This window comes from Mycobacterium sp. NGS22 (assembly GCF_059813095.1).
Genome location: NZ_JCALDY010000017.1, coordinates 57672 through 114128 on the forward strand (window position 1 = coordinate 57672; position 56457 = coordinate 114128).

The following is a 56457-nucleotide window of genomic DNA, read 5'->3' on the forward strand; positions in this document are numbered from 1 at the left end:
CGGGCAGTTTGAGGACCCGATCGTTCCCGGTGTCGTTGACGTACACCGCGCCGTCGCTGTCCAACGTGACACCGCCGGGTTTCTTCAGACCCTGGAACTTCAGCTCCTGTTGATCTTTCGAGCCCGCGGGCAACATCAGCACTCGATTGTTGCCTCCGTCGCCCACATAAACCGTTCCGCCGCTGTTCACCACCAGACCGGTCGGACTGCTGAGGCCGGTGAACGGCACCTCCTCCTGCTGGTTCGAACCGTTGCGCAGCATCACGACCCGGTTCGTTGCGGTGTCGGCGACATAGACGGTCCCGCTGCCATCCACCGAGAGGCCGGTCGGATTCTCCAGGTCCTTGAACGGCAGCACTTCTTGCTTCTGTGAGCTCGCGTGAAGCACCAGCACCCGCCTGTTGCCGGAGTCGTTGACGTAAACCGAGCCGCCGTGGTCGGCTGTCACCCCGGTCGGGTAGTTCAGCCCGTCGAACGGCAGCACGTGCGGGGTATCCGAGCCCACGTACAGCGCCAGGATCCGGTTGTGTGGGCTGTCGGCGACATAGACCGTACCGGCGTAGTCCACCGACAGGCCTTGCGGTTCGGTCAAGCCGGTGAACGGCAGTGTCACCTGTTCGAACTCTTCGGTAGCGGGTCCGGAGTTGCCGCCGAAGGCGACCAGTCCCGCCACGACAGCGACCACGGCGACCAGAGCGCCCGAGACCGCGACGGCCTTGCGGCGCCACCACGGCTGCGACGGTGGACGCTGTACCTCCGGCGGCCGCCCCGCGGTCGGGGTTCGCACCGGGGACGGGGGCGGAGACGTCACCGGACGCGCCATGGTGGGTGGGCCCGGGTTCTGCTGTGGTGGTGGCGTCCGCGGGGCCGGTGCCCGCGGGGGCGGCGGCTGCGGCGGGGGAGTCTGAACCGGCGCGAATGCCGGTGAACGGGCGTCGGAACGGGCTCCGTAGTGCGCGTGGTCGACCACAACCGGCCGCATCTGGGTGGGCGACTCGTGCGGCGACGTGAGGGCCTGGCTGGCGGCGCGGGCCAACTCCACGGCGGTGTCGTAGCGATCGTCGGGGTGCTTGGCCATCCCTTTCGCGACGACGACGTCCAGCCCGCCCGGCAGGCCAGGATTCGTGCTCGACGGTCGCGGGGGAGGTGCGGTGAGGTGACTGGTGACTTGTTGCTGCAGGGTGGTGCCGGGAAAGGGGTGCTGCGCGGTCAGGCACTCGTAAAGCACACAAGACAGGGAATAGACGTCCGAGCGCGCGTCGACGGTGGCGGTACTGAACCGCTCAGGGGCCATGTAGTGCCACGTCCCGACGAAGTCCCCGGCTTTGGTCAAGGCCAAATCGCCTGCCGCGCGAGCGATTCCGAAGTCGATGAGGTAGGCGAAATCGTCGTGGTCGAGCAAGATGTTGGACGGTTTGACGTCCCGGTGCAGCAACCCGTCGCGGTGCGCGGCGGTGAGCGCCTTGGCAACCTGATCGATGATGCCCACCGCCCGAACCGGAGCCAGCGGGCCGGTGTTGAGCTCGGCCTGGAGGTCGCGGCCCTCGATCAGCCGCATGTCGACGAACAAGCGTCCGTTGATTTCGCCGTAGGTGTGGATGGGAATCAGGTGTGGATTGTTCAGCCGTGCGGTCGAGTGCGCTTCGCGTCGGAACCGTTGCTGGAAGACCGGATCGTTGGAGATTTCGGAGGGCAGGATCTTGAGCGCGACGACCCGCTCGGTGCCGGTGTCATAGGCCCGCCACACCTCGCCCATGCCGCCACGCCCCAGCAACTCGATCAACTGGTACTTACCGAACGGAGTTCCCTCCAACGAACCCCTCCATCCATTTCCGCCAGCATCCGGCCAAACCATAATGCTCCCACTTTGGGGTGGATCGCTAGGCTGGCCCTGCCTAGCAGCGTCTTCGACATAGCTTGTCTGCATTGCTCTACCTCCTGAACTCACTGCACTCGCGAGACGAAATGCGCTGTGGCGTACCCATGCGACTGCATGATCCGTGGCGAGACGGCTGACCACTCGCCAATATCTTTGTTGCCCATACTTTCCGAAGCCGCCCGTCCGATGCGCAGCGCCGAAGATCCGGCCCGGGACGGGCCAATCCTGTTCTCGCGCAGCACTTCCCGTTGGCCGCGATCACGGACACACGGGCCGTCAGCGCGCCGGTTCTACCGGTTCGGCGCACCCGAACGTCCGGTTGGTTGCTCATGACAGCCAGCATCGCCGCAGCCGCAGCGCAGAACATCGGCGCAACCGCGCAGATCTTCGCATCTGGAGCGCGTAGTTGGGACTGGTAGCGGCGCGAGCAGCATTAACTGGCGCGCAAGCCCAGGAGAGGGGACGTCAGTGCGAGCGAGACTCACGACCGGGCTCGGCGTCGTTGCCGTCGCGGTGTCTGCGGGGTGTTCGCCGGCCCATCGTGAAGCGCGGCCGTCGCCGACCATCACCGCGAGCCCCGGGCCGACGACGGTGCAACAGCTGTGCGACTCCCAATCGTGGCCACGGCCGCTGCCGGACGTCGTCGGCGGGCTGCTCTACCAGGCCAAAAACGGAGCACTGGGGTGCTGGGACAACCTTCGTGCGGTCGCTTCCAACGGGCACGACCCGCTGCACAACCCGGCCCGCGCCGGGGAGAAGACGTATCGGATCGTCGCCGTGTCGCCGGCGGTCGGCGCCCCGACCGGTCGCCATGGCCCCGTGACGCTCGAACTCGCCGAGGTCGACCCCGCATCGCCGCCCGCGTTTCGGCCGTGCGATTGGGTTACGACCGTCGAGGCTGCCGGCATCATGGGCGGTCCGGTCCGCGCGGAGCCGCTGGGCACCGACACCGGGTCGGTCGACATCGCCTGCCTCTATGACAAACCGGGCGACGAGGTAGCCGATGTGGAGATCGACCTGCAGCTGCCCGGCGCTTTCCCGGTCGACGCCGCCGCGCAGTTCGCACTGACGACTGCGACGGGCCCCGGGACCGTTGTCGACGGGATCGGGATCAGGGCGGACTGCCTGGAAGAACTCACGACCACTCCGCCGGCCACCACGCTGCTCGTCCTGCTGGACGGCGGCCGCCTGCTGCGAGTGACCCAGGGCTACGGGTCCTGCGACAGGCTACGGCTATTGGCACAATTGGCGATCGGCCGCATTGGCGCGTAAGGCCACGCATTTCGGCCTGTGCCGTTCAGGCATCAGCAGCATCGATCCCGCCGGGGGGTCTGGTGCACCCATACGAACTGCCGAATACCGGCTGCGCGCAACATTATTCGAGACCCGGCCGGCCACGCCCGCAACGGCTCGGCGCCGCACACGATCTCGGGCCGTTCCACCTGATACGTGCGAGCTCTCCAGGTGAGTGTGCCGCGTTGAGCGGTACGCAGATTCCGGTACCAGTCCGCCGTCGTGCGAACGCGCTTGGGCGGCAACGAAATCGACTAACCCAGCTCGAAAGAGTCTCGCGAGACCCGGAAGAAATGCTTGCTGTTGGTGTCGGTGCATTGCACGCCGGACTGCTCGCTGACACAGGTGAACGTGCCGGCGGTGATGCTCTGGCCATAGTTCAGCGTCGGCTCACCGGGCAATTTCGTTGTGTCACCGTGGCATTCGATAGCCCCCCGCCGGCCCGGGGTCAACGTGAATCTGTCCCCCCAGCTGATGTGTTTGGCGCATTCGGGAGGCGGCGGCGGTGTGTAGGTGTAGTCGCTGATGTCGCATTGGACGAGCTGGGCGTCCAGCGCGCAGGTGATGTTCCCCGACGGCGACTGGAAGTACTTCGACTCCGCGTGTGCGGCGGCCGGCAAGGCCAGTGCAGTCCCTGCCGACACCGCAGCCATCGACGTTATCCACCAGATCCGCATCGCCGAAGCCTAGCCGCCCGGGGATGTCGGTGGGTGCCGTTACCCTGCGAACCATGCAGAGATCAGGCGGCCGGTTTGGTGCGTTGTTCTAAGCCGGCGCCGAAGTGATACGCAGGTTGCGGCGTCTCGGGTGAAGGGCGCATCACCGGTAGCGGTTGTTACCATCGCGCGGTGAGCCGAGTATCCAGGCGTGACGTGCTGAAATACGCGGCCGGGGCACCACTGGTCCTGGCTGGTCTGGTCACCGGGCCGCCCGCCGCGGCGGCCGGTATCGCCGGAATGACCGTCTTCCTCGACCCGGGCCACAATGCTGTCGCCGACGCGTCGATCAACCGGCAAGTCCCCAACGGTCGAAATGGCACCAAGCCGTGCAACACCTCGGGCACCGCCGCCGGCGACGGTTATCCCGAACACGCCTTCACCTGGGACGTCACCACCATGGTCGCGGCCAACCTGAACGGGATGGGCGTCAATACCCCGCTCTCCCGCGGTGACGACGCCTCCGCCGGTCCCTGCATCGACGACCGCGCCGCCCGCGCCAACGCCGCGCACCCCGACGCGATCGTCAGCATCCACGCCGACGGCGGCCCCGCGTCCGGGCACGGCTTTCACGTCAACTACTCGGCACCCCCGCTGCAGCCGTCCCAGGAAGGCCCGTCGATTCAGCTCGCCAACGCGATGCGCAGCGCCCTGCTCGCCGCCGGCTTCTCCCCGTCCAACTACATCGGCTCCGACGGCTTGTACGGGCGGGCCGACCTCGCCGGCCTGAACTTCGCCGAATACCCGGCCGTGCTGGTCGAACTCGGCAACATGAAGAACGCCGACGACGTCGCCACCATGGAAAGCGCCGACGGGCGCGCCAGGTACGCCGCCGCGGTCACCCAAGGGATAGTCGCTTATCTCCAAGCCAAAGCGCGGTAGCCGTCGTGCGATCGTGGTGGTCGCCGCGCTGGTCGCGGCCGCCGCGGTCGTGACCGTCACCGCCGTCTACACCTACCGGACCGCGCCGTCTCCGACTCCGACTCCCGCTCCGGCTCCGGCGACGGCGACGATGCCGCCCGGCTCGTCGGCACCACCAAGGCCGTCGCCCCCGCAAGCGGTCGATCTGGCCGCGGAATTCGTCGAGATGGCCCGCACGCTGAACGCCACCATGGGCCTGGCGGTCACCCCGGTCGGCGCCGCGCAGCCGGTGACCACATTCGGCGACTGGCACTCGGGCCCGGCCTGGTCGACCATCAAGGTGCCGCTGGTGATCGCCGCCTACCGGCAACAGGGCAGAGTCACCGAGCAGATGAGAGCCGCCATCGTCGCATCCGACAACGCCGCCGCCGAAGCGCTCTGGGAGCACCTGGGCGATCCGGGCGCCGCGGCGCTGAAAGTCGAGCAGGTCCTGCGGGAGACCGGCGATCCGACGACCGTTGAATCCCGAAGGCTGCGAAAGGAATTCACGGCGTTCGGGCAGACGATCTGGTCGCTGTCCGATCAGGTGCGATTCACCGCCAACGCCTTCTGCAACCGGGCCAACGCACCCGTATTCGCGTTGATGGGCGAAATCGAGCCGCAGCAGAGCTGGGGAATCGGCACCATGCCCGGGGCGCAGTTCAAGGGTGGCTGGGGTCCGTCGCCGGCCGGCAAATACCTGGTGCGCCAGCTCGGAATCGTCGGCAACTCCACCGGCAAGGTCGCGGTCGCAATCGCCGCAGAGCCGGCGTCGGGAACGTTCGAGGACGGCAGGCATGCCCTCGACGCCGCCGCCACGTGGCTGACCAGCCACCTCGACCAGCTGCCCGCCGGCCAATGCCAGGAGAGCGGTTAAGAAATCCGGGGCGCCGTGCCGCATAATCCCTACGGGAGGCGATAACGGTGTCAGCGGCAGATCAGCGTGTAGGCACGACCTTCGGCAAATACACGATCACCGGCGTGCTCGGCAAGGGCGGCATGGGGGAGGTCTACGAGGCGTACGACAACCAGATCGGCAGGACCGTCGCCCTGAAGATCATCAAGAGTCAGTACGCCAACGACCGCAAATACCGCACCCGCTTCGAGCGGGAGTCGCACTCCGCGGCGACATTGCAGGAACCGCACGTCATCCCCATCCACGGCTTCGGTGAGATCGACGGCTCGCTCTTCATCGACATGCGCCTGGTTCGCGGCAAAGATCTGGAGAGCCTGTTGGCGAAGGGTCCGCTCGAACCGGCGCGGGCCGTGATGATCGTCAACCAGATCGCCGCCGCCCTCGACGCCGCGCACGCCGACGGCCTCGTTCACCGCGACGTCAAACCGCAGAACATCCTCGTCACCCCGGCCGATTTCGCCTACCTGGTCGACTTCGGGATTGCCGAGTCGGTAGGTGAGAACACCCGACTGACCGCTACCGATATGCGTATCGGTTCGTGGGCGTACATGGCGCCCGAACGCTTCGCCAGCTCCGACATCACACCCGCGGCCGACGTCTACTCGCTGGCTTGCGTCTTGTACGAAGCACTGACCGGCCAGTTGCCATTTCCGGGTTTGACGCAGGGCGGTCTGGTCGCGGCCCATCTGTCGTCGCCGCCGCCGCGGCCGAGCCTGACGAATCCGAGGGTGCCGCCGGCACTCGACGACGTGATCGCCCGCGGCATGGCCAAGGAACCCGACGACCGTTACGGGAGCGCCGGGGCACTGGGCCGCGGCGCCGAGCGGGCGCTGCACGCGGGCGCGCGCACCGCTACCGGCCCGATCGAACAACCGACGACACAGGCCGCGACCCGGCCGCCCGCGCCGCCGCCACAGCAGTTGCCGTACCAACCACAACCGCAGTATCAGCAGGTCCACCCGCAAGCGTTTCGGTCGTCGGAGCCGCAACCGATGGTTGCGAGCCGAACGCCGGAGCGCGACGCGCGGGGCTGGGTGGTTCCCGCCGTCATCGGGGGCTGCGTGGTGTTGGTTCTCGGCGCGCTCGGCATGATCATCGGACTGCTGGCCCAACGGGATTCGCCGCGGGCCCCGGCCGCGTCGTCGGCGGCGACGGTTCCGCCGACGATTCCGCCGTACACGGGGGACCCAACATCGTCGAGTCCGCCGCAGCCCAGCCCGTCACGCCCCGCCAATGTCGCGCCGCCGCTGGTGACCGGCCCGGACCAGAGTGCCAATCGACAGACCTGCGACCAGGGTGTGCAGCTGAACGGGTCCCGCGGCGGGCGGGGTTCGCCGCAGACGTCGTGCTATTTCGCCGAGTCAGTGCTGCAGGCGTATTTGTCCGCCTACGGCAATCTCACCAACGCGCCGCGAACGGTTTCGGCGCGCGGAGCCGTTTCCTGCTCGACGGTCCCGGGCGCGGAATGCGATGGGGGGAACTTCGTGATGCACTGCGTCGGTGACGGTCCGAACCCCTGGATCAGGTGCGCCGGCGGCAAGGAGGCGGTGGTCTACCTCTGGTAGCTCCTGCGATGTTGCGGGGGTATAGGGGCGCGTCGCCTTAAAACCGCCGCGAGTGCAAACCTGCACGACACCGACCTGCGGGGTATCGCTAGGTGAACCATCCCGGAGGGAGTACGGAATGAATGCACCCGTGACATCCACGATCGATGCGCTGGAACTGGACGAACAACTCAATTCGGCACACCCGCCGCGCGTGGTCGACGTGCGGACCCCGGCGGAGTTCGAGACCGCCCACATCGCCGGGTCTTACAACGTGCCGCTCGACATATTGCGTCAACACCACGGCGAGATCATCCGACACCTCCCCGAAGATGTTGTGCTGGTCTGCAAGTCGGGTCAACGCGCATCCCAGGCCAATGACCTGCTGAGCAAGGCAGGGGTGAGTTCCGGCCGGGTCCTCGACAAGGGTTTCACCGGTTGGGAAAACCGGGATCTCGACGTCGAGCGCGGCACCGAACGGTGGGACCTCGAGCGCCAGGTGCGGCTCGTGGCGGGATCCGTCGTGCTGTCCTCGGTGGTCGGCAGTGTGGTCGTGCCGCAACTCAAGTGGTTGGCCGCCGCGATCGGAGGCGGACTGACCTACGCCGCCCTCTCCAACACCTGCGGGATGGCCGCTGCGCTGTCCAAATTGCCGTACAACCGAGGCGCGAACTCCGACGTCGACACGATCGTGGCTCAGCTCAGGGACAACGGCTGATCGCGATCCGGCACCGCGGTCAATGAGCGACCTTTCGTCTCCGGCAGCAGGTAGGTGCAGACCAGGCTGATGACGACCAGGGCCGCCAGCATCAGCCCGATCGCCCAGACTCCGTAGCCGCTCAGCAGTGGTCCGGCGATCAGCGGTGGCACCGCGCCACCCAGAATGCCGGCGATGTTCAGCGCCAGTCCGGCACCGGTGTAGCGGTACTCGGTGGCGAACAGCTCTGGCACGAAAGAGGTCATCGGCGCGTAGGCCGAACCGGCAATCGCGTACGTCCCTACGATCGCCGCCGCGAACAGCACGGGATTCCGGCTGTCCACCAACGGAATCAACGCGAAAGTCCACGGCAACCCCACCGCCCACCCGCACAGGACGACCGGCCGCCGTCCCACCCGGTCACTCATGGCGGCCGACAACGGCACAACCGCGATCCAGGCCAGGCCGCCCAGCACCCCGGCGAACAGGATCACACTGCGGGACAAGCCGATATTGCTGTGCGCGTAGGTCATCAGGTAGCTGCCGGCCATGAAGACGAACGCGAAGACGGCCACGAAACTGCCCGACGAGAGCGCGACGACCCCGGACTGCCTGCCCAGCACCTCGCGCAACGGAGCCCGATTGACCGCTCGCGCTTGCTGTTCGGTGAACACCGGGGTCTCGGCGACGTTGATCCGGACGTACAGCGCCACCGCGATCAGCAGCCCGCTGAGCAGGAACGGCACCCGCCAGCCCCAACTCGTGAACGCCGAACTCGTCTCTCCGATAGTGAGATTCACCGCCAGGAACGTCAGGCTGGTCAACAACATGGCGACCCCGGCGCCCAGCGCGGTGAACATGCCGTAGCGGCCGCGCAGGTCAGCCGGCGCGTACTCGGCGGCCAACAATGCCGAACCCGCCCATTCGCCGCCGGCGGCGAACCCTTGCAACAGTCGCAACGTCAACACGATCACTGGTGCGGCGAGACCGATCGACGCGGCGCTCGGCGTCAGCCCCACCGCGACGGTGGCCACGCCCATGATCAGCATCGTGGCGACCAGCGTGGCTTTGCGGCCGAGCCGGTCCCCGAAGTGCCCGAACACCGCACCACCCAACGGCCTGGACACGAACGCGGCCGCGAACGCGCTCATCGAGGCAACGGTTGCCATCGCGGGGCTCAGCTCCGGAAAGAACACCGTCGGGAACGTCAATGCCGCCGCGGCGCCGTAGATGTAGAAGTCGTAGAACTCGACCGTCGTGCCCACCATGCACGCCAGCGCAATGCGTTTGGGGTAGCGGGCCACGGAGGGTCAGCGTATTCGGCCAGGGGGTGCCGTGTCCTCTGCTACGTTCGGCTCAGATGTTTCGCCGCAAACTGTCCGAAGCGCAGCACGTCATGCAACCTGCCGTGCGGCTGCGCGACCAGGCAGAGGCGCTGGCCGGGCTGGTGAGCCGGGGCGAGAGCGTTCTCGACGTCGGCTGCGGTACCGGCCACCTCTCGGCGTATCTGCGCGACATGTACGGGGCGGTGCCCACCGGCATCGACGTCAAGGATTCCCGGGTGGCCGACGTCGCGTTCGTCGAATTCGACGGGACCTCGATTCCGTTCGGCGACAACTCATTTGACATCGTCGTCCTCAGCGAGGTACTGCACCACAGCCACGACCCCGTCGGCTTGGCCGCCGAATGCCGACGGGTCGCGCGCCGCCGCATCATCGTGTTCGAGGACATGCCCGACGGTCCGCTCGGCAAGATCGCCCTGTACGCCCACGTGCACGCGTTTGCGCGATTTCACCGCTACCCGTTCGCCCCGGCCGGGTTCGACGAATACCGTAAGGCGCTGGCCTGGCTTCGGACGACCGCGATCAGCGTCGCCCGCATCCCGCAGCCGCCCGAATGGTTGACCGTGTACCCGCGGGTCTTGTTCGTCTACGAACTGACGCCCTGATCGCCGCGGATCGTTTCGACGGCGCAGGCCGGCATCACCGGCGGTCGGGTCAGGACCACGCGACCGGCAAGCTCTTGATGCCGTGAATGAACTGCGACAGCAGCCGCGCCGGTTCCTCGATGGCGACGATGTCGGGTATCTCGCGTCGCAGTTCGTCGAATACCACCCGGATCTCGCGGCGCGCCAGGTTCGCGCCCAGGCAGAAGTGCGCGCCGCCGCCGCCGAAGCCGACGTGCGGATTGGGGTGGCGAGCCACATCGAACGTCCACGGGTCGGCGAACTTGGACTCGTCCCGGTTGGCCGAGCAGTACCACAGCGAAACCTTGTCGCCCGCAGCCATTTTGGTGCCGCTGAGCTCGAAGTCGCGGGTCAGCGTGCGGCGCATGTAGATCACCGGCGAGGCCCAGCGCACGATCTCCTCTACCGCGGTATGTTCCAGTCCCTCGTAGTCCGCCCACCACTTCTCCCGCTGCTCGGGGTAGCGGGACAGCGCCAGCACGCCGTGACTGATCGCGTTGCGGGTCGTCTCGTTGCCGGCCACCACCAACAGGATGAAGAACATCGCGATCTCCGACGACGACAGCCGCTCGCCGCTCACCTCGGCTTCGACCAGCGCGGTGGTCAGGTCGTCGTGGTGGTTGACCCGGCGATCTTCAGCCAGAGCGGCGGCGTAGGCGCCGATGTCCATCGACACCTGGATGAACTCTTCGTAGTCGGTGGTCAGGTCGGGGTCGCCGAAGCCGAGAATCACGTTGGTCCAATGGAATATCCGTTGGTGGTCTGCCTCGGGGATGCCCATCATGTCGCAGATGATCTGCAACGGCAGCGGCCCGGCGAGTTCGCTGACCAGGTCGGCTTGCCCGTCGGGATGGTCGGCGATCATCGAGGTCACCAACTGGTGCGCGCGGTCGCGGACGGAGGCCTCGATGCGGGCAACGACCTTCGGGGTGAACGCCCGGCTGACGATCGAACGCAACCGTTGATGACGCGGGTCGTCCATCACGATCATCGATCCGAAATACTCGGCCAACTCCGGTGTCTGATCGTTGATGGTGATGCTGGGACTCGAGCTGAACACCTCCGGGTGTCGACTGGCGAAGAAGATATCGTCCAGCCTGGTCAACGCCCAGTGCCCGTTGCCGGCATCGAAACCGTCCATTTCGACCGCGGGCCAGAACGAGATCGGCGCCTCGCGTCGCAGCGTGGCGAAGGCGCCGTCGCGGTAGTCGTCGTCGCGGGCCCAGAAATCCAGTGAACCCAGCGCGATCTCGGAAATCGGAATCTCGGGCGGTCGCGTCCCGTTCACCCGCGGAACCAGGTTGCCGTGCGACGCCGAGCCCGGCCTGACTTTGAGGTCCATGCGATCCTCCTTGGCCCCCTTCGCCGTTGAAGGGGTCACACTCGCGAGCCTAGACCTCCGGGCCGATCCGGTGCGCCCGCTTTCCTCAGCCCGTCAGTGCGAACAGATCGCCCGCCCGGGCGTCCCGGTGGAATGCGCATCGTTGACCACATTGCCGTCGACCATGATCTTGCAGGCGATCGTGCCCTGACCCTGGGCGCTGAGCACGAAGACCTGCCCACCGAAAGCCTGGAATTCTGTCGACCACGGCAGCGCGACGTTCACCGCGCGCTGCTGACCGCTTCGGGACTGCCAGGAAATGTATTCGGCGACGCCCGGTCCGCTGACCTCGTAGCGAATCTGCGGAAATTCGCCCGGCTTGGGGGTGGCGTTGGCGACTCCACAGGTGGCCGCGAATGCGGTACCGACGGCGAACACGATCGAAGCTGCACGACGACTGGTCATGGTTGTCCATGTTGTCATCACCGAGGGGTGAATACGAGACCCTTTGGACGCAGAACTTAGGGTGAATCCCGAGACGGGGTGACGTGGAGGTGCTGATGTCGAAGCAGAGCGCGAAACGGGTCGTCGTGTGGGGCACCGGTTTCGTGGGCCGGATGGTGATCCCGGAAATCGTCAAGCATCCGCTGTTCGAGTTGGTCGGCGTCGGGGTCAGCAACCCGGACAAGGTCGGTCGCGACGTCGGCGACATCTGCGGGTTGCCCGAATCGATCGGCGTCACCGCCACCGATGACGTCGACGCACTGATCGCGCTCGAGCCCGACGCGCTGGTGCACTACGGACCCACCGCGATGCACGCCAAGGACAACATCTCGTTGATCAGCCGATTCCTGCGGGCCGGCATCGACGTGTCCTCCACGGCGATGACGCCGTGGATCTGGCCGACCATGCCGCAGAACCCGCCGAACTGGATCGAACCGATCACGCATTCCTGTGAACTCGGAGAGTCGTCCTGCTTCACCACCGGCATCGATCCGGGATTCGCCAACGATCTGTTCCCGATGACCCTAATGGGGTTGTGTTCGGAGGTGCGCAAGGTGCGGGCCTCGGAGTTGCTGGACTACACCAACTACGAGGGTGACTACGAGCGGGAGATGGGCATCGGACGCGAACCCGAGTACAGCCCGATGCTGGAAAACAGCGACGTGCTGATCTTCGCGTGGGGTGCCACCGTGCCGATGATCGCCCACGCCGCCGGCATCATGCTCGACGAGATGACCACCACCTGGGACAAGTGGGTGACCCCCAACGACCGTGAATCCGCCAAGGGGGTGATCAAGGCCGGTCACGTCGCCGCCGTCCGGTTCACCATCAACGGGATCTACCAGGGGGAGACGCGCATCCAACTCGAGCACGTCAATCGCATCGGGTTGGACGCGGCGCCGGACTGGCCGACGGGCAACGACAACGACGTCTACCGCGTCGAGATCGAAGGCACCCCGAGCATCGTTCAGGAGACCGCGTTTCGGTTCACCGACGGCTCGGGCCGGGACGCGGCCGCGGCCGGCTGCCTGGCCACCGGATTGCGGGCCCTGAACGCCGTGCCCGCACTCAACGAACTCTCCCCGGGCTGGGTCACCGCCCTCGACCTGCCGCTGATACCGGGCGCGGGCACCATCCGCTAGCCGGCCCGGCCGCCGTACAGCTTGCGCATAGCCGACACAAAGATTGGCTATAGGCCTTACCGCAAAAGTTGAGGTTAGGTGAGAATGCAGAGCGTTCCACCGCACACGGGGATTGGACCAGATGGCAGACGGAATTAGGCTCGCGCTGGGTCTGTCGATCGGCGCCACCAACCTGGCCGCCGTGACGCCGGACCACGCCATCACCCGCAAACCCGTGCTCACCCTGTTCCGGCAGCGGGCACCCGAAGTCGGGGTGCCGTCGGAGAATCCGAGGCTGGATCAGCCCGGCCTGGTGATCAGCGACTTCGTGGATCGGGTCGGCGACCGGGTGGGGATCGTAGCTGCCGACGGATCGACGCACCGCAGCGAAGCCCTGGTGGCCGACGGGTTGCGCGCGCTGGCCTATGCCGCCACCGGTGGGCGCGCGTTGCCCGAGAACGTTGCGGTGACCTACCCGGCCCACTGGAGCGCCTCGGCGATCGACGCCTTGGGCGCCGCGTTGAGCAGGGTGTCGGAGTGGTCGCAGTCCGGCAAGCCGTTGACGTTGATTCCCGATGCCGCGGCGGCACTGTTCGCGGTCCGCGCCAATCCCGGTATACCGGCCCGCGGGATCGTCGCGGTGTGCGATCTCGGCGGCAGCGGCACCAGCATCACGCTGGTCGACGCCGGTGGCGACTATCAGCCGGTGGCCCCGACCTTGCGGCACCACGACCTGTCCGGGGACCTGATCGACCAGTCGCTGTTGACGTACGTGATGTCGGAGTTGCCCGCGACCGGTTCGTTCGATCCGGCCGCCACCTCGGCGATCGGTTCGCTGAGCCAGTTGCGGACCGAATGCCGCAACGCCAAGGAACGGCTCTCGTCCACCACGGTGACCACCCTCGCCCACAATGTTCCCGGGATGCGCGGCGAGGTCCGGTTGACCCGCAACGAACTCGAGGAAACCATTCGGGGCGCCCTCGATGGATTCGTCGATGCTGTCGGACAAACGTTGAGCCGCAACGGGATTCACATATCCAACTTGGTCGCGATCGCGACGGTCGGGGGCGGTGCCGCCATCCCGGCGGTGACCACGTCATTGTCCGGGCGGTTCGGGGTGCCGGTGATCACCACACCTCGCCCACACCTGACCGCCGCCATCGGCGGCGCGTTGCGGGCAGCGCGCGGTCCCGCAGACACCAGCGCGACGGTGTTGACCCCAGCCGCGTCCGCCGCCGCCGCCGCGCTGGCGGCCCGATCTCAGGACAGCCCCGTCGACGGCGGATCAGAACTGAACTCCGACGCGCCGGTCTCGTTGATGCAGCCGGCGCTGGCGTGGTCGGAAGCCGCCGACGACGAATCGCGGGTGATGCCGGTGGCCTCAGACGAGGCACGCGGTTCCAGGCTGACTTCCGCGCGACCGCAGATGGCGTTCGAGCAGGAAAGCAAGCCGCAGCCGGAAGCCAAGAAGTCGCCGATTCCCTGGTATCGGTTGCCTGCTGTGCTGATCGTCGGCGCAATCGTGGCGGTGCTGATCGTGGGGGCGGCGGTGACGATCGCGCTGAACTCTCATGACCAGCGCACCACCCCGCCGGCGAGCACAACGTCGGTCGCTCCGAGTTCGTCGGCGCCGCCGCCGTCTTCGCCGTCGCCTTCGCCGACGCCGTCTCCGTCGTCGGAGACCCCGACCCCGGAACCGGCACCGCAGACGGAGACACCGCAACCCCAACCGACGCGGCAACCGACTCGACAGGCTCCGCCACCGACTACCCAGGCGCCTCCCCAGACGACACAGCCGCCGGCTCCAACTCAGCCGCCGGCCACCACTCAGCCGCCGGCGCCGCCGACGCCGCCGACCACCCCTCCGGCGGCGCCGCAACTGCCGCAGTTACCGCAGATTCCCGGGTTACCGCAGATTCCCGGGCTGCCAGGAGCGCCGCAGGGCCCGGGCTAGTTGCTCCCCGGCGTTCCGTCGGGTTTCCAGTGTGGGTCCCTGGTTTCCAGGGTGAAATGTTGGCTTTGCGGGTGCAGCCTGGGCGGGTTTTTCGGCCGATTTTCCCACCGTGGGCGCACACCGAACGCCGCCTCTTCACAATGAAAGCCAAGGATTCACACCGAAGTGTGGAATGGAAAGTCCGCTAATGTGCGGTTGACCGACCAGCCCAAGTCAGGTGTTCGCGGCTTCTTTCTCTTCCTTGTCTTGCTTGTCTTTGGACTCTTCTGACTTGTCTTTGGACTCTTCTGACTTGTCCTTGGACTCATCGGACTCGTCTTTCGCCTCGTCTGACTTGTCTTTCGCCTCGTCCGAGTCGCCTTCGTCCTCATCGTCCTCGTCGAACTTGCCGTCTTCCTTCGCGACCTTGATGATCTCTTCGTTGAACTCTTTGTCGCGATCGATGTTTTCTTCGGCGGTTTTCTTGGCGTCCTCTAGCAACTCCTCGTCGGACTTGTCCGCGAGCTCCGCGGTCTGGTCGGCCTCGGCGCCCCGCTCGCTGGTGTCGTTCAGGTCCTTTTCCTTGCCGCCGTCGTCACCCTTCGAGTTTTCTTCCTTGCCGCCGCCGTCACCCTTCGCGTTTTCTTCCTTGCCGCCGCCGTCGCCCTTCGCGTTTTCGGTTTTGTCCGAATCATCCTTGGAGGCTTCGTCTTTCGCCGATGAGTCGTCGTCGTCGTCGGAGTCCGACTTGTCGCGTTCGGCTTCTGCCTTCTTGGCCGGGGAATCCTCGTCGTCGGCGTACTTGGGATTGCCGTCGTCGTCGAGCCATTCGTTGACGGCCGTGCCGGTGATGGTTCCGCCGGACCCGGGCAGCACCAGCGTCGGCTGGTACTTGTAGGCCTCCCGCATCTCGGCGGCCTTTTCCTTTGCTTCGTCATCGGGTTCGGGTGCGCCGGACGTGTCGACCCCGCCACCGTCGTCGTCGCTGTTCTTGCCGCTTTCGCCTTTTTCGTCAGACTTCTTTTCGTCCTTCGGCTCCTCAGCAGTGTCCACGCCGCCGCCGTCGGTGGTGTCCTCGCTGTCCTTGTCCGCCGAGTCGTCGTCGTGTGCGCTCATGCTGATGCCCCTTTGAGTTGCGTTTGCGACCGATGCTCTGGGGGGTTACCCACTACGGCGTCACACCAAAACGCGCCGTTACCGCGAACCGCGCTTGACCAGCACGATCGAGGCCAGCGGAATGCGCATCGGCTCGGGCGCACGGGTCAACTGCTCAGCGACGGCGGTCTCGAGTTGCGTGACGAATTCGCCGGCTCGCGGGTCGCCGGTGCCGCCGTCGAGGCCGGCCGTCAACGTCGGGAACAGGGCTGCCCGGGCGAACGCCGCCCACTGAGCGCCGAAAGCCTCTGCGTCGGAGTCGGTTCGGTACCGGGCCCAGAAGCGGTCCTCGGCGTTGAACATCTCGAGCTGGTCGATCCGCAGGCCCTCGAACCAACCCCGCGGCGCGAACGGAGCCCGAAAGTCCTTCTCGGTCCGGGCAACCACCGGAATCACCATGCGCCGTAGCTCCTCGGGTCGCAGCAGGTGGTCATCGGTCAACTCGTGCAGAGCCGTCATGAGAGCCTCGTTCAACGGGCGATAGCCGAATTCGCCGTCGTCGTCGAGGGCCATCGTGAGCACCACCAGTCGTCCGCCCGGACTCAGTTCGCGTCCCCGGAACGCCACGAAGTTGTTCCAGTCGACCGCGGACTGGTGCTCGAAGGCCTTGCGGGCGTCGACGTTCTTGCTGAAGGCGACCTGTACGTGGTCGTCGAATTCCGGGGCGCCTTCTGGGACCCGGCTCAGCCATTGGACCGCCCACGATGTCCAGCCGAGGTTGACCGCGCAGGTCGGCAGGATCTGGTCGTAGAAGGATCGGCCGATGGCGGAGGTGAAGCTGGCCGCGTCGTGGTGCAGATAGCTGTCCGGGTCTTCGGAGAGTGTCTGGAACAGGGCGGTGAAGTCGTTTTGCGGCACATCGGTGTGCGTCACCAGGATTGGGTGGTCGTGACGGGTGGTGCGGGCGCGCAACACCTTGATCGCGGCGCCCATCGGCTTCAGTGAGTTGTAGCCGGTGGCGGCACCGTAGTCGGCGACGACGATCGGCTGGGGAGGTCTGGGCAGCGGCACCTGGTGGGCGGCCTGCTCGAACAGCGCCACGGCCGGCAACAGCCCGGCCGCCTGCAGGCGCGACGATTGCGAGTACGTCGCGCTCTCCATCGGCTCTGGCCGCACGACGATGCTGGACTCAGGCAGTTCCATATCAGCCTTGCGTCGGGTAGCTCACCCCGGTGAGCCGTTCGGAGATGTCCCAAAGTCGTTGACAGTCAGCGTCATCGGCGGCGCGAGCGGGGATCTTGGCCTCGGTCACACCGCCGCCGGCCGCCTCGTACACACCGCGCGGCCCGTAGAACACGCCGCCCTCGGCCGCCGGGGTGGCGGCGGCGTAAAGGGCCGGCAGGATCCCTTCGTCGATCTCCTGCCACATAAACGGCGCATAGCGCCAGGACGTCGTGTACAGGCGCTGCATCAGCGAAGGCTTCTCGCGACCGCGTGAGGGACCGCTGATCTGCAGGTTCGTCTTGGTCAATCCCGGGTGCGCGGCGTTGGAGACGATGCCCCACCCGCCGGCGCGACTGCGCTTGTCGAGTTCCCGGGCGAACATCAGGACCGCCAGCTTGGACTGACCGTAGGCAGTCATCGGAGCGTATGACTTTTCGAACTGCAGATCGTCGAAGTGGATGCGGCCCCGGCGTGCGGCGAGACTGCTCAGCGACACCACCCGAGCGTTGGCGGCGGCACGCAACAGCGGCAACAGATGGCCGGTGAGCGCGAAGTGGCCCAGATGGTTACTGCCGAACTGCAATTCGAAGCCGTCCGAGGTGGTGTCGCGTTCCGGTGGGGTCATGACGCCGGCGTTGTTGATCAGGATGTCGATGGGTCGGCCCAGTGCGGTCAGGTGCTCGCCCAGGGCCGCGACCGAGGACAGTGACGACAGGTCGAGCGATTTGATGGTCAGCTTGGCATCGGGTACCACGCTGCGGATCTCCTCGATGGCGGCCTCACCCTTGGCTTGGTTGCGGATGGCCATCACCACGTCGGCCCCGGCCGCCGACAACCGCTTGGCCAGGCCGAACCCCAGGCCGCTGTTGGCTCCGGTGACTACCGCCAACTTGCCGGACAGATCGGGCACCGAGGCGACGAGATCGCTGGCCATCGGAGGGCTCCTTTTCGTTGTCGGATCGGGCGTGCAACCAGTGTCCCCTCCTGGGTCGGGTTCGCGCGCGGGACCCTGCTTTCTGTTGCCTTGTCGCGGTGACACACTGCGTGGATGAACAGCAGACGGGTCGCCAAGATCACGCTGGTGATGGCCATCGTGATGTTGGTGGTGTCGGTGGTCGGGTTTGTCACCACCCTGGTGCTCAACGCGTTCGTCCTCGACGATTTCGACGCCTACGGTGAGGTGCCCGTCCCCGGCGGCGGCAGCGTGCAGCTGCCGGCCGGCGACGTGACCGTCAGCCTGCACGCCCTGGTAGCCGGTGGTGGAAGGGGAGGCGGCCTACCGGTACCGCCGCTAGGCATTACCATCCGGCCGCCCGAGGGCGTGGCGCAGCCGCAAGTAACCGAAAGTATCGGCAGCACAACAACAATCAACAACGATGCACACGTGCGGGTGTGGAACGTGCGGGTGCCCGCGGAGGGCACCTATCAGGTGGTGACTGACGGTAAGGTCGGCGGATACATCAACCCGCGTCTGGCCTTCGGGCATCAGAGTTCATACGGGTATCTGGTGTGGGTGTTCGTCGCGATTTTCGTGATCGGGCTGATCGACCTGGCGGTGTCCATCGCCTGGCTGAGCCGGAGTCGGCGGGTGCTGCCGGTGAGTCAACCGTTTCTTTCTGTTCCGGCGCTCCAGCCGTACGAGCCCTCTGGGGAGGGGGTGCGAGTCGAACGGCTCAAGACACTTGCCGCGTTGCGGGATTCGGGTGCGCTGACCGAGGACGAGTTCCAGGCCGAGAAGCGGCGCATTCTGGACGGGTTCTAGGCCTCCCGCGCGAGGGTCCGCAGATGTACGCCGACACGCCGCTACGACTGGCATTTTGCGCGCGCTCGCCAAAGGCAGAGGGCCCTCGGCAGACGGTCGCGCTGGAGGCTGCTCAGTGTCCGCGCTTGACCCACTGCTCGTAGTTGACGATCTCGTCGCCGATCGTCGTGTCGTCACCGTGGCCGGTGTGCACGACGGTGTCGCCGGGCAGTTTGCCGAGTTGCTCCGAGATCGACTGCAGGATGGTCGGGAAACTCGAGTAGGAGCGCCCGGTGGCGCCGGGGCCGCCGGAGAACAAGGTGTCGCCGCTGAACACGACGCCGAGATCGTGGGCGTACCAGCACACCGAGCCGGGGGAGTGGCCGGGCGTGTGCAGGGCGCGCAGTTCAGTCCCCGCGATCTTCACTGTCTCGTCGTCGGCAATGGCGCGAAAGTCGCTGTCCGGGTGCGTCATTCGCCACAACACCTCGTCGGCGGGATGAAGCAACACCGGCGCGTCGAGCGCTCGGCCGAGTTCGGGTGCCACGGTCACGTGGTCGTTGTGCCCGTGCGTGCACACCACCGCAATCACATGACGACCACCGACCGCTTCGATAATCGGCTCGGCGTCGTGAGCGGCGTCGAACACGATGACGTTGGAGTTGTCGCCGACCAGCCAGATGTTGTTGTCGACTTCCCAACTGCCGCCGTCGAGTTCGAAGGTGCCGTGCGTCACCACGCGATCGATCGCCACCATTACAGCATCACCACCGAGCGCAATACCTTGCCGTCGTGCATCTTGTGGAAAGCCTCCTCGATGTCGTCTAACCCGATCCGCTCGGAGACAAACTCCTCCAACGGCAACCGGCCCTGCAGGTACAGGTCGATCAGGGTGGGGAAGTCGCGCTCGGGCAGGCAGTCGCCGTACCACGACGACTTCAGCGAGCCGCCGCGGGAGAAGAAGTCGACCAGCGGCATGTCCAGGCGCATGTCGGGTGTCGGGACGCCCACCAGCACCACGGTTCCGCCGAGGTCGCGGGCGTAGAACGCCTGCTTCCACGTCTCGGGTCGGCCGACGGCGTCGATCACCACGTTGGCGCCGAAGCCGTCGGTCAGGTCCTGGATGGTCTCGACGACATCGAGTTCGCGCGCGTTGACGGTGTGGGTGGCGCCGAACTTGCGGGCCCAGTCCAACTTCGTGTTGTCGGTGTCGACGGCGATGATCGTGCGGGCCCCGACGAGCGCGGCTCCGGCGATCGCGGCGTCACCGACACCGCCGCAGCCGATCACCGCGACGGTGTCATCGCGGATGACGGCCCCGGTGTTGATGGCCGCGCCGATGCCGGCCATCACTCCGCAGCCCAGCAACCCGGCGACGGCGGGATCGGCCTCGGGCTTGACCTTCGTGCATTGGCCGGCGGCGACGAGCGTCTTGTCGGCGAAGGCTCCGATGCCCAGCGCGGGCGTCAGTTCGGTGCCGTCGGTCAGTGTCATCTTCTGCTCGGCGTTGAAGGTGTCGAAGCACAGATGAGGCCGGCCGCGCTTGCAGGCCCGGCACTGTCCGCAGACCGCGCGCCAGTTCAGCACGACGAAGTCACCCGGCTCGACGGCCGTCACGCCCGGGCCGACCGCCTCGACCGTGCCCGCGGCCTCGTGTCCGAGCAGGAACGGGTATTCGTCGTTGATGCCGCCCTCGCGATAGGTCAGGTCGGTATGGCAGACGCCGCAGGCGGTGATGTCGACGACGACTTCACCGGGTCCCGGGTCGGGGATGACGATGTCGACCAACTCGACGGGCTGGCCTTTGGCTCGTGAAATCACGCCTCGCACTGTCTGACTCATGGGTTCAACCTACTGTTGGTCGCCATACATCGCGCGGCCGCCCGTCTAGTCGGTCGTCACGGTGTAGCGTCGCCCGCGTGACGGTCTCTCAAACCGAAACCGGCGAGGCGTTCAGTGAGCGAATAGTCGCCGCCATCTACAGCGCCAGCCTCGCGTTGTTGTTGAGCATCGGACATCAGACCGGCCTGTTCGACACCATGGCCGGCCGGCCGGCCGCCACCAGCGCGCAAATCGCCGAGGCAGCCGGACTCGACGAGCGCTATGTCCGGGAATGGTTGGGCGGCATGACCACTGGGCACGTCGTCGACTACGACCCCGCGACTTCCACCTACTCGCTGCCCGACCACCGGGCCCAAGCACTGACGCGCGCGGCGGGGCCGAACAATCTGGCCGGAGTGGCGCAATTCCTGCCGCTGCTGAGCAACGTCGAGCAGCAGATCATCGGCTGCTTCCGGGACGGCGGCGGCGTGCCCTACAGCGAGTTCCCGCGCTTCCACAAGCTGATGGCCGAGGAGAGCGGAGCCGTATTCGACGCCACTCTGGTCGACGTGGTGCTGCCCCTGGTCGACGGTCTCGTCGAGCGGTTGCGCGACGGGATCGACGTCGCCGACTTCGGTTGCGGCAGCGGACATGCGATCAACGTGATGGCGCAGGCGTTCCCGGCGAGCCGCTTCACCGGCATCGATTTCTCGGACGAAGCTATCACCGTCGGCAAGGACGAAGCGGCCCGGCTGGGTCTGACCAACGCCGCGTTCGAAAGTCGCAATCTGGCGCAGCTGGATGACTCTGCCTTGTTCGACCTGATCACCGTCTTCGACGCCATCCACGACCAGGCGCAGCCGGCGCGGGTGCTGGAGAACATCCACCGGGCGCTGCGGCCGGGCGGCGTCCTGCTGATGGCCGACATCAAGGCGTCGAGCCGGCTCGAGGAGAACATCGGCCGGCCGATGAGCGTCTACCTCTACACGACATCCCTGATGCATTGCATGACGGTGTCGCTGGCTCTGGACGGCGCCGGGCTGGGCACCGCGTGGGGAACGCAGCTGGCGGTTTCGATGCTGCAGGACGCGGGGTTCGCCGACGTCACTGTGGCCGAGATCGACGGGGACCCGCTCAACAACTACTACATCGCGCACAAATGACCGCTCTCGAAGCGCTCGGCGACTGGCCCGTCTCCAACGCCGCCGCCGCCGTCGTCGGCCCGGATGGCGTGCTGGCCACCCACGGCGACACCGCCCGCGAGTTCGCGCTGGCGTCCGTCACCAAACCGGTCGTCGCGCGTGCCGCGCAGATCGCCGTCGAAGAAGGGGTGGTCGACCTCGACACTCCGGCAGGCCCGCCGGGATCCACCATCCGGCACCTGCTGGCGCATGCGTCGGGACTGGTGATGCTCTCCGGTGACGTGCTGGCCAAGCCGGGCGCCCGGCGCATCTATTCCAATCACGGCTTCGCCGTGCTGGCCGAGACGATCGAGCGGGAGTCCGAGATCGGCTTCGCCGATTACCTGGTCGAGGCGGTGTGCGAGCCGCTGGGCATGACATCGACCCGGCTGGATGGCGGCGCGGCCGAGGCGGGGTTCGGGGCGACCTCGACGGTCGACGACCTGGCGCTGTTCGCCGGCGACCTGCTGCGTCCGGCGTTGGTGTCCGAGCAGATGCACGGCGACGCGACCAGCGTGCAGTTCCCGGGTCTGAACGGGGTGTTGCCGGGGTACGGCGCCCAACGGCCCAACGATTGGGGGCTGGGCTTCGAGATCCGGGACTCCAAGTCGCCGCACTGGACCGGTTCGCGCAACTCGGCACGCACCTACGGCCATTTCGGGCAGTCGGGTGGATTCATCTGGGTGGACCCGGACGCGGACCTGGCGCTGGTGGTGCTCACCGACCGCGATTTCGGCGACTGGGCTTTGGAGCCGTGGCCCGCGCTCGCCGATGCGGTGCTGCAGCAGGAAAATGCACACTAGCGCAACACAGGCATCACAGGGCACAATAGACACGCACGACACACGAAAAATTGCTTGCTCGGGTTCACCAGGTCGTTGGGGAAGACGTCCCTCGTGGAACCGAAGGAGCAAGAGATGCGTGCGTCGAATCAGTTTGCCGACGTGACGGCCGGTGTGGTGTACGTGCACGCCTCCCCAGCGGCGGTGTGCCCGCATGTGGAGTGGGCGTTGTCGTCGACCCTGCAGGCCAAGGCGAACTTGGTGTGGACTCCGCAACCGGCCATGCCCGGACAGTTGCGCGCGGTCACCAACTGGGTGGGGCCGGTCGGGACCGGTGCCCGGTTGGCGAACGCGTTGCGCTCCTGGTCGGTCTTGCGGTTCGAGGTCACCGAGGACCCGAGTCCCGGTGTCGACGGCCACCGGTTCAGCCACACCCCGCAGCTCGGGTTGTGGAGTGGGGCGATGAGCGCGAACGGCGACATCATGGTGGGGGAGAATCGGCTGCGCATGCTGATGGCGCAAGGCGCCGACACCCTGGCCGCCGAGATGGATTCGGTGCTGGGTACCGCGTGGGACGACGCACTCGAGCCCTACCGCGACGGTGGTGACACCGGCGAGGTGACCTGGCTCAGCCGGGGCGTGGGTTAGTTCCCCCCGCGAGCAGACGCAAAAGCCCCCAATTCGTGCCGAATTGAGGGGCTTTTGCGTCTGCTCGGCGGGTTAGGTGACCGGTTTCGCGGAGACGGGAATGTCGACGTTGCCTTTGCATGTCCCACTGGCGATGTCGGTGTGGAAGACGCCGGTGAGAATCCCGTACTGCCCCGGCGTGTAGACGGTTATCGATTTCGCGGGCGCGTACTCGACGGTGCCGTCGGGCAGCAGGCAGTCCCACTGCCACGTCATCTCCCGCACCCACTGCGCACCGTTCCAGGTGAATTCGATTGTCGGCGGCATGGATTCGTTTTTGGGTGGCGACGGGTTCGTCACGGTGGCGACGCAGACACCCGCCGCGCAGGTCGAACTGATGGTGACATTGCTGCGGTGCGCGAATTCGTTCTGACTGGCCGCCACGCTGGTGCCGCTCTTTGCGTTGGCCGACAGCGTGACGAGGTACTCGCCGTTCCAGGACGCGACTTCACTCGCATAGGCCGTCGGCACCTGGCACAGCAGAGCAACGAGAGCGGCGGACCCAACCAAGGCGGGGCTGCGGAAACCCGGCATGCCCGAAATGTCGCGGCCAGCGACCCTTTCGTTACACCTTTTTGGGGCGCAACACCTGCAATGCCGCCGGCACGGCGGAGATCTCGGCGGGCAACGGGCAGGCGAAGTCGCCGTCGGCGTACACGTTGATGCCGGGACATTCGACTGCGACCGTCTTGGCTCGCGCGGTGGTCACCGCATCGAGCTCCACGTGCGTTCCCTTGAGTGCGGTAGGGAAGAAGCGGACCAATTCCATCCGCGATTCCGACTTGACCATGGTCAGGTCGAGCAATCCGTCGGTGCGATCGGCGTTGGGGCAGATCAGCATCCCGCCGCCGTAGCTGCGAGTGTTGCCGAAAGCCGTCATCGTCAGATCTGTTTCGATTTCCTGCTTTCCGTCGAGCACCAGCCGGAACGGCAACATGCGCAGCTGAGAAAGCTCGGCGAACATCGCGAGGTAATACCGGAGCCGGCCATGAGGCCACCTCATCCGGTTGGCCCGGTCGGTGACCAGCGAGTCGAATCCGGTTGCCGCCACGGTGCCGAACCATTTTTCGACACCGTCGGTGTCCTTGATGCGGCCCAGGTCGATGGTTTCCGCCCACCCGTCCACAACGACATCCGCGGCGGCTTCGGGATCCTTTGTGGGAATACCGAATTCGCGCGCGTGGTCGTTGCCGGTGCCGGCCGGGATGATCCCCAACGGCACGTCGGTACCCGCCAGCACCTGCAGCGCGTTGGTGATGACGCCGTCGCCACCGGTGACCATGACTGCGTCGGTGCCCTTTTCGACGGCGGCGCCGAGCAGATATCGGGCGCCCTCGGCGTTCTCGCCGACGATCTCGATGACGTCCACACCGCGCTGGTGAAGCCGGGCGACGGCCCGCTGCGATGCCTCGACCGCAGCGCCGTGCCCTGACAACGGATTGGTCAGGGCGGTGACTTTCGCGATCTCGCGCCGACCCAGCTGTCCGGTTGCCGGCTGCTGTCGCGTCACGGAATCAGCTTGCCGGGGTTGAGGATTCCGCCGGGGTCGAGCGTCGCTTTCACTGCGCGCAACACTTCGACGCCCAGATCGCCCACCTCGTCGCGCATCCAGGCCCGGTGGTCGGCGCCGACAGCGTGGTGATGGGTGATGGTTCCGCCGGTGGCCATGATCGCGTCGCACGCGGCCTTCTTCGCGGCCCACCACTGCTCGAGCGGGTTTCCGCGCTGTCCGGCGACGACGGTGAAGTACAGCGAAGCGCCGGTCGGGTAGACGTGCGACACGTGACACATCACCAACGCCGGGGTACCCGACTCACCCAGCGACGTCGTAAGTGCTTCGGTGACAGCGGCTTTGAGCGCCGGGATGTTGGACCAGTCGGTGGCGGTCTCCAGAGTCTCACAGAGCGCACCGGCGGCCAGCAGCGAGTCGCGCAGGTAGGGCGCGCTGAACCGGCCGTGTTCCCAGGTCTTGGCGGGTTCTTCGCCAAGTGACTTGCCGCCGTGAGCTTCCAGCACGGCGCGGGTCTCGGCGTGCCGGCTTTCGGTGTGCTCCGGGGTTCCCTCGAACAGGGTCAGGCCCAGGCAGCCGCCGGTGTCTTGCTTCTCGCCGATCGTCTCGTGGGTGGCCAGGCTGATTCCCGTCTCGGCTTCGTCGGAAAGCCGCACGATGGTCGATCCGGTGCCGGTCTGGGTGATGGCGCGCAAGGCTTCGACACCGGTGGCGAAGTCGGGGAAGGACCACGCCTCGTAACGGGTGGTCTCGGGGACCCGGTGCACCCGGAGGCGGACTTTGGTGATGACGCCCAGGGTGCCTTCGGAGCCGATCGCGACCTGCCGCAGGTCCGGCCCCGCCGCCGAAGCGGCCACCCGGCCCAGATCCCAGATCCCCACCGGGGTGACCATGCGAAGGCCGAGGATCATCTCGTTGAATCGGCCGTAACCCGCCGAATCCTGGCCCGAGGACCGGGTCGCGGCGAAGCCGCCGATGGTGGCGTACTCGAAACTCTGCGGGAAATGACCCAACGAGAACCCGTGTTCGCCCAGCAGGCGTTCGGCTTCCGGGCCGGTGACGCCGGCGCCCAGTTCGGCGATCCCCGATATCTCGTCGAGGGAATGCAACTCGTCGAAGCGGCGCAGATCCAACGAGATCACCGCCTTGAACTGGCCGCGGGTGGGATCCAGGCCGCCGGTGACATTGGTGCCCCCGCCGAACGGGACGACCGCGATGCCGTGGTCGGAGCAGTAGCGCAATATTTCGAGCAACGTCTCGTCATCGCCGGGCAGTAGCACCGCGTCCGGCGCATCTTGGACGCCGCGGTCCTTGCGGCGCAGCATGTCCGGAGTGGACTTGCCCCCGGCACGCAGCACCCGGTCGCGGTCGGCGGTGCGGAAGTACTGGGCGCCGACGATCTTGGCCAGCCCGTCGTGATCCTGTTTCGACAGACTCGAGGGACGCACCTTCACCTCGTCGAGACTGAGCTCGGCCTCGTCGGATTCTTCGAGCCCCACAACTTGTTTGAGCAGGGAACGGATTCCGTCGGAGAGTGGTTTGGCCGCAGCGGGATCTCCCCACGCGTTCCATTTCATCGGCGGAAGGTATTCCTCGGTGTGCGTCATGCGTTACAGTATTACACATGCTGTCAATCAGTAACGATGCGAATGTGGATGCCGGGGATCGCATCCTGGCGGCGGCAGCGAGCTGCGTGGTGGATTACGGTGCCGATCGGGTGACGCTCGCCGAGATCGCCCGTCGTGCCGGTGTAAGCCGCCCGACGGTCTACCGGCGCTGGCCCGACACACAGTCGATCATGTCGACAATGCTGACCAACCACATCCGAAACGTGATGCGGGAGGTGCCATTTGACGGCAATGATCGCGAGGCCGTGGTCAGACAGGTGGTGTCGGTGGCCGACCGGTTGCGGCGTGACGACGTGATCATGTCGGTGATGCACTCCGAGCTGGCCCGCGTCTACATCACCGAGCGGTTGGGCACCAGCCAGCTGTTTCTGATCGAGGGACTGGCGTCGCGGTTGGAGATGGCGCAACGGTCCGGCACGGTGCGGGCCGGCGATCCACGTCAGCTGGCGACGATGATCCTGTTGATTGCCCAGTCCACCATCCAATCCGCCGACATCGTCAAACCGATCCTGGACGACGAAGCGCTCGCGACTCAACTCACCTACACACTGAACGGATACCTGTCCTGATGGCTGTCTCGACCGCTCTGAACGCCGCGCGCCGCACCGCAGACCTCGAGGCTCTGGCCGACGGGGAGCCGTTGGACGTCGTAGTGATCGGCGGCGGTATCACGGGCGTCGGCATCGCGCTGGATGCTGCGTCGCGCGGGTTGCGGACGGCGCTGGTGGAGAAGCACGATCTGGCCTTCGGCACCAGCCGGTGGAGTTCGAAGCTGGTGCACGGGGGCCTGCGCTACCTGGCGAGCGGTAACGTGGGCATCGCCCGGCGCAGTGCCGTCGAACGCGGAATCCTCATGTCGCGCAACGCTCCTCATCTGGTGCACGCGATGCCGCAACTCGTGCCGCTGTTGCCGTCGATGAATCACGGGAAGCGCGCACTGGTGCGCGCCGGCTTTCTCGCCGGGGATGCGTTACGGGTGCTGGCGGGCACGTCGTCGTCGACACTGCCCCGATCGCGCCGGATCTCGGCACGTCGCGTCATGGAGATGGCCCCGACGGTTTCGCCGGACGGACTGGCGGGCGGATTCCTCAACTACGACGGGCAGTTGATCGACGACGCCCGACTGGTCACCGCCGTGGCCCGCACCGCCGCCCAGCACGGCGCCCGCATCCTCACCTATGTCGCGGCCTCCGACGCCACCGCCACCTCGGTGCGGTTGACCGACCTGCGCACCGGTGAGTCGTTCGACGTGTCGGCCGGCGCGGTCATCAATGCCGCCGGGGTGTGGGCCGGTGACATCGATCCGGCGCTGAAGTTACGGCCAAGCCGGGGAACACATTTGGTATTCGACGCCAGCGCATTCGGTAATCCTGTTGCGGCCCTGACGATTCCGATTCCAGGCGAGCTCAACCGCTTTGTGTTCGCCATGCCCGAACAGCTCGGCCGAATCTACCTCGGGTTGACCGACGAAGACGCGCCGGGACCGATTCCCGATGTGCCAGAACCCACTTCGCAAGAAATCTCGTTCCTGTTGGACACGGTGAACACCGCGTTGGGGACCAAGGTCGGGCCGTCGGATGTGATCGGCGCCTACGCCGGATTGCGGCCGCTCATCGATGCCGGCGGGGGCAAGACCGCCGACGTTTCGCGTGATCACGCTGTTTTCGAGTCTCCGACCGGAGTCATCAGCGTGGTGGGCGGCAAACTGACCGAATACCGCTACATGGCCGAGGATGTGCTGAACCGCGCCGTCGCAGTACGCCAGTTGCGCGCCGCTGAGTGCCGCACCCGCAACCTTCCGTTGATCGGGGCGCCGGGCAACCCGGGTTCGACGTCGGCGCCGCGTGCTGGGCTGCCGGAGTCGCTGGTGGCACGCTACGGATCCGAGGCGTCCGCCGTCGTCGCCAACGCGTCCTGCGAGCGGCCGACGGAACCGGTCGCCGACGGTATCGACGTCACCCGGGCGGAGTTCGAGTACGCAGTGACCCACGAGGGTGCCCTGAGTGTCGACGACATCCTGGATCGCCGGACCCGCATCGGTCTGGTGCAGCGTGACCGCCTTCAAGTGGTTGCAGTGGCCTCGGAGTTCCTGGCGGGCGTGGGGTGATCCGGTTCGACTCGGCCGGGTGCGGGTACGAATCCTCACGATGAACACCGACTGCTCACCGCAGAAGTGGGCGCGCGACGAGATCACCGTCACCGATCCCAGCGCCATGCGCCAGGCGATCGCGGGCACCGCGATCGGAAACATCATGGAGTGGTACGACTTCGGCATCTACGGCTTTATCGCTACCACGCTCGCGCAGGTGTTCTACCCCGGCAACAGCGCCAGCGCCGTCCACCTCATCGCCACCTTCGGCACGCTGGCCGCGGCGTTCGTGGTGCGTCCGCTCGGCGGCATGATCTTCGGACCGCTCGGTGACCGCATCGGACGCAAACGGGTGCTGGTGATCACGATCCTGATGATGACGGCCGGGACGACGATGAGCGGCTTGCTGCCCGGGTACAGCGCGATCGGGATGTGGGCGCCGATCCTGTTGGTCCTCGCGCGAGTGTTCCAGGGCCTGTCCACCGGCGGCGAGTTTGTGGGGGCCATGACGTATCTGGTGGAACAGGCGCCAGATCGTAAGCGCGGCATGCTCGTCGGATTTCTCCCGTTGGGCAATCTGATCGGATTCGTCGTCGCCGGATTCTTCGTGACGGGTTTGCAGGCGTGGCTGCCCTCGGAGGACTGGTTGGCGTGGGGGTGGCGGGTGCCGTTGCTGTTGGCGGCGCCGATGGGTCTGATCGCGCTGTACATGCGGCTGCGACTCGACGAGTCACCGGCGTTCAAGCAGATGAGCGAGACCGCTGAGGAAGGTGGGCAGTTTCGGCGCACGGTCGTCGAGCAGTGGCGGCCGATGCTGATCTGCGCTGCCCTGGTGCTGACCTCGCAGGTCGCCGATTTCATGGTCACCGGATATCTGCCGACCTATCTGAAAACCGTTGTGCGAGTGAGCGAGACAGCGGCGCTGGTGATGATCGTGGCCACCTTGGCCGTGCTGATGGCGACAATCGTGTTCGTCGCGCGGTTGTCGGACCGGGTTGGCGTGAAGCCGATCATGCGGACGGGATGCGCTCTGCTGATCGTGGCTTCGATACCGGCGTTCCTGCTGATGCGATCCGGCGGGGCTTACCTGGTGGTCTTCGGCGGTGTGCTGCTGGTCGGGCTGATGGAACTGTGCTTCGACAGCACGACGCCTTCTGCGTTGCCGGCGCTGTTTCCGACCCGGGTGCGCTACGGGGCGCTGGCCATCTCCTACAACCTGTCGATTTCCACCGTCGGCGGTATCACTCCGCTGATCGCGCAAGCGCTGATTTCGAGCACCGGCAACACCATGGTGCCCGCCTACATGCTGATGGTCGCCGGCGTGGTGGGCGTGGTGACACTGCTGTTCACACCGGAAGTCGCCGGCAAGCCGCTGCCGGGGTCGGGTCCCTCGGTCGAGACCGAAGAAGAGGCGGACGCGCTCGCCTGCTGATTTCTCCTCGCGAGCAGACGCAGAATCGCACTGTGAGGGGTTCCTGGATGCGATTCTGCGTCTGCTCGCGGGGTCAGCTGACCATGCGCGCGCGGCTCAAGTGAGTGGCAAGTCGCTCGGCCAAGCGGTGCGGTCGGTGTCTGACATCGGTGACCACAATTGGGACGATGGTCCATCCAGCCTCCTGGATGTCACCCAGGCGGTGCTTGTCTGCGAGCATCTCGTTGCGGCCCGCATGCCAATCGATGCTTTCGTATTCGGCCGCGAGACGTGCTTCGGGCCAGGCGAAGTCGACTCGCCAGAGTTTACCGCTGCGACCGTAGATCGGATATTGGAGCTCTGGACGGGGGAGCCCGTAGTCGATCATCACCAGCCGGGCTTCGCTTTCCATCGCCGATTCCGAGCGTCCGTCGGCGAAAGGCAATAGATCGCGCACAGCGACGATGCCGCGTCGCCCTCGCTGTTCGGCTGCGGCAGATTCGATTTCGTTACGGGTGCACTGCATTGAGCGTAGGGCGGCATCGAGAGTTGCCAGCGACCGCGGTCGACGGAGCTGCCGTGCGACCTCGACGGCGGTCCATGCGGGGGCGGTGGCGAGACGTCCGGCGACGTGCTGCAATCGTGCGCCATTGCGTTGATGCACCATCAGGCCGACTGTGGGACGCATGCGCACGCCTGGGTCGAGCACGTGAATCGCGACGGTGTTCTCTGTGTCAAAGCCCCAAAGCGCCGCGGCGGTGCCCAGACAGGGGACTGCTTGCCGCCCCATGAATACGTCTAGAGCTGCCAGGCGGCCGAGAAGATCTGGCTCTCCGGCCGCGTACACGCCGTACCACACCCGGACAAGTCGGCCGTTCTTCACGTTGACGTCGAGTTGTTGACGAGTCATTACCGTGAGCAACTGCGCGGTGGTGGCGAATCCGCCGGAATTCTCGAGTAGGGCTCGCGGGTCGGCGTGCATCGGCAAAGCATGGGACGCCGATGCCGCAGCGGTTAGTCACCGCTGGGGATAGGTGGTGAGCAGACGCAGAATCGCACGTTTTCTTGGGAAAACGTGCGATTCTGCGTCTGCTCGCGGGACAAAGGTGACCCCTGCGCGCGGTGGGGGGCGCCCCTGCTCGCGGTAGAGAGGTGACCTACAGGGGGATGTTCTTGTGGCGGCCGCGGCGGGCGGGAGCCTGAGCCAGCGCCTCGGTCAGCTTGCTGCGGGTGTGCGACGGGTCGATCTTCTCGTCCACCACACCGATGTCGATGGCACTGTCCACGCCACCGGCAATGCGCTCGTGCTCGGCGGCCAGCTCGTTGTGCAGCGCCTCGCGCTCGTGCTCGGGCGCGGCGGCCAGCTTGCGCTTGTGCAGGATGCCGACCGCGGCCTTGGCGCCCATCACCGCAACCTCGGCGTCCGGCCAGGCGAACACCTTGGTCGCGTTCAGCGAGCGGGAGTTCATCGCAATGTAGGCCCCGCCGTAGATCTTTCGCGTCACCAGGGTGACCCGCGGAACGGTGCACTCACCGAACGCGTGCAGCAGTTTGGCGCCGCGTCGCACCACGCCGCCCCACTCCTGGTCGACACCGGGCAGGTAACCCGGCACGTCGACGATGACGACCAGCGGGATACCGAACGCGTCGCACAACCGCACGAAACGTGCTGCCTTCTCGGCACTTTCGGAGTTCAGGCAGCCACCCAGGCGCAGCGGGTTGTTGGCCAGCACGCCGACGGTGCGACCCGAGAGCCGGCCCAACCCGACCACCATCGACGGCGCCCACTTGGCCTGGAATTCGGCGAACGGCGCGTTGTCGTCCAGGATCGCGGTGACGATCGGGTGCACGTCGTAGGCGCGGCGGGCCGACTCGGGCAGCAGCGCCCTGATGTCGGTGTCGCCGGCCTCGGCTTTGCTGCGGTCGAAATGCCCTTGCTGGCAGAACAATCCGACCAACTCGCGGCCACGCTGGTAGGCGTCGAGCTCGTCGTCGGCAACGATGTGGCACACACCGGACTTCTTGTGGTGTGTTTCCGGACCGCCCAGCGAGGCCATGTCCACGTCCTCGCCGGTGACGCTGCGCACCACGTCGGGTCCGGTGACGAAGACCCGGCTCTCCGGGGCCATCACGATGACGTCGGTCAGCGCCGGTCCGTAGGCGGCGCCGCCGGCCGCGAAGCCGACGACCACCGAGATCTGCGGAATGTAGCCCGACGCGCGGATCATCGCCTCGAACACCGTGCCGACCGCGTGCAGCGCCCGCACACCCTCGGCGAGCCGGGCACCGCCGGAGTGCCAGATGCCCACGATGGGGCTCTGTTCCTCGATGGCGAGGTCGTAGGCGTCGACGATGTGCTGGCAACCCTCGGTGCCCATGGCGCCACCCATCACGGTGCCGTCGGTGCAGAAGGCGATCGTGCGCACGCCGTTGACGGTGCCGGCTGCGGCGAGCAGACCGGAACGGTCCCGCTCGTGCAGCAGCTCGACACTGCCGTCGTCGAAGAACGTGTTCAGACGCAACAGCGGATCGCGTGGGTCGAGCGACTCGCCAACCGTCTCCGGGGCCATGATTGTCATCGCAGGTCTCCTAGTTCCGGGTGTTGCTCTGGTTTATCCGACGGACCTTGGCTTTTTCTTGGTGCTCCGTCAGTAACGCCCGAACGCGATGGCCACGTTGTGGCCGCCGAATCCGAACGAGTTGTTGATCGCGTAGTTGTAGTTGCCGTTCCGCGGCTTGCCGTGCACCACGTCCAGATCGATCTCCGGGTCCTGGTTGACCAGGTTCAGAGTCGGCGGAATCACCTGGTCGCGCAACGCGAGCACGGTCAGGATGGACTCCACCGCGCCGACCGCGCCGACCGAGTGCCCGAGGGCGCCCTTAGGTGCGTACACCGCCGGATTGTTGCCGCCCAGCGCGTTGTTGATGGCCCGGCCCTCGGCCACGTCGCCCACCTGAGTGCCGGTGGCGTGGGCGTTGACGTGGTCGATGTCGTCGGGGGACAGACCCGCGAGCTGGATCGCCCGCGAGATCGCGTGCCCGGCGCGGATTCCGTTGGGGTCGGGAGCAACCATGTGGAAGCCGTCGGAGGTGATGCTGGCACCCATGATGCGCGCCAGGATGTTGGCGCCCCGGGCCTTGGCGTGCTCCTCGGTTTCGATCGTCATCAACGCCGCGGCCTCACCGAAGACGAACCCGTCCCGGTCCTTGTCGAACGGGCGACAGGCACCGGCGGGGTCGTCGTTGTTGGTGGACATGACAATTCGCATGTTGGCAAAACCGGCGATCGGCACGGCCTCGATCTTGGTCTCCACGCCACCGCAGATCGCCATGTCGGCTTCACCGAGCGCGATCTGCTGCCAGGCGTGGGCGATACCCTCGGCACCGGACGCGCACGCCGAAATCGGGGTCATGACACCGGCTTTGGCGTGCCGTTCCAGGCCGATCGCCGCGGCCGCACCGTTGGGCATGTACTTCTGCACGGTCAACGGGGAGATGGCGCGGAAGCCACGCACCCGCATGTCGTCGTAGCCGAAGACCAGCTCTTCGGCAGACCCCAAGCCGGTGCCGACGGACACCATCAACCTGTTGGTGTCGACCTCCGGCGAGCCGGCGTTCTCCCAGACCCGACGGCCGAGGATGGTCGACATCCGCTGCAGATAACCGGTCCGGCGCAGCTCGACGCGCGTGAGCTGGTCGTCGAACTCCTCCAACAGATGGCCGCCGATCTTGACCGGCAGATCGAACTCCTCGACGAAGTCGTCCTCGAGAGTCCGGATTCCACTTTGGCCGTCGAGCAGGCACTTCCATGTGTTCTCGGCGTCGGTTGCCAGAGCGGTCGTCATGGCAATGCCGGTAACGACGATGTTCGGGAAAGCCTTCCCGGTAACCAACTCTGTCATGGTTGTTGCCAACGTTCCTTCCTACTTGTCCGGCTCGTACCGGGCCGTGTGCGGGCCCGCGTCTCGCCGGACGCCGTGCTCAGTAGCGCCCGAAAGCAAGCGCCACGTTGTGACCACCGAAACCGAACGAGTTGTTGATCGCATAGCGGTACTCGCCGGAACGAGGTTCGCCCGCGACCACATCGAGGTCGATCTCTGGATCGGGGGTCTCATAGTTCAGCGTCGGTGGAATGACTCCGTCCCGAAGGGTCAACACCGTCAGCACTGATTCCAGCGCGCCAACAGCGCCGATCGAGTGCCCGAGCGCCGACTTCGGCGCATAAACGGCGGCGGATTCGCACCCGGCCGCCCGGATCGCGTTGGCTTCGGCCGCGTCGCCGATCGGCGTCGCGGTCCCGTGTGCGTTGACGTGGTCGATGTCACCGGGGGACAGGCCGGCCAGCTCCATCGAACGGGTCATGGCCTTGCCGGCGCGTTCGCCGTTGGGGTCCGGCGCCACCATGTGGAAGGCATCCGAGGTGATACCGGCGCCCATCAGCCGGGCCAACGGCTTGGCGCCGCGGGCCTTGGCGTGCTCTTCGGTCTCGATGATCATCATCGCCCCGGCCTCACCGAACACGAAGCCGTCCCGGTCCTTGTCGAACGGACGTGACGCACGCTCGGGCTCGTCGTTGCGTGTCGACATGGCCCGCATCATCGAGAACGCCGCGATCGGCAGCGCTTCGATGGGCCCTTCGACCCCACCGCAGACGGCGAAGTCAGCATCGCCCATGACGATCTGTCGCCACGCGTGCGCGATGGCCTCCGAGCCCGACGAACAGGCCGAAACCGGTGTGATGACACCGCCGCGGGCGCCGAGCTGCAAGCCCACCACCGCCGCGGCGCCGTTGGGCATGATCATCTGAACGGCGAGCGGGGACACCTTGCGGGGGCCGCCCTCGTTCATCAGGTCATAGCTCTCCACGATGCGCTCTGCGCCACCCAGTCCGGTGCCGACCACGACGCTGAAGCGGTCGGGATCGACCTCGGGGGCGCCTGCGGTCTCCCACAGTTGCCCGCTGAGCAACTTGGCCAGCCGCTGGACGTAGGACATACGCCGCAGGTCCAGTCGGCCCATGTGGTTGTCGACGGGTTCCTTCAGGTGCCCACCGATCTTGGCTGGTAGGTCCCATTTGGTGACGAACTCGTCTTCGAGGACGCGGATGCCGCTTTCGCCGGCCAACAAGCCCTTCCACGTGCTCTCGACGTCCGGCGCGATCGAAGTCGTCGCCGCGACGGCGGTTACCACAACGCTGGGGTAACCGCCATTAGCAGTGGAAGGCTTGGTCACTTGCTGTCCGCTTCCAGCCTGGACTTGACGTTGGCGACAGCCTCGGGGTTCTCGGTCTCCAGCTTGGCGCGCAGCGCCTCGGCGGCCTCGGGGTTCTCTTCCTCGAGCTTCTGGATGTAGGCGACGACGTCACCGACGGTGCGCAGACCGGCCAGGTCCTCGTCGGGGATCTTCACGCCGTACTTGTCCTCGGTCTGCACGGCGATCTCGACCATCGACAGCGAGTCGATGTCCAGGTCGTCGACGAACGACTTCTCCGGGGTGACCTCGGAGGGCTCGATGCCGGTGACCTCTTCGATGATCTCGGCAATACCGGCGATGATTTCTTCCTGACTGACGGCCACAGTAGTTCCCTTCGTGATGTGTTGTGTGTAAACCGATTTGACGTACTTTTGTGGGTTCTGGATCAGCGGCTGTTACAGATTCGCCAACTCGTCCAGATCTGCGGGTGACTTGACGGCGCGCGCCGGAACCCCCCGAAGTTCGCGTTTGGCGATACCGCTCAGAGTGCCCGCGGGCGGGAACTCCACGATCGCCGTGACTGTGTGCTCGCGGATGAACGCTGTGCACAGATCCCAGCGCACCGGCCGGGTCAGCTGAGAAACCAGGGTGGTCATCGCCGCGGCCGCATCGGCGACCGGCTTCCCGTCGTAGTTGGACAGCAGTGTGGTGGTGGGCTCGGCGGTGGTGATGCCGGCCGCGGCCGCGGCGTAACCGTCCAGCGCGGGTGCCATGAACTCGGTGTGGAACGCCCCGGCGACACCCAGCGCGCGCACCCGGGCCTTGGCCGGCGGGTCCTCGGCGAGCTTCTCCAGGGCGGTCAGCCGGCCGGCCGCGACGATCTGGCCGGCGGCGTTGCGGTTGGCCGGGACCAGGTCGAGCTGCTCGAGACGGGTCAGGACCTCGGTTTCGTCGCCGCCCAGGACCGCGGACATGCCGGTGGGCTCGGCGGCACAGGCCTTGGCCATCTCGGCGCCGCGGGTGGCGGCCAGCATGACGGCGTCGTCGGCGGCGAGCACCCCGGCGATCGCGTAGGCGGCGATCTCGCCGACGGAGTGACCGGCCACGATCGTGTCCCGGTCCGCCAGCAGGCCGCGCCTGGTCAGCTCCTGGTGGGCGAGCAGGGTGGTGGCCACGATCAGCGGCTGGGCGATCGCGGTGTCAGTGATCTCTTCCGTCGACGCGGTGGTGCCCAGTCGGGCCAAGTCCAGGCCGCTGGCCTGTGACCATGCGGCGATCTGGTCTGCTGCACCCGGCAGTTCCAGCCACGGCGACAGCATTCCTTCACTCTGGGAGCCCTGTCCGGGCGCAAGCAATGCGATCACGTGTCTAAGAGAACACTGTGAAGACGGTTTTGCGGGGTGTAACAGATTATGAACCTCGTCTTAGGTTTTTGTATACCTTCTACAAAATAGCCTCGTAAGCTACATGTTTGATACCGGGTCGCGATCTGTCATCTGAGTCACTATCTGCCCGAGGGGGCTCCGATACCCCCTCTGACCGGGGACGGAAGCTGCGGGACAGCAATGTTGGCGGCGTTCGCGGGATGCGTTGGGTAGTTGAGCTGACCGACCGTCGCCGCCACGCGCAGCACATACGCGTCACGCGGCTGAGTGGGATCGCGCCCGGTGAAGTCGGTGATCCGCTTGAGCCGGTAGCGGACGGTGTTTGGATGAACGAACAACTTCCTGGCACAGGCCTCAATCGCGCCGCCAGAATCTAAGAAAGCGTCCAAGGTTTCGACCAGGGTCGGGCCGGCGTCGGCCAGGGGGCGCATGACGTCGGTATGCAGCGCCACGATCGCCGAGGCGTCCCCCATCAAGGCCCGCTCCGGCAGCAATTCGCGGGCTAGGACGGGGCGCGGCGCCCCGCGCCACCCGGCGACGGCGTTCATCCCGGAGATCGCTTCGCTGGCGCTGTGGTACGCGGCCGTGAGCATCGGCGCGGTAGGGCCGATCACCACCGGGTCGTCGGAGAAGGCCGTCAGCAGTTCCTTCAAGAACTTGTCGGTCGGTGACAGGTGGCCGGAGACGATGGCAACCAGCCAGGTGCCGTGCACGTCGGTGAGGGCTGCGCGACCGTGCCGGGCCGCGATGTCGCGGACGTCCTGGCTGGCGCGGCCGCTGTCGGCGCTATCCCGCCCGGGTGCCGGGGTGCCCACCACAACGGTGGCCGGCGCGGTGGTGTCCCAGTTCAGCGCGGCCGCCCGGGACAGCAGTTCGGCGCCGGTGTCGCCGCGGACGACGGCGTCGACGACGCTGGCCTCCATCCGGCTGTCCCACGCGCCACGGGCCTCGGCGGCGTCGGCGTAGGCGGTGGCGGCGGTGAACGCCAGATCCCGGCTGTACTTGAGGATCCCCACTGTCAGGGCGGTCAACTGCTCTTCTGAGCGGGCCAGCAATGGCACCACCTCTTCGAAGAACTCCATGGTCACCCGGACCATGTCCACGGTGTGGCGCAGCGCGATGCGCCGGGTCAGGTCCTGGGGGACGAGCTCGAAGGCCTGGGCGGTGTAGCTGACGTTGCTGTGCGGGTCCTGCATCCACTCCACGAAGTTGACCACCGCCGTCTGCACCACCAGTGCCACGCTGGCGCGCTGCGAGGCTTCCAGGTCGGCGAAGAACGGCAACCGTTCCTGCATGGCGGAGACGGCCTCGGTGGACAGCCGGCCGGAGTACTGCTTCAACCGCCGCAACAGGGAGTCGGGCACGGTGTCCAGCATCTCCAGCGGCGACCGGAGGCGTTCACGCTGCGCAAACTGGTTGTCGTTCACACCTAAAAGCTACGCCCGTTTTCTGGAAGGTTCCGCCAAAGTCTCCGCTGGGGTGCGTCACGCTGGCGTGACGTTCGCCGACGAGTGCCACTCCAGCGTGACGCTCGGCGGCGTGCGGGGCCTCGACTCCCGGCGTGCGGCTGGCCGCGCGCTCGGCGGCGTGGAGGGAGCAGCTAGGCCACGCCTGGGTCTGAGGTCTGCTCGGGCGCGGCCAGCACGTCGTCGATCTTGTACTGCTGGGCGGCCTTGACGGCCACCGACTGGTCGATCTCACCGTCGCGGGCCAGCGCCTCGAGCACCGCCACCACCTGGGATTCGGCGTCGGTGTTGAAGTAACGCCGCGCGGCGGGCCGGGTGTCGGAAAACCCGAACCCGTCGGTGCCGAGGGTGACGTAGGTGCCGGGCACCCACGGCCGGATCTGTTCGGGCACCGCGCGCATCCAGTCCGAGACCGCGACCACCGGGCCGCGGCAGTCGGCGAGCACCTTGGTGACATAGGCCTCGCGCGGCGCCTGGTCCGGGTTGCGCAGCCGTTCCTTCTCCACGGCCACACCGTCGCGGTTCAACTCGCCCCAGCTGGTCACCGACCACACGTCGGCGGCCACGCCCCACTCTTCGAGCATCCCGGCCGCCTTGAGCGCGGCCGGCATCGACACTCCGGACACCAGGATGTGCGCGGAATGGCCGCGCTCCTCTTTGGCGGCGCGGTAACGGTAGATGCCGCGCAGCAGGCCGTCGGGATCGAAGTCTTCCGGTTCGGGTGGCTGCGCGTAGGGCTCGTTGTAGAGAGTGATGTAGAAGTAGACGTTCTCCGGGTTCTCGCCGAACATCCGCGCCAGGCCGCTCTCCACGATGTAGGCGATCTCGTAGGCGAACGCCGGGTCGTAGGACACCACCGCCGGGTTGGTGGCGGCCAGCAGCAACGAATGCCCGTCGGCGTGCTGCAGCCCCTCACCGACGAGCGTGGTGCGCCCGGCGGTGGCGCCCAGCGCGAACCCGCGGGTCATCTGGTCGGCCGCGGCCCACAGGCCGTCGCCGGTGCGCTGGAACCCGAACATCGAATAGAAGATGTAGACCGGGATCATCGGCTCGTTGTGGGTGGAATACGAAGTGCCGGCCGCGGTGAAGGACCCCACTGATCCGGCTTCGTTGATGCCTTCGTGCAGGATCTGGCCGACTTCGCTTTCCTTATAGGCCAGCATCAGCTCGGCGTCCACAGCGGTGTAGAGCTGGCCGTTGCGGTTGTAGATCTTGAGCGACGGGAACCACGAGTCCATCCCGAACGTGCGGGCCTCGTCGGGAATGATCGGCACGATCCGTTTGCCGATCTCTTTGTCGCGCAACAACTCTTTGAAGGTTCGGACCAGCGCCATGGTGGTGGCGACCTCTTGTTTGCCGGAACCCTTCTTGAGCGCTTTGTAGGTGTCGCGGCCGGGCAGCGTCAGCGCTTTGGCCTTGGTGCGGCGCTCCGGGACGAATCCGCCCAGGGTGCGGCGACGGTCCAGCAGGTAACGGATTTCGGGGGCGTCCGGGCCGGGGTGGTAGTACGGCGGCAGGTACGGGTCTTCTTCCAGCTTGTCGTCGCTGATCGGGATCCGCATCGAGTCGCGGAAACGCTTGAGGTCTTCCAGCGCAAGCTTTTTCATCTGATGGGTGGCGTTGCGACCCTGGAAGTGCGCGCCCAGTGAATAGCCCTTGATGGTCTTGGCCAGGATGACCGTGGGCTGTCCCTTGTGCGCCATCGCGGCGTGATAGGCGGCGTAGACCTTGCGGTAGTCGTGCCCACCGCGCTTGAGATTCCAGATTTCGGAGTCACTCATGTTCTCGACCAACGCCTTGGTGCGCGGGTCGCGGCCGAAGAAGTGGTCGCGCACGTAGGCGCCGTCGTTGGCCTTGTAGGTCTGGTAGTCGCCGTCCGGGGTGCTGTTCATCAGGTTCACCAGCGCGCCGTCCCGGTCGGCGTGCAGCAGTGCGTCCCACTCGCGACCCCACACCACCTTGATCACGTTCCAGCCGGCACCGCGGAAGAACGACTCCAGCTCCTGGATGATCTTGCCGTTGCCGCGCACGGGGCCGTCCAGGCGCTGCAGGTTGCAGTTGATCACGAAGGTCAGGTTGTCCAGGCCCTCGAGCGCGCCGACGTGGGCCAGCCCGCGGCTTTCCGGCTCGTCCATCTCGCCGTCGCCCAGAAAGCACCACACATGCTGATTGGAGGTGTCTTTGATGCCACGGTCGTGCAGGTAATGGTTGAACCGTGCCTGGTAGATGGCGTTGAGCGGGCCCAGGCCCATCGACACGGTGGGAAACTCCCAGAAATCAGGCATCAATCGCGGGTGCGGATAGGACGGCAACCCACCGCCGGCATGGCTGTGTTCCTGGCGGAAGCCGTCCAGGCGGTCTTCGCTGAGCCGGCCTTCGAGGTACGCGCGGGCGTAGATGCCGGGGGAGGCGTGGCCCTGGATGTAGACGTGATCGCCGCCGCCGGGGTGCGACTTGCCGCGGAAGAAGTGGTTGAACCCGACCTCGTAGAGCGCGGCCGAAGACGCATAGGTCGAGATGTGGCCGCCTACACCGACGCCGGGCCGTTGCGCGCGGTGCACCATGATCGCGGCGTTCCACCTGATCCAGGTCCGATACCGGCGTTCGACGTCCTCGTCGCCGGGAAACCAGGGTTCCAGCTCGGTCGGGATGGTGTTGACGTAGTCGGTCGAGGTGAGCGCCGGGATGGAGACCCGCTGCTCGCCGGCCCGCTCCAGCATTCGCAGCATCAGATAACGCGCGCGGGCCGGACCGGAACGTTCCAGTAACGCGTCAAATGACTCCAGCCACTCCGAGGTCTCCTCGGGGTCGATGTCGGGCAGGTAGGACGCCACACCCTCGCGGATGACCCGAACGCGATCGGGTTCGCTTGTGCTGCTTGATGTTTTGGCCAGATCGTTGCGGGCGAACTCGGTTGTCAACGCACTACTCCTGTAGTTGGCGGCGTAGCTACTTGATCGATCTCCCCCTATCGTGCCGCACTTGCGTCCCTGGCGGGTACCCACCGCCCGCCACTCCTAAGTCGATGCTCATGGGGCAATTGGGATAGCCACGCGGTAACGTCACATGCCGTGCTCATCGGATGGCGTGCCGTCCCTCGCAGGCACGTGGGGGAGTTCCCCAGGCGAGGCGCCCTGGCTCTGGGCTGTATTGCGCTGGTGACGATAGGGATCGTCGGCTGTACCAAGGTCACCGACGGCAACGGCGCGGCCGACACCAACCTCGCTCCTGCCTACCGGTCGTCGGTGTCGGCATCGCTCTCGGAGTCCGCGGTGTCCTCCAGCGCCAGGGAATCCCAACGGCTGCAGTCGGTGACCACGCGGGCGATGCGCACGTCGTGCGACGCGCTCGCGACCACCAGCAAAGAGGCGATCGACAAGGTCAACGCCTTCGTGGCCGCGTTCAACGCGGGAAAAAACACCGGCCCGACCGAAGGCCCGGCCATCGACGCACTCAACGCCAGCGCCACCGCGGTGGAGAACAGCTACAGCGACGCCCTGCCCGGCCAGATGCGCGACGCGTTCAACGCTTACAACGACGCCGCTCGCCAGGTGGCCAACGCGATCGGCACGCACGCCTCGACCGGCGAGTTCAACCGGCGGGTGGATCGGCTCAATGACACCAAGACCAAGGCACTGAAAATGTGCACGGGTTAGTCGTATGAACTCCGGTGGTGCCTGTGCGACGATAACGTCCATCGCGGTGGCGATCGCAAGCGCGGCGAAGCCGGCGCAGCGGGTCGCCACCATCCGGCTTTGTCGTGCGGTTGGTTGAGGGAGGTTTCACGGTGGTCGCGGCGGATCACGCCCCGAGCTACGCTCGCAAACTGGGCATCCAACCGGACCAGGTCGTCCAGGAGTGGGGCTGGGACGAGGACACCGACGACGACATCCGCGCCGACGTCGAGGATGCCTGCGGCAGCGAGTTGCTCGACGAGGACACCGACGAGGTCGTCGACGTCGTGCTGCTGTGGTACCGCAACGGTGACAGCGACCTGGTGGACATCCTGATGGACGCGATCAGCCCGCTCGCCGAAGACGGCGTGATCTGGGTGCTCACCCCTAAGACCGGCCGTCCCGGGCACGTGCTGCCCGCCGACATCGCCGAGGCGGCGCCGACCGCGGGCCTGATGCCGACGTCGTCGGTCAATTTGGGTAATTGGAGTGCGTCTCGTCTGGTTCAGCCGAAGTCGCGGACCGGGAAGCGTTGATGCTCGACGTCGGAGCCACCGCCCCCGACTTCACCCTGCGCGACCAGAACAACCAGCCCGTCGCGCTAAGCAGCTTCCGCGACAGCAAGAACGTGCTCTTGGTCTTCTTCCCGCTGGCCTTCACCGGAATCTGCCAGGGCGAGTTGGACGCGGTGCGCGACAACCTGCCCGAATTCGAGAACGACGACACCGCGGTGCTGGCCATCTCGGTGGGGCCGCCGCCGACCCACAAGATCTGGGCGGTGCAGAGCGGATTCACGTTTCCGGTGTTGTCGGACTTCTGGCCACATGGCGAGGTCAGCCAGGCCTACGGGGTGTTCAACGAACAGGCCGGCATCTCCAACCGCGGCACCTTCGTGGTCGACCGCTCGGGGATCATCCGGTTCGCCGAGATGAAGCAGCCCGGAGAGGCACGCGATCGGCGACTGTGGACGGATGCGCTGGCGGCGTTGTCGTTTTGAGTGCCGCGGGTGTGGGCGTGTAACCTGCGCCGGGGCATAGGGCGCGTAGCTCAGTGGTAGAGCTCTGGTTTTACACACCAGCGGTCGGCGGTTCGATACCGTCCGCGCCCACTTTCCGAGTCGCTCGAAAAGTCGGTCTGCACGAGACCTTCGATCAGGTTGGCTCCGACGCGCTTGCTCGCGGCTTCGCTTGTCCCAGGCAAGCGGATAGGACGGCTTCCCGCGCTTAATTGCGCTCAGCCGGAGGATGTCTCGCAAATCTGCCTCCGATAGCGACTCAGACACAAAGCTTTTCGGCGGGGCCGACTCTCAAGCGTCAGGGAGTTCTCTCGGTCGGCGCGGGCGCCGCACCGGCGGCTGACTGTGCCAGGCGCCACCGGCGCGGAACAATTCCGGTGGTCGGCCGCCGCGCGGGCTCGCTTTGGCCCGCTCACCGGTCGGCTCGACGTAGTTGTCCGGGTTCGCGACCGTCGGCGACGAAGTGGTAAGGCTGCGACGGAAATTGGCCGGATCGATCTCGGTTTGCCACAGCTCCTCGTACACGTTCTGCAGTTCCGACAGCGCGAACGTCTCGCCGACGAACGCCGTCGCCAAGTTGGTCTGCTCGAGCTGTTCAGCCGCCCGGTCTACCGCGTCGGACAGGATCCGGTGATGGTCGAAGGCCAGCGGGAGATTGCGCACCGCGTCGGTGACCGGCCATAAGCGGGCCGCGGCCGCATCGGTGCCGGCGCGCAACTCGCCCGGGTCCGGCGTCACCGCGAGGTACGCCACGGTGACCACATTGGTGCGCGGGTCGCGCCCGGGATCGCCGTAGGCGCCGAACTGCGCCAGGTGTTTGGGTGCGATCACACCGGTCTCTTCACGCAATTCCCGCCACGCCGCGTCGTCGAGAGTCTCGTCGGGCCGTTTGAACCCGCCGGGCAGCGCCCACATGCCGGCATACGGCTCGCCGCCACGCTGCACCAACAGCACGTGCAGACGGCCTTCCCGCATGGTCAGGATCACGATGTCGACAGTCACCGCGAAGGACGGGTAGGCCGAGGCGTCGTAGCCCTCCGGTGCGCGGTGCTCTGGTCTGTCCATGTGGGCATCGTAGGCAGATATTTGTCAGAATGACAATTAGCTGTTATAGTCATGCGGACAAATACCGGACGGACGAGGGGAGCGTCATGACAAATCACGCAGACACAGACGTAAACGAACTGCTTGCGCGGATCGCGAAATTGGAGGCCCTGCTTGCGCAGCAGTCGGCGGAAGAAGCCTCACGCGCGGACATCTGGTTCCTGCTGGACCGGTCCGGATCGATGAACACGATCGCCGAATACGTCGTGCAGGGCTACGACGAGTTCATCGCCGAGCAGCGCAAAGAGAAGGGCGAAGCGACGATGACGCTGGTCCAGTTCGACGGCGAGGACATTCACGACGTTCTTGTCGACGCCGAACCGCTCGACCGGGTCCAGTCAATCACCGGACGGTTCAGTCCCCGCGGGATGACGCCGCTACACGATGCGATCGCGCTGTTGCTGGACCGTGCCGAGGCGCACCTGAAGCGTGCAGGCGCCGATCCGGCCGATCAATTGGTGGTGATCTTCACCGACGGCCTTGAGAACGCCAGCCGGCGCTGGACCGCCCGGGCGATCAACAAACGCATCGCGGGGCTGCGGAAGGCCGGATGGACCTTCGTCTTCCTGGGTGCCAACCAGGACAGTTACGCCACCGGCTCGGCGATCGGCGTGGGTGCGGGCAACACGTCCAACTACACCGCCTCACCGACGGGCGTGCTGACCACCCATCGTGGGTTGAACCGGTCGGTGCGGGAATGGCGCGGCAAGTCCCGCAGTACCCGGCTCGCCGATGCCGACGACTTCTGGGGCGGAGTCAAGGAAGGTGAGGAAGAGGGCGCCCGTCGATAACAAACAAGAGGGGTCGCAAGGCGAGCGAGTCAGCGTGACCGGTCGAAAGTCAGGAGTTCATATGGCGACGTCTAATCCGTATCGCGAAGAGATCGAGCGGATTCTGCTCACTCACCAGCGCACGCGATACGCGAAAGTCCTTGATGGAATGAACCGAGGGCTCTCCGACGTCGAGATGTCACGTGAAGCTTCCGCTGCCGCAGAACCGTGCAATCCCGACAGCATCGGGTACGTGCGCAAGTTAGTGCGCCTCACGTTGGACGACGCCTTTGTCCCGGCGCCGTCCGACGCCGAAAGCCAGGCCGGCATTTATCGGGAACTGCTCAATTACTCACACTCGCCGGGGTTGCATCAGCACATCCTGACCCGTTTGAGGCAGCTTCAGCAGCGCGACCCGTCCATCAAACTGACCCCATTGGGTGACGTTCGTTTGGGTGCCAATGACGCCGCAAGGCCAAAGAAGCCAGAGCAGCGGTGTCCGGACTGCTTCGAAATCCACGCCGGGGAATGTTGGTGACGAACGCGGCGATGTCCCGGCCCGCCAATGTTTATCGCCGTGCTGGTTCGAGTCGCAGATTGTGCATGACAGCGCGAATCAGCTACGTGCAGGGAGGAATTCACATGAATAAAGTCGTCGAACGCCGTTTGGCGCTCTGGCCTGACTCGCGGACGCGCGCCAAGGCTGTGCAGCTTCTCTTTGTTAAAGGGTGGGAGCTACGGAAGGTGTTGGCGCTGTACCCAGATGAGGTAGTCAGGGAGGATCGAGGCGTCTTGCGTGGAGCTGCGCGCCGCGCGATCTGGGCGCACTACGCGCTGCTGCAGGAGGCCGTTGGTGAGCCCGACGTCGACCCTGAAGATGCTGCCGAAGTCAAGCGTCTGGTCGAAACGAAAGGGGTTGAGGTTGCTCGGTGTCGCACCGGCAGCCACCTGCCTGGATACGACACTTTCCCCGACCTAGCTTGGTACGAACGCCAGGCACCGCCAAGTTGGCCTATTGAGGCTGACGACGGGCGTCGCGCCCAGGTTGAGCGCGCAGAAATTCGCAGCGTCATGTGCCCACAGTGCTTCTGCATCCATGTTGGCGAATGCCCGTGACGGATGCTGAAAGCGGTTCGGTGAAACTGCTGGCGTGGTGAATGGCCATCGTATTTTGTCAAGCTTCCCTCAAAGCTTGCGCCATCGAACACCCGACGATTTCGGCCCCGACGCGGGTGACCACCCGTGTAATGCTCATCGGCACCTGATGCACAAACATGTGCGGGCGATATCGTGCTGGGGCATAGTGTCGCTGTGTATTTCGTAGGTTTGGACCTCGCCTGGGGTGCTGTCAGCCGCACCGGCATTGCGGTTGTTGACGACGCTGGCCAGCTGCAATTGCTCACCTCGGTGGTTACGGACGACGAAATCCTTTCTGCCGTAGCGCCTTACGTTGTCGGCGACTGCTTGGTGGCCATCGATGCGCCCTTGCTGGTCACTAACGAATTCGGCCGTCGACTGGCGGAGGCGGAATTAGACAAGCAGTTTCGGCCATTCCAGGCCGGCCCACGCCCGGCATATAAGTCGCACCCGGCCGGCATGTTCGATCCGCCTCGCGGCGCCGTGCTGACTCAAAAGCTGAAGCTCGACATCGATCCGATGTCGAGCGCGCCGCGACGCGCAATCGAGGTCTACCCACACCCCGCGATCGTGGTGCTGTTCAGGCTGGGATGCACATTGAAATTCAAGCGCGGTCGCGGTGCGAATGCCGCGGAGCGAACCATTGATCGGCGAAGCGAAATGCTCAGACTGATCGATCACATCGAGAGTCTGGCTAGCGCGCCGCTGCCGATGCAGGTAACCGGCCACAGCAGTTGGATGACTTTGCGTCGTTCGGTCGAGATGGCCACTCGGCCAATCCAATTGGATCGTGCGGAAGACCAGCTTGACTCGGTCATCTGCGCTTACGTGGCGATGCTCTGCACGTGCCGACCCGACCAAGTCGCCACCTTCGGCAATTTCCCCGACAATGGCTACATCGTCACGCCGGCTCTTCCGGCCGACTTGAAAGCCGACCGCCGACAGAGTCTGCGCGACGAAGCGGGCGAACCAGTGCTGCCAACTTGCCCCTGCGGATGTGGGCGGCCCGTCAGCAAACCCAACAAATTCGTCCCTGGTCACGATGCGAAGGCACTCCATCAACGAATCGCCCAGCAATGGGGGAATACTCTCGGCTTCATCGAATGGTTCGATGCGACATACGGATTCACTCCGCAATGAGCGACAGACAGCCGACGCCACGACATGAACGCGAGTCGGCACGTTCCTTGACGCCAGCGCTACGGCATCAAAGTCCACGGATCACGGTGCCGCCCGGGCGGTTCTGAGATCCAGGACCGGGCGCCGGCACGTACCGCAGCGTGCACCGCTCGTGCGATCCGGGCGCCGAATGTCGAGCGCGGTCCGCCGTATGCCTCCGCAGCCCCGTCCGTCGGGCAATGCACGACGATCGCGTCCGAGGCGGTGCCGGTGGCCCGTACCCCGGTCTCCTGCAAGGCCTGCACCTTCGCTTCGGTGGCGGTGGCCACCGCGTTGACCAGGGCGGCCGTCGACAGCCGTGCCGGCACCGCGACCACGATGTTGATCGTGCCCACCTGGTAGCCGTTGGTGAATGGTCGGTACTCGACGGACTGGTAGTCGGGGAACAGCGTCGTTTGCACGCCGGACGGTAATTCGCGGCGGAAGTCCCCGTCGGGCGCGGCCGCCCAGGCCGGGTTGGAGAGCCCGACCGTTGCGGAGGCATGCACTCCGCCGTCCGCGGCGAGGTGGTGGCGGGTCACGTCGACGGCGGTGAGCAACCCGCAGCCCGTCCCGACGAGGCCCAGCGCCGTACCGATCTCGGTGAGGTGACGGTCCGGATCGGTCCGGTCGTAATCCAGCGGGACGGTTGCGTTCACCACCCAGTCCCGGACGTCGATACCGCCGCCGAGCGGTCCGGAAGAGATGCACAGTCGAGGCTCGGCAAATTGCCACAGCAGGACCGGGATCTGCCGAGCTTGTTCCACCCGCGCCGTCAACTTGGGATGCATGGTCCCATCCTCGTGCGGGGGTGCAACGTCGCGAACGTCGGGCACCTCGTCGGATCTGCCCAGCACGACGTCAACACATCATCGGCCCACCGCGTGCGCATTTCGGACGGACGCTTGTCATAGTTGGCCGGTGGATGAGGCGCTCGTCGGGTTCGGCGCGGGCGTCGTCGTCGCAGTCTTGACCACACCCGTCGGAGTGTCAGGCGCAGTGTTTCTACTGCCATTGCAGATGAGCCTGCTCGGTGTGCCCAATCCCGCCGTGACCCCGACGAACCTTCTGTTCAACGTCATCTCCATCCCGGGAGCGCTGGCCCGGTATGCGCGGGTGGCGCCGCTGGGTAGTTCGCTGACCCGTTTGATGCTGCTCGGTACCCTGCCTGGTGTCGTCGTCGGCGCCGTGTTGCGGGTGTTGTTGGTTCCGGACCAGCAGACGTTCAGACTGTTCGCCGCCGCGCTGCTCTTCCCGTTAGGGGTGTGGCTGTGGCTGCAGCGCGCTTCGTCTCTACCCGTGCGCGCGCGCCCGGGGCCGTCGAACAATTTCGTCGTCACGCTCGCACTCGGTGTGGGCGTCGTCGGCGGCATCTACGGTATCGGCGGAGGCTCGTTGCTCAGCCCCATCCTGGTGGGCCGCGGCGCGCCCCTTGCCGAAGTTGCCCCGGCCGCACTGGTTTCGACGTTCGTCACGTCGATAGCGGGTGCCGCCACCTACGCCGTGTTGTCCGTGATCGCCCCGGGACACGACATCGCTCCCGACTGGACCCTCGGCATCGCCGCAGGCTTGGGTGGACTGCTGGGCGGGTACGCCGGTGCCCGGTTGCAACCGTGGGTATCCGAAGGTGCACTCCGACGTCTGTTGGGAACGTTGGCTGTCGGTGCAGCGGTGCTGTACGTCGTTCAAAGCTCCCGCTGAACCAAACGTGCAACTCTCCATATCGACCCTCCCGGTCGTACATTGACCAGATGGCAGACGCGGCAGACCGGGCCCAAGAGCTACGCCAGCGGCATTTTCAGTTGGAGCACAACCAACCTGTCACCGAGCGTGACGTCGAGCAGGCCGCGCAGCGGGCCGACGAAGCCCATGAGCGGGCCGCCCTCGCGCACCGCAAAACGGCCGAACGACACGACGAGTCGGCGCAGGTGCACGAACGAGTCGCGCAGGTCCACGAGGACGCCGCGTACGCCGGTGTGGGAGATCCCGACAAGCATCACGCGGCCGCCGAGCGGCACCGCCAGGCGGCCGCGGCCGACCGTGCAGCTGCGGCCGAGGACCGCCAGGCCGCGGACGAGGAATAACCCGGGACCCGACCGGGGTTGGGCTCGGGCCGCCGCTTAGCGCCCGTTGGTCCAAGGGGTGCAGCCATGCGTGATGAAGTGCCCGACCGCAGGCGCCGAGAGGTCCGCGGTCAGCGTTTGCCCCGTCCCCACGCTGTCTCCGGTGAGAAACGTCCAGTCGCCGGTCCACGTGCTGAACGTGCACTGCTGCACCGCGGGATCGCGCACCTCGACGCGGGCGGTGTAGACGCCGTGCGGAACCTGCCCGGGCACCGCGTACGTGCCCGGCCCGAACGTCGCATCCGCTTCGGCAACCGGACAGCCGATGAGGCCGAACAGCAGTAGGGACATCGCTGTCGGCGCCAGAATCCGCATCACCCAACGATAAGTTCCCGCAACCGGTCCCGCAGCGCGGGATCAGCGCTGGTGCAGCGGCAAGCGCAGCGCGCCTCATTTCACGAATGACTCATCTCGTCGGCGTTTGCCGGCCGCAAAGGCGGGTATCGCAGGCCCGACGAAGGAGCGCCCCGTGAGTTATCTGGACAGTGCAAAAAACCAAGTGCTGAGCGCAGTCAGCAAGGTTGTCGACATGCAGCAACCCAAAGCGACGGCGCAGACGGTGACCATCGCGGCACCCGTCGAACGTGTCGAACACTTCTGGCGTGACACCGGCCAGCTGTCCGTCGTGCTCGGTGACATCGCGGACGTCGAACCCGGGGGAGAAGATCGCTACCGCTGGCGTCTGCAGGACCAGCCGGACGTCAGCTGGGAATCCCGGCTGGTCGTCGAGCCCGGCCGGATCCGCTACGTCGGTACCGCCGACGACAACGAACTCGTGGTGAGCTGGCAAGCCGCGCCACGGGATCTGGGCACCGAGGTCACGCTGCGAGTCAAGACGCCGGCGCCGGGCCTGCTGTCCGGGGCGGCGGCATACAAGGTCCTCTACCGGGTGCGCGCCCTGCTGCAGACCGGCGAGGTGCCGACCCTCCAGTCCAACCCGAGCGCGCGAAACTCCGCGCGGTAAGGAAAGGTTCATCGTGCGCGCACTGTGCTGGAACGGCGTCAACGACCTGTCGGTAGAGACGGTCGACGATCCCAAGATCCTCAACCCACACGACGTGATCGTCCAGGTCCGGCTGACGACCACATGCGGCTCGGACCTGCATTTCATCGACGGCTACCTGCCCGGCATGCGCGAGGGCGACGTCTTCGGCCACGAATTCATGGGAGTGGTGGTCGAGACGGGCTCGGAGGTGCGCGACACCAAAGTGGGTGAGCGGGTGGTGGTGCCGTCGTTCATCGCCTGCGACAGGTGCTGGTACTGCGAGCACGAGCTGTATGCCTGCTGCGACACCACCAACCCGAACGCCGAACTGCAACAGCCGCTGCTCGGCTACCCGTCGGGCGGAATCTATGGCTACACACACCCGTTCGGCGGCTACGCCGGTTCGCACGCCCAGTACGTGCGGGTGCCGTTCGGCGACGCGAACTGCTTTGCCATCCCCGGGGACATCACCGACGAGCAGGCGCTGTTCCTGTCCGACGCCGTCCCTACCGGTTTCATGGGCGCGGACTTCTGCGACATCTCCGGCGGTGACACCGTCGCGGTCTTCGGCGCCGGGGGAGTGGGTCTGATGGCTGCCCGCAGTGCGCTGCTGCTCGGCGCCGACCGGGCGATCGTGATCGACCGGATCCCGGAACGACTCCAATTGGCGCGCAACGGATTCGAACTGGAGACCATCGACTACACCGCCGTGGACAGCGTGCACGAGACGCTGCGGGAGATGACCGGTGGGCGGGGCCCGGATGCGTGCATCGACGCGGTCGGCATGGAAGGACACGGCACCGGGGTCCAGCAGCTCTACGACAAGGCCAAGCAACTGCTGCGGCTGGAGACCGACCGCGCCACCGCCTTGCGGCAGGCGATCCTGGCCTGCCGCAAGGGCGGGGTGGTCTCGGTGCTCGGGGTGTACGGAGTGACCGACAAGTTCCCGATGGGTGTGCTGACCAACAAGGGCCTGACCCTGAAGACCTCGCAGCAACACGGCCAGCGCTACATCGCCCGGCTGTTCGACTACGTCGAACAGGGTGATCTGGATCCCGCCAAGCTGATCACCCATGACCTGCCCCTCGAAGAAGGGGTGCGCGCCTACGACCTGTTCAAGAACAAAGAGGACAACTGCATCCGGGTGGCGATGCGGCCGTAGGGGGTTAGAGCGCTACGCAGCGGGCATAGCTGGTGGCATGACAATCGAGGCTGACGACGTCCGGCGCCTGCTCGACGCCGAAGACGCAGACGCTGCACTGGTTCTCATCGAAGGTCGGGTCGAAGTGAAGACACCGGCCGAACTGGAATCGCCGGATTACCGCGGCGCGTTGCAGGTCGCGACGCGCGCCGAGGTGCTGCAGGGCGTGGGCGACGCGGAGTTGTCGGACCGCGAACTCGCCGAGCGGGCTGAGGAACTCGACACGGCGGTGCGCAACTTGGGCGGCTGACAGGGGGGTTGCCTGTTCGCCGGCGCGTTGCTGAGATCAGGGCATGACTCAGCAGGAACCACTGACCCCGCCACCCGAAGAGTTCGTTTCGCTGGATCGGTACGGCAATCGGGCGTTCCTGCATGCCCGCGTATGACTTCATCGTGGTCGGAGCCGGCTCGGCCGGGTGCGCGGTCGCCGGACGCCTCGCCGATGAATCCTCGGCGACCGTGCTGCTCATCGAGGCCGGCGGCTCGGACCGGAAGCTGACAGTGCGTGCGCCCCTGGCGTTTCCGCGGCAGATGGGCACCGCACTGGACTGGGCGTACGAAACCGAGCCGGAGCCGGCGTGCGCGGACCGGCGCATCCAGCAACCCCGCGGCCGAGTGCTCGGTGGCACCAGCGCGATGAACGCGATGTTGTGGGTCAAGGGCAGCGACCTCGACTACGACGGGTGGCAACTTCCTGGCTGGACGTGGGACGACGTGGCGCCGGTTTTCGCGCGCATCGAGCAGGGACCGATGCGCGTCACCCGGGTTACCGAGCCCGACGAAGTGTCCCGCCGGTTTGTCGCTGCGGCGCGGGCGGCGGGCGTCGCCGCGGAGGACGACGTGAGCGGACCGGGTCTCGACGGGGCGACCATCAGCCCGGTCACCATCTACAACGGGCAGCGCTGGACGACGGCACGGGCATATCTGCGGGGGCAGCGGAATCTGAGTGTCGCGAAGAAGGCCACCGTCCGGCGGTTGATCATCCGCAACGGACGCGCGGTCGGTGTCGAGTTCCGTTGCAATCGGCGAGTGCAGCAGGTTTTCGCCGATCAAGAGGTCGTGCTGAGCGCGGGGGCATTCGGCACTCCGCAATTGCTGCAACTTTCGGGCATCGGACCCGCCGATCATCTGCGTGCCGTCGGGATCACACCACAGGTGGACAGCCCGAACGTCGGGCAGGGCCTGTCCGACCATCCCAACATGTTCGGCATTTGGCGGCTGGCCCCCGGATATGTCGGGCTGGCCGACGCGGCCAATCCAAAGTGGTTGCTGCAGTGGCTGTTACACCGGACAGGCAAGCTGTCGAGCAACGGGTGCGAGGCGGTCGCCCACATCCGGTCCACGCCCGATCTGCCGGCCTGCGACTTTCAGTTGGTGATCACCCCAGGCGACGCGCTGGCCGACATCAAGACCGCCGCCTTCCCGCCGTCGTTGACGGTGATCCACTCCTACTGGACCCCGCAGAGCCGCGGCAGCGTGCTGATCCGCTCCGCCGATCCGGACCGGCCGCCGGCGATCCGGCTCAACCTGCTCCGCGAGCGCGCTGACATGGAGGCGATGATCCGGGCGGTGCAGCGGTCGCGGGAGATCGTCTCCACCGAGCCGCTCGCCTCGGCCGTCGACCGGGAGGTGTTACCCGGACCGGCCGCGGACCTCGAAGCGTGCATCAGACAGACCGTGATCACCACCGCGCACCCGGCCTGCAGCGTCGCGATGGGTTCTGAGCCCGACAGCGCGCTCGACGAGCAGTTGCGGGTGCGGGGCGTGGCGGGATTGCGGGTCGCCGATGCGTCGGCGCTGCCGCGGATTCCGCGGGCCAACACCAACGCGCCGTCGATCATGATTGGTGAACGGTGTGCCGATTTTCTGCTCGCCCCCGCTTGATGTCTTGGACGCGTCTGACGCGGTGTGGCAAGGTCGTGGGCGTGAGCGACCTCTCTGGCTCTCAGAGCAACAGGCAGACCTCGGGGCCGCCGGTGCGGCCGTTGTCGGCCGACCAGCAACCGGCGACAAAGGCGGACCTCTACGCGGCGGTGGACGCCATGCGCGCCGACATGCGTCAGCTGCTCGAGCAGATCAGCACGCTGATCAAGGACGCGCAGAAGTAGGTGAAGCCGTTTCGCATCGACGTGCCCGACGACGTCCTGGAGGATCTGCAGTCGCGGCTGGCGCGCACCAGATGGCCGGACGCCGAATGTGTGGACGACTGGAGCCAGGGCGTCCCGTTGCGCTACACCCGCGACCTGGCCGCCTACTGGGCCGCTGACTACGACTGGCGCGTCCGGGAGGCGGCGCTGAACCGGTTCGACCAGTTCGTCGACCAGTTCGACGGTCTGGACATTCATTTCATCCATCAGCGCTCGCCTTACGATGATGCTTTCCCGCTGGTGATCACCCACGGCTGGCCGGGCTCGGTCGTGGAGTTCCACAAGGTGATCGAGCCGCTGACCGATCCCACCTCACACGGTGGCCGCGCCGAGGACGCCTTCCACGTGGTGTGCCCGTCGCTGCCCGGGTACGGCTTCTCCGGGAAGCCGGGCCGCACGGGCTGGGGCGTGCAGAAGATCGCGCAGGTGTGGGAGGAGCTGATGGGTCGCCTGGGCTATGACCGTTACGGCGCCCAAGGAGGCGACTGGGGTGCGGCGGTCACCACCCAGATCGGCCGCAACGGCGGGAACTGCGCGGGGATCCATCTGAACATGCCGCTTGGCACGCCGACGAAGGAGACGCTGGCCAACCCGACACCGGAGGAGCAGGCGGCGATGGCCGCGCTTGCCGAGCACCGCAAATCGGGGACCGGCTATTCCAAGCAGCAGTCCACCCGACCGCAAACGCTGGGCTACGGGCTGGTGGATTCGCCGGTGGGCCAACTCGCCTGGATTGTCGAGAAGTTCTGGGCGTGGATGGACTGCGACGGACACCCCGAGAACGTGTTGACGCGGGATGAGTTGCTGGACAACGTGATGATGTATTGGGTGACCGGCAGCGGCGCGTCCTCGGCGCGGCTGTACTGGGAGAGCTACAAAGTGTGGGGGGACAATTCGCGGGTCGAATTGCCCACGGGCGTAGCGGCTTTCCCGAAAGAAGTGCTGCGCGCGCCGCGCTCGTGGTGTGAGCCGAACTTCAATTTGACGCACTGGACGACGATGCCGCGCGGCGGGCATTTCGCCGCCTTCGAACAGCCGGCGTTGTTCGTCGAAGACCTCCGGAAGTTCTTCGCGACGGTGCGCTGACGGGATCAGACGATCCTGCGACCCCGTCGCGCCCGAGATCTCATGTCCCACAGATACAGCTCGTATCCCAGGATCCAGACGCGGTGCGGGATCAGCCGGTCGGCCAACCGCAGCGCCGCCAGCAGCCATTCGAATCGGCGCTGCTGAGATTCCGACCAGTCCAGCCGCATCATCGCCCGGAACTCCGGCGCCAGGAATCCCGTCGTCGCGAACAAATTGAACGGTCCGGCCAGCATCCGCACCGGCCACGGCATGAACGCCATCGAAGCCACCCCGCGCAGGTGCTCGCGCACCGGCGGGTCGATGCGCAGTTCGTCGAGGGAACGCTTCCAGTATTCGTCGAACGCGACCCGGTCGGCGGGCCACATGCGCTCGGGCACCTGCAGTGTGGTGGCCAGCCGCTTGGCGTCCTGGAACACCACGTCCGAGCTCGCGTCGTCAAGCGGGCCGTGCAGGTACTCGTGCTGTTCGACGAAATAGCGGTACAGACAGGCGGCGACCCAGAGCTGCAACTTCGGGTCGAAGGCGTTGTAGGACACCGGGCTGGACGCCGTCGAACGAACCTGCCGGTGCGCGGTGTCCACGGCGTCGCGGATCAGCTTGCGGTCGGATTCGGTCCCGATGGTCGCCACGGCGAGGTAGGTGCCGGTGGTCCGCGCCCGTTTGAACGGGTGCTTGTAGACATTGCCGCTGTCCACCGGGCTTTCCAGCACGCCGTAGCCGACACCCGGCAACGACAACTGCATGATGACGTTCGCGGCGGGCAGCAACGTCGCCGCCGGGTTCAACAGGTCGGCGACCCTGGTTACGGGCCGCTTCATCGCGGATCCTTACCCATGAGTCGAGTACATCATGTTCGGGTGGTTGGTGCGCCGAGAATCTCGGCGCGGCGGAGGGTAGAGCGAGTCATAGCGGGCGCTTGTTGAGGCATGGCTGATCTGATCGCTGCGCTTTAACTGCGCCGGCCGGGTCGTGTGAGACGCTGCCGAGGTGTTCGTGTCACCGAATTCGGCTCGAAGCGTCGGCGTGTTGACTGGTTATCTGGCCGATCTGGCGGTGGGTGACCCGCGACGGGGACACCCGGTGGCGCTGTTCGGCACGGCCGCTGCGAACCTGGAACGGCTCACTTACCGCGACGCGCGGGCAGCCGGGGCAGTGCATGTCGGGGTGCTGGTGGGCGCGGCGGTGTTACTGGGCGTGGTGCTGCAGCGCGGGACCGGGCCGGTCGCGGCGACCGCGGTGGCTACCTGGGTTTCCCTGGGTGGATCTTCGTTGGCGCACACCGGTTCTCGGATGGCAGATCTGCTGGAGTCCGGTGACGTGGCGTCCGCGCGCGCGTTGCTTCCCTCGTTGTGCGGTCGCGATCCGGCTGTGCTGGACCGGGACGGTCTGGCCCGGGCGGCGCTTGAATCGGTGGCCGAGAACACTTCCGACGCGCAGGTTGCGCCGCTGCTGTGGGCGGCGGTCGGCGGCGCACCGGCGGTGCTGGGTTATCGCGCGGCGAACACTCTGGACGCGATGATCGGCTACCGCTCACCGCGGTATATCCGATTCGGTTGGGCCGCAGCCCGATTGGACGACATCGTCAACGTCGTGGGCGCCCGGGTGACGGCCGGATCGGTGATGATCTGCGCGCCCTTGGTAGGCGGATCTGCGCTCGGTGCGTTGCGCGCCTGGCGGCGCGACGCCGCCAGCCATCCCAGTCCGAACGCCGGCGTCGTCGAGGCGGCGTTCGCCGGTGCGCTGGGGGTGCGGCTGGGCGGACCCACCCAGTACCATCACGAGCTGCAGATCCGGCCGACGCTGGGCGACGGCCGCCCACCCACCGTGGCCGACCTGCGCCGCGCGGTGATCCTGTCGCGGGCAGTGCAGGCGGTGGCCACCCTGGTCGCGGTCGGCGTTGCCGCGCTCATCCACCCCCGAGTGGTGGGATGGGGAGAGCGCGCAGCAATGAGCCGATCCCATTGGTCAGCAACGAGATTCCGGTGACACTGGGTTGGCCCCAGTTGAGCGTGAGTCCCGGATCCGGCGACGGCACGAACGGGTAGGCGTTC

Annotated in this window: 57 protein-coding genes and 1 tRNA gene (2 of these 58 running past the window's edge); 32 read left to right on the top strand and 26 right to left on the bottom strand. The window is 66.4% G+C overall.

What is annotated here, in order from left to right; translation table 11 throughout:
- A protein-coding gene (locus AC5Y47_RS17175; protein ID WP_499945349.1) for a serine/threonine-protein kinase PknD crosses the window boundary here: on the bottom strand, positions 1-1813 show its 5' portion. Its footprint begins 134 nt before the window's first position; only the first 1813 of its 1947 coding nucleotides appear in the window; it begins with the start codon at positions 1811-1813; the stop codon falls past the left edge of the window.
- 534 nt (positions 1814-2347) lie between these two features.
- Between AC5Y47_RS17175 and AC5Y47_RS17180 the strand changes: the two genes are divergently transcribed.
- Entirely contained in the window at positions 2348-3151 is an 804-nt protein-coding gene (locus AC5Y47_RS17180; RefSeq protein ID WP_499945351.1) for a hypothetical protein, read from the top strand.
- 275 nt (positions 3152-3426) lie between these two features.
- Here AC5Y47_RS17180 and AC5Y47_RS17185 read toward each other — a convergent pair whose 3' ends face one another.
- Entirely contained in the window at positions 3427-3849 is a 423-nt protein-coding gene (locus AC5Y47_RS17185) for a DUF6636 domain-containing protein (protein ID WP_499945353.1), read from the bottom strand.
- A 171-nt stretch (positions 3850-4020) separates the two neighbouring features.
- Here AC5Y47_RS17185 and AC5Y47_RS17190 point away from each other — a divergent pair, with 171 nt between their 5' ends.
- From AC5Y47_RS17190 to AC5Y47_RS17205, 4 genes are all read left to right on the top strand, one after another.
- Positions 4021-4770, top strand: coding sequence for an Rv3717 family N-acetylmuramoyl-L-alanine amidase (locus AC5Y47_RS17190; RefSeq protein ID WP_499945355.1), 750 nt, complete (start codon positions 4021-4023; stop codon positions 4768-4770).
- Positions 4771-4783: 13 nt separating this feature from the next.
- Positions 4784-5665 carry a hypothetical protein gene (locus AC5Y47_RS17195; protein ID WP_499945357.1) on the top strand — a complete coding sequence of 294 codons (882 nt, stop codon included), beginning with the start codon at positions 4784-4786 and terminating at the stop codon, positions 5663-5665.
- A gap of 47 nt (positions 5666-5712) precedes the next feature.
- Entirely contained in the window at positions 5713-7269 is a 1557-nt protein-coding gene (locus tag AC5Y47_RS17200) for a serine/threonine-protein kinase (protein WP_499945359.1), read from the top strand.
- A 118-nt stretch (positions 7270-7387) separates the two neighbouring features.
- The gene (locus tag AC5Y47_RS17205) at positions 7388-7966 is read left to right on the top strand and encodes a rhodanese-like domain-containing protein (RefSeq protein ID WP_499945361.1); all 579 of its coding nucleotides are present in this window, start codon (positions 7388-7390) and stop codon (positions 7964-7966) included.
- On the opposite strand, the gene AC5Y47_RS17210 is transcribed toward AC5Y47_RS17205, so the two are convergent.
- A complete protein-coding gene (locus AC5Y47_RS17210; protein ID WP_499945418.1) occupies positions 7945-9213 on the bottom strand; it encodes an MFS transporter in 1269 nt (422 codons plus the stop codon). The two genes, AC5Y47_RS17205 and AC5Y47_RS17210, sit on opposite strands and share 22 nt — an antisense overlap.
- Positions 9214-9305: 92 nt before the next feature.
- On the opposite strand from AC5Y47_RS17210, the gene AC5Y47_RS17215 reads away from it, so the two are divergent.
- On the top strand, positions 9306-9893 hold the full coding sequence (locus AC5Y47_RS17215) for a class I SAM-dependent methyltransferase (RefSeq protein ID WP_499945363.1): 588 nt from the start codon (positions 9306-9308) through the stop codon (positions 9891-9893).
- Positions 9894-9942: 49 nt separating this feature from the next.
- Here the strand turns inward: AC5Y47_RS17215 and AC5Y47_RS17220 are convergent, their stop codons facing one another.
- Positions 9943-11253: a cytochrome P450 gene (locus AC5Y47_RS17220; protein ID WP_499945365.1), complete on the bottom strand. Its 1311-nt coding sequence runs from the start codon at positions 11251-11253 to the stop codon at positions 9943-9945.
- 93 nt (positions 11254-11346) lie between these two features.
- Positions 11347-11697 carry an MmpS family transport accessory protein gene (locus tag AC5Y47_RS17225; RefSeq protein WP_499945367.1) on the bottom strand — a complete coding sequence of 117 codons (351 nt, stop codon included), beginning with the start codon at positions 11695-11697 and terminating at the stop codon, positions 11347-11349.
- 95 nt (positions 11698-11792) lie between these two features.
- Here AC5Y47_RS17225 and AC5Y47_RS17230 point away from each other — a divergent pair, with 95 nt between their 5' ends.
- Complete coding sequence (locus AC5Y47_RS17230) at positions 11793-12878, top strand: NAD(P)H-dependent amine dehydrogenase family protein (RefSeq protein WP_499945369.1); 1086 nt, start codon at positions 11793-11795, stop codon at positions 12876-12878.
- A gap of 121 nt (positions 12879-12999) precedes the next feature.
- Complete coding sequence (locus tag AC5Y47_RS17235) at positions 13000-14811, top strand: Hsp70 family protein (RefSeq protein ID WP_499945371.1); 1812 nt, start codon at positions 13000-13002, stop codon at positions 14809-14811.
- A gap of 213 nt (positions 14812-15024) precedes the next feature.
- On the opposite strand, the gene AC5Y47_RS17240 is transcribed toward AC5Y47_RS17235, so the two are convergent.
- The 3 genes from AC5Y47_RS17240 to AC5Y47_RS17250 form a co-directional block, all read right to left on the bottom strand.
- Positions 15025-15906 (bottom strand): hypothetical protein, encoded by an 882-nt coding sequence (locus AC5Y47_RS17240; RefSeq protein ID WP_499945373.1) that lies wholly within the window; start codon positions 15904-15906, stop codon positions 15025-15027.
- Between the two features lie 78 nt (positions 15907-15984).
- Positions 15985-17088 carry a class I SAM-dependent methyltransferase gene (locus tag AC5Y47_RS17245; RefSeq protein ID WP_499945375.1) on the bottom strand — a complete coding sequence of 368 codons (1104 nt, stop codon included), beginning with the start codon at positions 17086-17088 and terminating at the stop codon, positions 15985-15987.
- A gap of 1 nt (position 17089) precedes the next feature.
- Positions 17090-18043: an SDR family oxidoreductase gene (locus AC5Y47_RS17250; protein WP_499945376.1), complete on the bottom strand. Its 954-nt coding sequence runs from the start codon at positions 18041-18043 to the stop codon at positions 17090-17092.
- Between the two features lie 114 nt (positions 18044-18157).
- Between AC5Y47_RS17250 and AC5Y47_RS17255 the strand changes: the two genes are divergently transcribed.
- Positions 18158-18871 (top strand): SHOCT domain-containing protein, encoded by a 714-nt coding sequence (locus tag AC5Y47_RS17255; protein WP_499945378.1) that lies wholly within the window; start codon positions 18158-18160, stop codon positions 18869-18871.
- Between the two features lie 112 nt (positions 18872-18983).
- Here the strand turns inward: AC5Y47_RS17255 and AC5Y47_RS17260 are convergent, their stop codons facing one another.
- Positions 18984-19607, bottom strand: coding sequence for an MBL fold metallo-hydrolase (locus AC5Y47_RS17260; RefSeq protein ID WP_499945379.1), 624 nt, complete (start codon positions 19605-19607; stop codon positions 18984-18986).
- On the bottom strand, positions 19607-20692 hold the full coding sequence (locus tag AC5Y47_RS17265; RefSeq protein ID WP_499945380.1) for an S-(hydroxymethyl)mycothiol dehydrogenase: 1086 nt from the start codon (positions 20690-20692) through the stop codon (positions 19607-19609). Before AC5Y47_RS17265 ends, AC5Y47_RS17260 begins: the two co-directional genes overlap by 1 nt.
- A 77-nt stretch (positions 20693-20769) precedes the next feature.
- Between AC5Y47_RS17265 and AC5Y47_RS17270 the strand changes: the two genes are divergently transcribed.
- From AC5Y47_RS17270 to AC5Y47_RS17280, 3 genes are all read left to right on the top strand, one after another.
- A complete protein-coding gene (locus AC5Y47_RS17270) occupies positions 20770-21834 on the top strand; it encodes a class I SAM-dependent methyltransferase (protein WP_499945381.1) in 1065 nt (354 codons plus the stop codon).
- On the top strand, positions 21831-22655 hold the full coding sequence (locus AC5Y47_RS17275; protein ID WP_499945383.1) for a serine hydrolase domain-containing protein: 825 nt from the start codon (positions 21831-21833) through the stop codon (positions 22653-22655). The genes AC5Y47_RS17270 and AC5Y47_RS17275 overlap by 4 nt, the downstream gene beginning before the upstream one ends.
- A gap of 114 nt (positions 22656-22769) precedes the next feature.
- Positions 22770-23282: a DUF3145 domain-containing protein gene (locus AC5Y47_RS17280; protein ID WP_499945384.1), complete on the top strand. Its 513-nt coding sequence runs from the start codon at positions 22770-22772 to the stop codon at positions 23280-23282.
- Positions 23283-23354: 72 nt separating this feature from the next.
- On the opposite strand, the gene AC5Y47_RS17285 is transcribed toward AC5Y47_RS17280, so the two are convergent.
- The 3 genes from AC5Y47_RS17285 to AC5Y47_RS17295 are packed head-to-tail and all read right to left on the bottom strand — an operon-like array spanning position 23355 to position 26408.
- A complete protein-coding gene (locus AC5Y47_RS17285; RefSeq protein WP_499945385.1) occupies positions 23355-23855 on the bottom strand; it encodes an Rv2253 family sensor-like surface protein in 501 nt (166 codons plus the stop codon).
- A gap of 31 nt (positions 23856-23886) precedes the next feature.
- Positions 23887-24831, bottom strand: coding sequence for a diacylglycerol kinase (locus AC5Y47_RS17290; protein ID WP_499945386.1), 945 nt, complete (start codon positions 24829-24831; stop codon positions 23887-23889).
- Positions 24828-26408: an FAD-binding oxidoreductase gene (locus AC5Y47_RS17295; RefSeq protein ID WP_499945419.1), complete on the bottom strand. Its 1581-nt coding sequence runs from the start codon at positions 26406-26408 to the stop codon at positions 24828-24830. The genes AC5Y47_RS17290 and AC5Y47_RS17295 overlap by 4 nt, the downstream gene beginning before the upstream one ends.
- Positions 26409-26455: 47 nt before the next feature.
- Here AC5Y47_RS17295 and AC5Y47_RS17300 point away from each other — a divergent pair, with 47 nt between their 5' ends.
- The 3 genes from AC5Y47_RS17300 to AC5Y47_RS17310 all read left to right on the top strand — a co-directional run bounded on the left by AC5Y47_RS17300 (position 26456) and on the right by AC5Y47_RS17310 (position 29980).
- On the top strand, positions 26456-27028 hold the full coding sequence (locus AC5Y47_RS17300; protein WP_499945387.1) for a TetR/AcrR family transcriptional regulator: 573 nt from the start codon (positions 26456-26458) through the stop codon (positions 27026-27028).
- Positions 27028-28566 carry a glycerol-3-phosphate dehydrogenase/oxidase gene (locus AC5Y47_RS17305; RefSeq protein WP_499945388.1) on the top strand — a complete coding sequence of 513 codons (1539 nt, stop codon included), beginning with the start codon at positions 27028-27030 and terminating at the stop codon, positions 28564-28566. The genes AC5Y47_RS17300 and AC5Y47_RS17305 overlap by 1 nt, the downstream gene beginning before the upstream one ends.
- A 106-nt stretch (positions 28567-28672) precedes the next feature.
- Positions 28673-29980: an MFS transporter gene (locus AC5Y47_RS17310; protein WP_499945420.1), complete on the top strand. Its 1308-nt coding sequence runs from the start codon at positions 28673-28675 to the stop codon at positions 29978-29980.
- Positions 29981-30053: 73 nt separating this feature from the next.
- On the opposite strand, the gene AC5Y47_RS17315 is transcribed toward AC5Y47_RS17310, so the two are convergent.
- From AC5Y47_RS17315 to aceE, 8 genes are all read right to left on the bottom strand, one after another.
- Positions 30054-30941 carry a type IV toxin-antitoxin system AbiEi family antitoxin gene (locus AC5Y47_RS17315; protein WP_499945389.1) on the bottom strand — a complete coding sequence of 296 codons (888 nt, stop codon included), beginning with the start codon at positions 30939-30941 and terminating at the stop codon, positions 30054-30056.
- A 175-nt stretch (positions 30942-31116) separates the two neighbouring features.
- Positions 31117-32538: an acyl-CoA carboxylase subunit beta gene (locus AC5Y47_RS17320; RefSeq protein WP_499945390.1), complete on the bottom strand. Its 1422-nt coding sequence runs from the start codon at positions 32536-32538 to the stop codon at positions 31117-31119.
- Between the two features lie 69 nt (positions 32539-32607).
- Positions 32608-33861, bottom strand: a complete 1254-nt coding sequence (gene kasB / locus AC5Y47_RS17325) for a 3-oxoacyl-ACP synthase KasB (protein WP_499945391.1) — start codon at positions 33859-33861, stop codon at positions 32608-32610.
- A gap of 79 nt (positions 33862-33940) precedes the next feature.
- Positions 33941-35191, bottom strand: a complete 1251-nt coding sequence (kasA, locus tag AC5Y47_RS17330; RefSeq protein ID WP_499945392.1) for a 3-oxoacyl-ACP synthase KasA — start codon at positions 35189-35191, stop codon at positions 33941-33943.
- On the bottom strand, positions 35188-35535 hold the full coding sequence (acpM, locus tag AC5Y47_RS17335) for a meromycolate extension acyl carrier protein AcpM (RefSeq protein ID WP_463824563.1): 348 nt from the start codon (positions 35533-35535) through the stop codon (positions 35188-35190). Before acpM ends, kasA begins: the two co-directional genes overlap by 4 nt.
- 72 nt (positions 35536-35607) lie before the next feature.
- Positions 35608-36516 (bottom strand): ACP S-malonyltransferase, encoded by a 909-nt coding sequence (locus AC5Y47_RS17340; RefSeq protein ID WP_499945393.1) that lies wholly within the window; start codon positions 36514-36516, stop codon positions 35608-35610.
- A gap of 140 nt (positions 36517-36656) precedes the next feature.
- Entirely contained in the window at positions 36657-37964 is a 1308-nt protein-coding gene (locus tag AC5Y47_RS17345; RefSeq protein WP_499945394.1) for a PucR family transcriptional regulator, read from the bottom strand.
- A 173-nt stretch (positions 37965-38137) separates the two neighbouring features.
- Positions 38138-40924, bottom strand: a complete 2787-nt coding sequence (gene aceE, locus AC5Y47_RS17350) for a pyruvate dehydrogenase (acetyl-transferring), homodimeric type (protein ID WP_499945395.1) — start codon at positions 40922-40924, stop codon at positions 38138-38140.
- A gap of 150 nt (positions 40925-41074) precedes the next feature.
- On the opposite strand from aceE, the gene AC5Y47_RS17355 reads away from it, so the two are divergent.
- From AC5Y47_RS17355 to AC5Y47_RS17370, 4 genes are all read left to right on the top strand, one after another.
- A complete protein-coding gene (locus AC5Y47_RS17355) occupies positions 41075-41659 on the top strand; it encodes an Rv2240c family protein (protein ID WP_499945396.1) in 585 nt (194 codons plus the stop codon).
- A gap of 131 nt (positions 41660-41790) precedes the next feature.
- A complete protein-coding gene (locus AC5Y47_RS17360; protein WP_499945397.1) occupies positions 41791-42213 on the top strand; it encodes a DUF3052 domain-containing protein in 423 nt (140 codons plus the stop codon).
- Entirely contained in the window at positions 42213-42674 is a 462-nt protein-coding gene (locus AC5Y47_RS17365) for a peroxiredoxin (protein ID WP_499945398.1), read from the top strand. Before AC5Y47_RS17360 ends, AC5Y47_RS17365 begins: the two co-directional genes overlap by 1 nt.
- 39 nt (positions 42675-42713) lie before the next feature.
- Positions 42714-42785: transfer RNA gene (locus AC5Y47_RS17370), tRNA-Val, on the top strand.
- A 198-nt stretch (positions 42786-42983) separates the two neighbouring features.
- On the opposite strand, the gene AC5Y47_RS17375 is transcribed toward AC5Y47_RS17370, so the two are convergent.
- The gene (locus AC5Y47_RS17375) at positions 42984-43757 is read right to left on the bottom strand and encodes an NUDIX hydrolase (RefSeq protein WP_499945399.1); all 774 of its coding nucleotides are present in this window, start codon (positions 43755-43757) and stop codon (positions 42984-42986) included.
- Positions 43758-43843: 86 nt separating this feature from the next.
- On the opposite strand from AC5Y47_RS17375, the gene AC5Y47_RS17380 reads away from it, so the two are divergent.
- The 4 genes from AC5Y47_RS17380 to AC5Y47_RS17395 all read left to right on the top strand — a co-directional run bounded on the left by AC5Y47_RS17380 (position 43844) and on the right by AC5Y47_RS17395 (position 46843).
- Positions 43844-44587, top strand: coding sequence for a vWA domain-containing protein (locus AC5Y47_RS17380; protein WP_499945400.1), 744 nt, complete (start codon positions 43844-43846; stop codon positions 44585-44587).
- Between the two features lie 61 nt (positions 44588-44648).
- Entirely contained in the window at positions 44649-45104 is a 456-nt protein-coding gene (locus AC5Y47_RS17385; RefSeq protein ID WP_499945401.1) for a hypothetical protein, read from the top strand.
- Positions 45105-45208: 104 nt separating this feature from the next.
- On the top strand, positions 45209-45682 hold the full coding sequence (locus AC5Y47_RS17390) for a hypothetical protein (RefSeq protein WP_499945402.1): 474 nt from the start codon (positions 45209-45211) through the stop codon (positions 45680-45682).
- Positions 45683-45877: 195 nt separating this feature from the next.
- Positions 45878-46843 carry a DUF429 domain-containing protein gene (locus AC5Y47_RS17395; protein WP_499945403.1) on the top strand — a complete coding sequence of 322 codons (966 nt, stop codon included), beginning with the start codon at positions 45878-45880 and terminating at the stop codon, positions 46841-46843.
- Positions 46844-46902: 59 nt separating this feature from the next.
- Here the strand turns inward: AC5Y47_RS17395 and AC5Y47_RS17400 are convergent, their stop codons facing one another.
- Positions 46903-47652, bottom strand: a complete 750-nt coding sequence (locus tag AC5Y47_RS17400; RefSeq protein WP_499945404.1) for an adenosylcobinamide amidohydrolase — start codon at positions 47650-47652, stop codon at positions 46903-46905.
- A gap of 130 nt (positions 47653-47782) precedes the next feature.
- Here AC5Y47_RS17400 and AC5Y47_RS17405 point away from each other — a divergent pair, with 130 nt between their 5' ends.
- Both AC5Y47_RS17405 and AC5Y47_RS17410 read left to right on the top strand, forming a co-directional pair.
- Positions 47783-48562 carry a TSUP family transporter gene (locus AC5Y47_RS17405; RefSeq protein WP_499945405.1) on the top strand — a complete coding sequence of 260 codons (780 nt, stop codon included), beginning with the start codon at positions 47783-47785 and terminating at the stop codon, positions 48560-48562.
- A gap of 50 nt (positions 48563-48612) precedes the next feature.
- Positions 48613-48945, top strand: coding sequence for a hypothetical protein (locus AC5Y47_RS17410; RefSeq protein ID WP_499945406.1), 333 nt, complete (start codon positions 48613-48615; stop codon positions 48943-48945).
- A gap of 36 nt (positions 48946-48981) precedes the next feature.
- Here the strand turns inward: AC5Y47_RS17410 and AC5Y47_RS17415 are convergent, their stop codons facing one another.
- The gene (locus tag AC5Y47_RS17415; protein WP_499945407.1) at positions 48982-49299 is read right to left on the bottom strand and encodes a hypothetical protein; all 318 of its coding nucleotides are present in this window, start codon (positions 49297-49299) and stop codon (positions 48982-48984) included.
- A gap of 154 nt (positions 49300-49453) precedes the next feature.
- Here AC5Y47_RS17415 and AC5Y47_RS17420 point away from each other — a divergent pair, with 154 nt between their 5' ends.
- The 6 genes from AC5Y47_RS17420 to AC5Y47_RS17445 all read left to right on the top strand — a co-directional run bounded on the left by AC5Y47_RS17420 (position 49454) and on the right by AC5Y47_RS17445 (position 54403).
- Positions 49454-49948, top strand: coding sequence for an SRPBCC family protein (locus AC5Y47_RS17420; RefSeq protein WP_499945408.1), 495 nt, complete (start codon positions 49454-49456; stop codon positions 49946-49948).
- A 13-nt stretch (positions 49949-49961) separates the two neighbouring features.
- Positions 49962-51131: a zinc-dependent alcohol dehydrogenase gene (locus AC5Y47_RS17425; protein ID WP_499945409.1), complete on the top strand. Its 1170-nt coding sequence runs from the start codon at positions 49962-49964 to the stop codon at positions 51129-51131.
- 37 nt (positions 51132-51168) lie between these two features.
- The gene (locus AC5Y47_RS17430) at positions 51169-51420 is read left to right on the top strand and encodes a hypothetical protein (RefSeq protein WP_499945410.1); all 252 of its coding nucleotides are present in this window, start codon (positions 51169-51171) and stop codon (positions 51418-51420) included.
- A 122-nt stretch (positions 51421-51542) separates the two neighbouring features.
- On the top strand, positions 51543-53054 hold the full coding sequence (locus AC5Y47_RS17435; protein WP_499945411.1) for a GMC family oxidoreductase: 1512 nt from the start codon (positions 51543-51545) through the stop codon (positions 53052-53054).
- A 41-nt stretch (positions 53055-53095) separates the two neighbouring features.
- Positions 53096-53278 carry a hypothetical protein gene (locus AC5Y47_RS17440; protein WP_499945412.1) on the top strand — a complete coding sequence of 61 codons (183 nt, stop codon included), beginning with the start codon at positions 53096-53098 and terminating at the stop codon, positions 53276-53278.
- Complete coding sequence (locus tag AC5Y47_RS17445; RefSeq protein WP_499945413.1) at positions 53279-54403, top strand: epoxide hydrolase family protein; 1125 nt, start codon at positions 53279-53281, stop codon at positions 54401-54403.
- A gap of 5 nt (positions 54404-54408) precedes the next feature.
- Here AC5Y47_RS17445 and AC5Y47_RS17450 read toward each other — a convergent pair whose 3' ends face one another.
- The gene (locus AC5Y47_RS17450) at positions 54409-55224 is read right to left on the bottom strand and encodes an oxygenase MpaB family protein (protein WP_499945414.1); all 816 of its coding nucleotides are present in this window, start codon (positions 55222-55224) and stop codon (positions 54409-54411) included.
- Between the two features lie 169 nt (positions 55225-55393).
- On the opposite strand from AC5Y47_RS17450, the gene AC5Y47_RS17455 reads away from it, so the two are divergent.
- Positions 55394-56392, top strand: a complete 999-nt coding sequence (locus AC5Y47_RS17455) for a cobalamin biosynthesis protein (protein ID WP_499945415.1) — start codon at positions 55394-55396, stop codon at positions 56390-56392.
- On the opposite strand, the gene AC5Y47_RS17460 is transcribed toward AC5Y47_RS17455, so the two are convergent.
- On the bottom strand, positions 56313-56457 hold part of the coding region annotated (locus AC5Y47_RS17460; protein ID WP_499945416.1) for a PE-PPE domain-containing protein (this coding region is incomplete at its 5' end). 410 nt of the annotated region lie beyond the right edge of the window; 145 of 555 annotated nt are visible. The genes AC5Y47_RS17455 and AC5Y47_RS17460 overlap by 80 nt on opposite strands.

Coding starts and splice junctions, on each gene's coding strand:
- AC5Y47_RS17185 (WP_499945353.1), bottom strand. CDS start 3,849: ATGCGGATCTGGTGGATAACGTCGATGGCTGCGGTGTCGGCAGGGACT.
- AC5Y47_RS17205 (WP_499945361.1), top strand. CDS start 7,388: ATGAATGCACCCGTGACATCCACGATCGATGCGCTGGAACTGGACGAA.
- AC5Y47_RS17210 (WP_499945418.1), bottom strand. CDS start 9,213: ATGGTGGGCACGACGGTCGAGTTCTACGACTTCTACATCTACGGCGCC.
- AC5Y47_RS17215 (WP_499945363.1), top strand. CDS start 9,306: ATGTTTCGCCGCAAACTGTCCGAAGCGCAGCACGTCATGCAACCTGCC.
- AC5Y47_RS17220 (WP_499945365.1), bottom strand. CDS start 11,253: ATGGACCTCAAAGTCAGGCCGGGCTCGGCGTCGCACGGCAACCTGGTT.
- AC5Y47_RS17225 (WP_499945367.1), bottom strand. CDS start 11,697: ATGACCAGTCGTCGTGCAGCTTCGATCGTGTTCGCCGTCGGTACCGCA.
- AC5Y47_RS17230 (WP_499945369.1), top strand. CDS start 11,793: ATGTCGAAGCAGAGCGCGAAACGGGTCGTCGTGTGGGGCACCGGTTTC.
- AC5Y47_RS17235 (WP_499945371.1), top strand. CDS start 13,000: ATGGCAGACGGAATTAGGCTCGCGCTGGGTCTGTCGATCGGCGCCACC.
- AC5Y47_RS17240 (WP_499945373.1), bottom strand. CDS start 15,906: ATGAGCGCACACGACGACGACTCGGCGGACAAGGACAGCGAGGACACC.
- AC5Y47_RS17245 (WP_499945375.1), bottom strand. CDS start 17,088: ATGGAACTGCCTGAGTCCAGCATCGTCGTGCGGCCAGAGCCGATGGAG.
- AC5Y47_RS17250 (WP_499945376.1), bottom strand. CDS start 18,043: ATGGCCAGCGATCTCGTCGCCTCGGTGCCCGATCTGTCCGGCAAGTTG.
- AC5Y47_RS17255 (WP_499945378.1), top strand. CDS start 18,158: ATGAACAGCAGACGGGTCGCCAAGATCACGCTGGTGATGGCCATCGTG.
- AC5Y47_RS17260 (WP_499945379.1), bottom strand. CDS start 19,607: ATGGTGGCGATCGATCGCGTGGTGACGCACGGCACCTTCGAACTCGAC.
- AC5Y47_RS17265 (WP_499945380.1), bottom strand. CDS start 20,692: ATGAGTCAGACAGTGCGAGGCGTGATTTCACGAGCCAAAGGCCAGCCC.
- AC5Y47_RS17275 (WP_499945383.1), top strand. CDS start 21,831: ATGACCGCTCTCGAAGCGCTCGGCGACTGGCCCGTCTCCAACGCCGCC.
- AC5Y47_RS17280 (WP_499945384.1), top strand. CDS start 22,770: ATGCGTGCGTCGAATCAGTTTGCCGACGTGACGGCCGGTGTGGTGTAC.
- AC5Y47_RS17285 (WP_499945385.1), bottom strand. CDS start 23,855: ATGCCGGGTTTCCGCAGCCCCGCCTTGGTTGGGTCCGCCGCTCTCGTT.
- AC5Y47_RS17295 (WP_499945419.1), bottom strand. CDS start 26,408: ATGAAATGGAACGCGTGGGGAGATCCCGCTGCGGCCAAACCACTCTCC.
- AC5Y47_RS17300 (WP_499945387.1), top strand. CDS start 26,456: ATGCTGTCAATCAGTAACGATGCGAATGTGGATGCCGGGGATCGCATC.
- AC5Y47_RS17305 (WP_499945388.1), top strand. CDS start 27,028: ATGGCTGTCTCGACCGCTCTGAACGCCGCGCGCCGCACCGCAGACCTC.
- AC5Y47_RS17310 (WP_499945420.1), top strand. CDS start 28,673: ATGCGCCAGGCGATCGCGGGCACCGCGATCGGAAACATCATGGAGTGG.
- AC5Y47_RS17315 (WP_499945389.1), bottom strand. CDS start 30,941: ATGCACGCCGACCCGCGAGCCCTACTCGAGAATTCCGGCGGATTCGCC.
- AC5Y47_RS17320 (WP_499945390.1), bottom strand. CDS start 32,538: ATGACAATCATGGCCCCGGAGACGGTTGGCGAGTCGCTCGACCCACGC.
- kasB (WP_499945391.1), bottom strand. CDS start 33,861: ATGACAGAGTTGGTTACCGGGAAGGCTTTCCCGAACATCGTCGTTACC.
- AC5Y47_RS17365 (WP_499945398.1), top strand. CDS start 42,213: ATGCTCGACGTCGGAGCCACCGCCCCCGACTTCACCCTGCGCGACCAG.
- AC5Y47_RS17375 (WP_499945399.1), bottom strand. CDS start 43,757: ATGGACAGACCAGAGCACCGCGCACCGGAGGGCTACGACGCCTCGGCC.
- AC5Y47_RS17380 (WP_499945400.1), top strand. CDS start 43,844: ATGACAAATCACGCAGACACAGACGTAAACGAACTGCTTGCGCGGATC.
- AC5Y47_RS17385 (WP_499945401.1), top strand. CDS start 44,649: ATGGCGACGTCTAATCCGTATCGCGAAGAGATCGAGCGGATTCTGCTC.
- AC5Y47_RS17390 (WP_499945402.1), top strand. CDS start 45,209: ATGAATAAAGTCGTCGAACGCCGTTTGGCGCTCTGGCCTGACTCGCGG.
- AC5Y47_RS17400 (WP_499945404.1), bottom strand. CDS start 47,652: ATGCATCCCAAGTTGACGGCGCGGGTGGAACAAGCTCGGCAGATCCCG.
- AC5Y47_RS17410 (WP_499945406.1), top strand. CDS start 48,613: ATGGCAGACGCGGCAGACCGGGCCCAAGAGCTACGCCAGCGGCATTTT.
- AC5Y47_RS17415 (WP_499945407.1), bottom strand. CDS start 49,299: ATGCGGATTCTGGCGCCGACAGCGATGTCCCTACTGCTGTTCGGCCTC.
- AC5Y47_RS17430 (WP_499945410.1), top strand. CDS start 51,169: ATGACAATCGAGGCTGACGACGTCCGGCGCCTGCTCGACGCCGAAGAC.
- AC5Y47_RS17435 (WP_499945411.1), top strand. CDS start 51,543: ATGCCCGCGTATGACTTCATCGTGGTCGGAGCCGGCTCGGCCGGGTGC.
- AC5Y47_RS17450 (WP_499945414.1), bottom strand. CDS start 55,224: ATGAAGCGGCCCGTAACCAGGGTCGCCGACCTGTTGAACCCGGCGGCG.